This is a genomic window from Aphanizomenon flos-aquae FACHB-1287 (assembly GCF_014698755.1).
GTDB lineage: Bacteria > Cyanobacteriota > Cyanobacteriia > Cyanobacteriales > Nostocaceae > Dolichospermum > Dolichospermum flosaquae.
In genome coordinates this window covers 173,015-223,784 of sequence record NZ_JACJTO010000001.1, presented here as the reverse complement: position 1 = coordinate 223,784, position 50,770 = coordinate 173,015, and the positions used below count along the sequence as shown (strand labels likewise).

At 35.8% G+C, this 50,770-nt stretch carries 46 protein-coding genes, 1 tRNA gene and 1 pseudogene (1 of these 48 only partly in view); 21 read left to right on the top strand and 27 right to left on the bottom strand.

The window, feature by feature from the left end:
• The first annotated feature begins 159 nt into the window (after positions 1 to 159).
• The 4 genes from H6G44_RS01020 (at position 160) to H6G44_RS01005 (ending at position 3,788) form a co-directional block, all read left to right on the top strand.
• Complete coding sequence (locus H6G44_RS01020) at positions 160 to 552, top strand: hypothetical protein (RefSeq protein WP_190386021.1); 393 nt, start codon at positions 160 to 162, stop codon at positions 550 to 552.
• A 108-nt stretch (positions 553 to 660) separates the two neighbouring features.
• Complete coding sequence (locus H6G44_RS01015) at positions 661 to 1,713, top strand: pentapeptide repeat-containing protein (protein WP_190386022.1); 1,053 nt, start codon at positions 661 to 663, stop codon at positions 1,711 to 1,713.
• 62 nt (positions 1,714 to 1,775) lie between these two features.
• Positions 1,776 to 2,837, top strand: a complete 1,062-nt coding sequence (locus tag H6G44_RS01010) for a J domain-containing protein (protein ID WP_190386023.1) — start codon at positions 1,776 to 1,778, stop codon at positions 2,835 to 2,837.
• Between the two features lie 96 nt (positions 2,838 to 2,933).
• A complete protein-coding gene (locus tag H6G44_RS01005; RefSeq protein ID WP_190386024.1) occupies positions 2,934 to 3,788 on the top strand; it encodes an EndoU domain-containing protein in 855 nt (284 codons plus the stop codon).
• A gap of 24 nt (positions 3,789 to 3,812) precedes the next feature.
• Here the strand turns inward: H6G44_RS01005 and H6G44_RS01000 are convergent, their stop codons facing one another.
• Together H6G44_RS01000 and H6G44_RS00995 are read right to left on the bottom strand one after the other, a co-directional pair.
• Positions 3,813 to 4,184 carry a DUF2237 family protein gene (locus tag H6G44_RS01000; protein ID WP_190386025.1) on the bottom strand — a complete coding sequence of 124 codons (372 nt, stop codon included), beginning with the start codon at positions 4,182 to 4,184 and terminating at the stop codon, positions 3,813 to 3,815.
• A 243-nt stretch (positions 4,185 to 4,427) separates the two neighbouring features.
• Positions 4,428 to 6,056, bottom strand: a complete 1,629-nt coding sequence (locus H6G44_RS00995) for a cyclic peptide export ABC transporter (protein ID WP_190386026.1) — start codon at positions 6,054 to 6,056, stop codon at positions 4,428 to 4,430.
• Between the two features lies 1 nt (position 6,057).
• Between H6G44_RS00995 and hpnI the strand changes: the two genes are divergently transcribed.
• Positions 6,058 to 7,233 (top strand): bacteriohopanetetrol glucosamine biosynthesis glycosyltransferase HpnI, encoded by a 1,176-nt coding sequence (hpnI, locus tag H6G44_RS00990; protein ID WP_190386027.1) that lies wholly within the window; start codon positions 6,058 to 6,060, stop codon positions 7,231 to 7,233.
• A gap of 156 nt (positions 7,234 to 7,389) precedes the next feature.
• On the opposite strand, the gene H6G44_RS00985 is transcribed toward hpnI, so the two are convergent.
• Positions 7,390 to 7,995 (bottom strand): CAP family protein, encoded by a 606-nt coding sequence (locus tag H6G44_RS00985; RefSeq protein WP_190386028.1) that lies wholly within the window; start codon positions 7,993 to 7,995, stop codon positions 7,390 to 7,392.
• Between the two features lie 106 nt (positions 7,996 to 8,101).
• On the opposite strand from H6G44_RS00985, the gene H6G44_RS00980 reads away from it, so the two are divergent.
• Together H6G44_RS00980 and cobA are read left to right on the top strand one after the other, a co-directional pair.
• Positions 8,102 to 8,845 (top strand): sirohydrochlorin chelatase, encoded by a 744-nt coding sequence (locus tag H6G44_RS00980; RefSeq protein ID WP_190386029.1) that lies wholly within the window; start codon positions 8,102 to 8,104, stop codon positions 8,843 to 8,845.
• Positions 8,838 to 9,593, top strand: coding sequence for a uroporphyrinogen-III C-methyltransferase (gene cobA, locus H6G44_RS00975; RefSeq protein WP_190386030.1), 756 nt, complete (start codon positions 8,838 to 8,840; stop codon positions 9,591 to 9,593). The genes H6G44_RS00980 and cobA overlap by 8 nt, the downstream gene beginning before the upstream one ends.
• 69 nt (positions 9,594 to 9,662) lie before the next feature.
• Here the strand turns inward: cobA and H6G44_RS00970 are convergent.
• From H6G44_RS00970 to H6G44_RS00935, 8 genes and pseudogenes are all read right to left on the bottom strand, one after another.
• A pseudogene (locus tag H6G44_RS00970) lies at positions 9,663 to 10,408 on the bottom strand (SPFH domain-containing protein); the annotation flags it as partial.
• The gene (locus tag H6G44_RS00965) at positions 10,339 to 10,551 is read right to left on the bottom strand and encodes a hypothetical protein (RefSeq protein ID WP_190386031.1); all 213 of its coding nucleotides are present in this window, start codon (positions 10,549 to 10,551) and stop codon (positions 10,339 to 10,341) included. The gene H6G44_RS00965 and the pseudogene H6G44_RS00970, both read right to left, overlap by 70 nt.
• Positions 10,541 to 11,440: a hypothetical protein gene (locus tag H6G44_RS00960; protein WP_190386032.1), complete on the bottom strand. Its 900-nt coding sequence runs from the start codon at positions 11,438 to 11,440 to the stop codon at positions 10,541 to 10,543. The genes H6G44_RS00965 and H6G44_RS00960 overlap by 11 nt, the downstream gene beginning before the upstream one ends.
• Positions 11,424 to 12,857, bottom strand: a complete 1,434-nt coding sequence (locus H6G44_RS00955; RefSeq protein WP_190386033.1) for an ATP-binding protein — start codon at positions 12,855 to 12,857, stop codon at positions 11,424 to 11,426. Before H6G44_RS00955 ends, H6G44_RS00960 begins: the two co-directional genes overlap by 17 nt.
• Entirely contained in the window at positions 12,829 to 12,972 is a 144-nt protein-coding gene (locus tag H6G44_RS00950; protein ID WP_190386034.1) for a toxin-antitoxin system HicB family antitoxin, read from the bottom strand. The genes H6G44_RS00955 and H6G44_RS00950 overlap by 29 nt, the downstream gene beginning before the upstream one ends.
• A gap of 15 nt (positions 12,973 to 12,987) precedes the next feature.
• Complete coding sequence (locus H6G44_RS00945; protein ID WP_104388058.1) at positions 12,988 to 13,218, bottom strand: HNH endonuclease signature motif containing protein; 231 nt, start codon at positions 13,216 to 13,218, stop codon at positions 12,988 to 12,990.
• Positions 13,219 to 13,225: 7 nt separating this feature from the next.
• Positions 13,226 to 13,432 carry a hypothetical protein gene (locus tag H6G44_RS00940; protein WP_190386035.1) on the bottom strand — a complete coding sequence of 69 codons (207 nt, stop codon included), beginning with the start codon at positions 13,430 to 13,432 and terminating at the stop codon, positions 13,226 to 13,228.
• Positions 13,433 to 13,473: 41 nt separating this feature from the next.
• A complete protein-coding gene (locus tag H6G44_RS00935) occupies positions 13,474 to 13,749 on the bottom strand; it encodes a hypothetical protein (RefSeq protein WP_190386036.1) in 276 nt (91 codons plus the stop codon).
• 339 nt (positions 13,750 to 14,088) lie between these two features.
• Here H6G44_RS00935 and argZ point away from each other — a divergent pair, with 339 nt between their 5' ends.
• Complete coding sequence (argZ, locus tag H6G44_RS00930) at positions 14,089 to 16,200, top strand: bifunctional arginine dihydrolase/ornithine cyclodeaminase (RefSeq protein WP_190386037.1); 2,112 nt, start codon at positions 14,089 to 14,091, stop codon at positions 16,198 to 16,200.
• 354 nt (positions 16,201 to 16,554) lie between these two features.
• Positions 16,555 to 16,935 (top strand): hypothetical protein, encoded by a 381-nt coding sequence (locus H6G44_RS00925; RefSeq protein WP_190386038.1) that lies wholly within the window; start codon positions 16,555 to 16,557, stop codon positions 16,933 to 16,935.
• Positions 16,936 to 16,997: 62 nt separating this feature from the next.
• Here H6G44_RS00925 and H6G44_RS00920 read toward each other — a convergent pair whose 3' ends face one another.
• Positions 16,998 to 19,151, bottom strand: a complete 2,154-nt coding sequence (locus H6G44_RS00920; RefSeq protein ID WP_190386039.1) for a recombinase family protein — start codon at positions 19,149 to 19,151, stop codon at positions 16,998 to 17,000.
• A 58-nt stretch (positions 19,152 to 19,209) separates the two neighbouring features.
• Between H6G44_RS00920 and H6G44_RS00915 the strand changes: the two genes are divergently transcribed.
• The 4 genes from H6G44_RS00915 (at position 19,210) to H6G44_RS00900 (ending at position 24,168) form a co-directional block, all read left to right on the top strand.
• Positions 19,210 to 20,523: a proton extrusion protein PcxA gene (locus H6G44_RS00915; RefSeq protein ID WP_199291755.1), complete on the top strand. Its 1,314-nt coding sequence runs from the start codon at positions 19,210 to 19,212 to the stop codon at positions 20,521 to 20,523.
• Between the two features lie 397 nt (positions 20,524 to 20,920).
• A complete protein-coding gene (locus H6G44_RS00910; RefSeq protein ID WP_190386040.1) occupies positions 20,921 to 22,228 on the top strand; it encodes an ABC exporter membrane fusion protein in 1,308 nt (435 codons plus the stop codon).
• 41 nt (positions 22,229 to 22,269) lie between these two features.
• Positions 22,270 to 23,439 carry an ABC transporter permease DevC gene (gene devC / locus H6G44_RS00905; protein WP_190386041.1) on the top strand — a complete coding sequence of 390 codons (1,170 nt, stop codon included), beginning with the start codon at positions 22,270 to 22,272 and terminating at the stop codon, positions 23,437 to 23,439.
• A gap of 36 nt (positions 23,440 to 23,475) precedes the next feature.
• Entirely contained in the window at positions 23,476 to 24,168 is a 693-nt protein-coding gene (locus H6G44_RS00900; RefSeq protein WP_190386042.1) for a DevA family ABC transporter ATP-binding protein, read from the top strand.
• 178 nt (positions 24,169 to 24,346) lie between these two features.
• On the opposite strand, the gene H6G44_RS00895 is transcribed toward H6G44_RS00900, so the two are convergent.
• The 4 genes from H6G44_RS00895 to H6G44_RS00880 all read right to left on the bottom strand — a co-directional run bounded on the left by H6G44_RS00895 (position 24,347) and on the right by H6G44_RS00880 (position 27,275).
• On the bottom strand, positions 24,347 to 24,907 hold the full coding sequence (locus H6G44_RS00895) for a deoxycytidylate deaminase (RefSeq protein ID WP_190386043.1): 561 nt from the start codon (positions 24,905 to 24,907) through the stop codon (positions 24,347 to 24,349).
• 57 nt (positions 24,908 to 24,964) lie between these two features.
• On the bottom strand, positions 24,965 to 25,390 hold the full coding sequence (locus tag H6G44_RS00890; RefSeq protein WP_190386044.1) for a nucleoside 2-deoxyribosyltransferase: 426 nt from the start codon (positions 25,388 to 25,390) through the stop codon (positions 24,965 to 24,967).
• Positions 25,391 to 25,511: 121 nt separating this feature from the next.
• On the bottom strand, positions 25,512 to 25,715 hold the full coding sequence (locus H6G44_RS00885; RefSeq protein WP_190386045.1) for a hypothetical protein: 204 nt from the start codon (positions 25,713 to 25,715) through the stop codon (positions 25,512 to 25,514).
• A gap of 72 nt (positions 25,716 to 25,787) precedes the next feature.
• Positions 25,788 to 27,275, bottom strand: coding sequence for a thymidylate synthase (locus H6G44_RS00880; protein WP_190386046.1), 1,488 nt, complete (start codon positions 27,273 to 27,275; stop codon positions 25,788 to 25,790).
• A gap of 120 nt (positions 27,276 to 27,395) precedes the next feature.
• On the opposite strand from H6G44_RS00880, the gene purM reads away from it, so the two are divergent.
• The 4 genes from purM to H6G44_RS00860 all read left to right on the top strand — a co-directional run bounded on the left by purM (position 27,396) and on the right by H6G44_RS00860 (position 32,321).
• Entirely contained in the window at positions 27,396 to 28,433 is a 1,038-nt protein-coding gene (gene purM, locus H6G44_RS00875) for a phosphoribosylformylglycinamidine cyclo-ligase (RefSeq protein ID WP_190386047.1), read from the top strand.
• Positions 28,434 to 28,663: 230 nt separating this feature from the next.
• Entirely contained in the window at positions 28,664 to 29,350 is a 687-nt protein-coding gene (locus tag H6G44_RS00870; protein ID WP_190386048.1) for a PHP domain-containing protein, read from the top strand.
• 114 nt (positions 29,351 to 29,464) lie between these two features.
• Complete coding sequence (locus H6G44_RS00865; RefSeq protein WP_190386049.1) at positions 29,465 to 30,739, top strand: dihydroorotase; 1,275 nt, start codon at positions 29,465 to 29,467, stop codon at positions 30,737 to 30,739.
• Between the two features lie 145 nt (positions 30,740 to 30,884).
• A complete protein-coding gene (locus tag H6G44_RS00860; RefSeq protein ID WP_190386050.1) occupies positions 30,885 to 32,321 on the top strand; it encodes an FAD-binding domain-containing protein in 1,437 nt (478 codons plus the stop codon).
• A gap of 97 nt (positions 32,322 to 32,418) precedes the next feature.
• Here H6G44_RS00860 and murQ read toward each other — a convergent pair whose 3' ends face one another.
• On the bottom strand, positions 32,419 to 33,336 hold the full coding sequence (gene murQ / locus H6G44_RS00855) for an N-acetylmuramic acid 6-phosphate etherase (protein ID WP_190386051.1): 918 nt from the start codon (positions 33,334 to 33,336) through the stop codon (positions 32,419 to 32,421).
• An 83-nt stretch (positions 33,337 to 33,419) separates the two neighbouring features.
• Complete coding sequence (locus tag H6G44_RS00850) at positions 33,420 to 33,833, bottom strand: DUF3110 domain-containing protein (protein WP_190386052.1); 414 nt, start codon at positions 33,831 to 33,833, stop codon at positions 33,420 to 33,422.
• Between the two features lie 196 nt (positions 33,834 to 34,029).
• Here H6G44_RS00850 and H6G44_RS00845 point away from each other — a divergent pair, with 196 nt between their 5' ends.
• On the top strand, positions 34,030 to 39,474 hold the full coding sequence (locus H6G44_RS00845) for a translocation/assembly module TamB domain-containing protein (RefSeq protein WP_190386053.1): 5,445 nt from the start codon (positions 34,030 to 34,032) through the stop codon (positions 39,472 to 39,474).
• 8 nt (positions 39,475 to 39,482) lie between these two features.
• On the opposite strand, the gene H6G44_RS20085 is transcribed toward H6G44_RS00845, so the two are convergent.
• From H6G44_RS20085 to murA, 3 genes are all read right to left on the bottom strand, one after another.
• Complete coding sequence (locus tag H6G44_RS20085) at positions 39,483 to 39,656, bottom strand: hypothetical protein (protein WP_242031687.1); 174 nt, start codon at positions 39,654 to 39,656, stop codon at positions 39,483 to 39,485.
• A 4-nt stretch (positions 39,657 to 39,660) separates the two neighbouring features.
• Positions 39,661 to 39,903, bottom strand: a complete 243-nt coding sequence (locus H6G44_RS20080) for a type ISP restriction/modification enzyme (RefSeq protein ID WP_311138872.1) — start codon at positions 39,901 to 39,903, stop codon at positions 39,661 to 39,663.
• 101 nt (positions 39,904 to 40,004) lie between these two features.
• Positions 40,005 to 41,384 (bottom strand): UDP-N-acetylglucosamine 1-carboxyvinyltransferase, encoded by a 1,380-nt coding sequence (gene murA / locus H6G44_RS00835; RefSeq protein ID WP_190386102.1) that lies wholly within the window; start codon positions 41,382 to 41,384, stop codon positions 40,005 to 40,007.
• A 283-nt stretch (positions 41,385 to 41,667) separates the two neighbouring features.
• Between murA and H6G44_RS00830 the strand changes: the two genes are divergently transcribed.
• Positions 41,668 to 41,749: transfer RNA gene (locus tag H6G44_RS00830), tRNA-Leu, on the top strand.
• Positions 41,750 to 41,782: 33 nt separating this feature from the next.
• Here the strand turns inward: H6G44_RS00830 and H6G44_RS00825 are convergent.
• The gene (locus tag H6G44_RS00825; protein ID WP_190386054.1) at positions 41,783 to 42,553 is read right to left on the bottom strand and encodes an RNA methyltransferase; all 771 of its coding nucleotides are present in this window, start codon (positions 42,551 to 42,553) and stop codon (positions 41,783 to 41,785) included.
• A 45-nt stretch (positions 42,554 to 42,598) separates the two neighbouring features.
• On the bottom strand, positions 42,599 to 44,191 hold the full coding sequence (locus H6G44_RS00820; RefSeq protein ID WP_190386055.1) for a S8 family serine peptidase: 1,593 nt from the start codon (positions 44,189 to 44,191) through the stop codon (positions 42,599 to 42,601).
• 207 nt (positions 44,192 to 44,398) lie between these two features.
• Between H6G44_RS00820 and rpe the strand changes: the two genes are divergently transcribed.
• Positions 44,399 to 45,109 carry a ribulose-phosphate 3-epimerase gene (rpe, locus tag H6G44_RS00815; RefSeq protein ID WP_190386056.1) on the top strand — a complete coding sequence of 237 codons (711 nt, stop codon included), beginning with the start codon at positions 44,399 to 44,401 and terminating at the stop codon, positions 45,107 to 45,109.
• 178 nt (positions 45,110 to 45,287) lie between these two features.
• Positions 45,288 to 46,190 carry a 16S rRNA (cytosine(1402)-N(4))-methyltransferase RsmH gene (gene rsmH / locus H6G44_RS00810; RefSeq protein WP_190386057.1) on the top strand — a complete coding sequence of 301 codons (903 nt, stop codon included), beginning with the start codon at positions 45,288 to 45,290 and terminating at the stop codon, positions 46,188 to 46,190.
• An 87-nt stretch (positions 46,191 to 46,277) separates the two neighbouring features.
• Here rsmH and H6G44_RS00805 read toward each other — a convergent pair whose 3' ends face one another.
• The 4 genes from H6G44_RS00805 to H6G44_RS00790 form a co-directional block, all read right to left on the bottom strand.
• The gene (locus H6G44_RS00805; RefSeq protein ID WP_190386058.1) at positions 46,278 to 47,186 is read right to left on the bottom strand and encodes an AAA family ATPase; all 909 of its coding nucleotides are present in this window, start codon (positions 47,184 to 47,186) and stop codon (positions 46,278 to 46,280) included.
• A 308-nt stretch (positions 47,187 to 47,494) separates the two neighbouring features.
• Positions 47,495 to 48,103 carry a hypothetical protein gene (locus tag H6G44_RS00800; protein WP_190386059.1) on the bottom strand — a complete coding sequence of 203 codons (609 nt, stop codon included), beginning with the start codon at positions 48,101 to 48,103 and terminating at the stop codon, positions 47,495 to 47,497.
• Positions 48,100 to 49,518, bottom strand: coding sequence for an AAA family ATPase (locus tag H6G44_RS00795; RefSeq protein WP_190386060.1), 1,419 nt, complete (start codon positions 49,516 to 49,518; stop codon positions 48,100 to 48,102). Before H6G44_RS00795 ends, H6G44_RS00800 begins: the two co-directional genes overlap by 4 nt.
• 270 nt (positions 49,519 to 49,788) lie before the next feature.
• Positions 49,789 to 50,770 carry the 3' portion of a bifunctional riboflavin kinase/FAD synthetase gene (locus H6G44_RS00790; RefSeq protein WP_190386061.1) on the bottom strand. 44 nt of this gene lie beyond the right edge of the window, so the window shows 982 of its 1,026 coding nt (coding positions 45–1,026); the start codon falls outside the window, past its right edge; its stop codon occupies positions 49,789 to 49,791.

Genomic DNA, 50,770 nt, shown 5'->3' with positions numbered 1-50,770 from the left:
AAATCAGTTATGTTCATTGGATGGAAGATATTATGAAATGTTGACATTTTTACCCTTGATAATACTAGTATACTTAAATATGTAAAGTTTTGTAACGACATTCAACATTTCTGATACTGATTATGGTACATTTTATTTGTTCTAGTTACATTTACACTTATGACGGACAAAGTTTTACTACCATCTGCATGGGATAATTTAAATGATGAGGATAAAGAGTTAGCAAAAAAGTTAACACAATCCATCTTACGAGGTGAAGCATCTATTCGACTTTTATCGCAATTACTAAGCGGTGAAGAAATAGATGATAAATTTCACACAACAGCAAACAGTATTGGTAATCACAAATTTGATTTTGAAGTTACTACTCCTGACAAACAACAAACAAGTAGTCCAACTTTAATATTAGCTACTTTTACTGCACCCTCAAGTTCAACGGCTTCAACTATAGTATTTGCTGCTTTAAAAAGGCAGTGTGATAATATTTGTCGTAATGCTAATACCCAGAGAGAAATAGAAATTTGTAAAGGATGTCGAAGACTTTTTCCATAATCAATAGATATCTAGTGAAAAATAATGTAGAGACGTTTTATAAAACGTCTTTCTTAGCATTTAAAATTTTGGCATAGTCTTAAAAAATCACGAGGATATATTTGAGCAATGAGTACAGATAAATCTAAACAACAGAATAGTTCTCAAGTGGACAAACATTTACATTTACAAGAAATATCGGAAGTTAAGGAACTGCGAGAGAAATTTTTGATTATTGCAGAAATTTCTGATCCTTTAACTCGTGAATATCAATTTGCATTGTTAGAAAAAGAGGCAGAAAAAGCCGGTTTATCTGCTGAAACTTACCGTCGTTTATATGAAACATATCTGCCAAATAAAGAATATATTCCGCAATATCCACAAAAACCGTGGGTTTTCAAAGAATGGTTAAGATATTTCCTAGAGTTTCCTAAAAAACAATTGGCTAAAAAAGTTTTGATAATAATTGTAGAAAAAGGACTTTTAATTAGTTTGATTTCAGGAGTATTAAAGTATTATTGGGAAGCACCACAAAGGCAAAAACAAAAAGAATTTCAAGCTTGGACAATCATTAATAATGCTGCTGGAAAAGAAGTTAGTGGTGGAAGAATTTCAGCTTTACAAGACTTGAATGAAAACGGTGTTGAATTATGGAACTTAGTTTTGGATAGAGCTAATTTAAGCGGAATTAAATTAGAGAATGGCAAGCTGGCTCAGACAAGTTTTAAACGTGCAATATTGGAATGTACACAAGAAAAATGTAGTAATTTAAGGAAAGCAAATCTTTATCAAAGTAATTTTTATGATGCTTCTTTATCTAAAATAGATTTTCGAGAAACCAATCTTATTGATGCTAATTTACAAAAAGCATACCTTGAACAAGCTAAATTTCAAAAAGCCCATCTTTATAAGGCTAATCTAAAGGAATCAAAAATTAAAGGAGCAAATTTTCAAGGAGCGGATCTAGAAGATACAAAGTTCAAAGATGCTATAATGTGCGGTGATGTTTTTGATCAAGCTACAAGTTATGAAAAATATATTTGTGCTAATTTTATTGAAGCTAAAAATCTAACTGCTGAACAAGTCAAATCTGCAAAAAACTGGGAAAAAGCCTGTTATGATCCAGAACTAAGGATAAAACTAAATTTACCACCTGAGAACCCTGATTATTGTCAAAATTAACTTAAAATAATAAAATAATAAATGTATTTCTTTTATTAAACCTAAACTTAATTGCATCTGCTATGGTACGCAAAACAAAAACAGTATCCTCAAATACAGTAACTCCCCTAGCACTATCGGACTTACATCTTCAGTTAGAGGGTTTAGAGAAAGAGCACCAATCTCTATTAAAGCAGATTAAAAAAAAGCGGACAGAATTAAATAACTTCGTTGAAAAAATGCGTTCTTTAGCGACAGAGGTATTTCAGCGAGTTAGTCCCAATATGAAAAAAATGGCAGAATTAGATACAGAAATTCATGGTTTATTTACCGAAATTTTAACTACAAGAAAAATGGGAAAGCAAACCCAGAAAAATATTCAATCACTGTACAGAAGTTTGCAAATAGGAGGAATTATTAGTTATAAACATATTGAAGAAGAAGAAGAAGAAAATGATGATAATGAAGAATTAAATGAACTATTTGAAAATGATGATTCCCAGGAAAATCATCAACGTCGTCGTCAATTTTGGGAAGCAGAACAAGATTCACAATCTCCCACAGTACCGAGAACAGACGATTCGAGAAAAATCCGACAGACATTTTTGCGGTTAGCGGAAATCTTTCATCCTGATAAGGTTAAAGACAATGAAACCCAAATGACTCACACAGAAATCATGAAAGAAATTAATAAAGCTTATAAAGAAGGAGATTTAGCGAGACTTTTAGAAATTGAACGTAAATATGAAGTCGGAGAAACAATTGATAATAATAGCGAAGATGATTTAACTCGTAAATGTAAAAATATAGAACAACAAAATCAAATTCTTAAAAATCAATATGACAAATTAAAACAGGAACTCCGGTTAGCAAAAAATACCCCAGAAGGATCAATGGTTGCAGATTATAAAAAAGCCGCTAAACAAGGTGTTGATTGTATTACATTAATGCTGGAAACCATGCAAGCTCAAACTAAAATAGTTGCGGAAATTCGTGATTTTGTTCAAGATTTTAAAGATAAGAAAATAACTATTAAAGAATTTCTCGCAGGTCCACAAAGTCTCCGTTCTAATCAGGAAGATATGATGGAAGAACTACTGGAAAAAATGATGGAAGAATTTGGGGAGATGATGGATTTTAATTAGCAAATCATTTTAAGATTTATTAAGAATAATTGACACTACTATATAGTTTCATATTAGTAATGTGCAAGTATTCACAATAATACTAGTGAGATTTCAATGATATTAAACCTCTTGTCTAAAACCATCAATGTTCAAAGTTGTAAAAATTTGCATGAATTTCGGTGCTTAATTTTAGCAGCAGAACTATTTTTCATCACCACTCTATTTAGTCCCACTTTAGTGAGTGCAGAGGAATTTTTACCTTTCTTTGACAATACAAAGAATCCTGTCAAGGTTAAATTTGGTGGTGTACAAGATTTAACTCCTCCCGCTCCTATGTTGAATAAGTTTGATAAAGCAGTTAATCAACTGTGTGGAGAAGTGGGAACAGTAGTTAAACCCGCTAGGTTTAAAACCATGTTTAACAGTTTTCCCGATGTTTTCAGCAATATTAAAAATAATCTTGGGGGTTATATTTTTCCGAAAAGAACTTCTAATCAAGAATTTCTGGAAGATCTAACTAATCTTTGGTTTAATGCTAAAGGATTTGATCATGTTTTTTGTGGTGAACCAGAAAAAAATAAAATTGGTGGTTTACATTTTGCTGGACGTTACTTGGATTTACAAAATAAACGTATTGCTGGAATTTTACCCAAGTCTGTGAGTACATCTGAAGTTAAACCAGGTGCTGTTTATTCCTTTGGTGTTAAAATGAAAGTGGGTGGAAGGACTGTCAATGATCCACTAAAAGGATATGGTTACACTCTCAATGCAGAAGAGATTTTAACAATTGCAGCGAAAGCATACAAAAATAACCCCAATTCAGAACCTACATCTAAAGCTTGTTTGCTGACTGTAACTGATGATAAGAAAACATTTGTTAATGTTTTTGTTGCTAAAAAAGGTGGTATTCGTACCTTTTATCCTGATGCTACTCCTGATTATCGAAAAAATCCAGAATGTCAGGTTTAGTAACTTTCAATTAATAGGGGATTTCTAATTACGAATTACTCGATGTTTTTGCAAATCTGCTAAATTACAAACTTCCAACGCCCTAGCATGAGTAGCTTCTAAAACTACGGGAGGTGCAACACCATCTTCTAGGGCTTCTTGCCACCTTGCAGCACATAAACACCAACAATCACCGGGTTTTAAGCCGGGAAAGCTAAAATAAGGTGCAGGTGTACTCAAATCATTACCCTGGGATTTAGTATATTGTAAAAATTCCTCTGTGACTTGAGCGCAAACGACGTGCATTCCCGTATCTTGTCCACCTGTGGTACAAAATCCGTCACGGTAAAAGCCAGTCATGGGAGAAGTGCAGCAAAGTTCTAATTTTGTTCCCAGTACGTTTTTAGGTTCTGTCATGATTAATTCCTCACAATTTTAATTTATTAGGGAAAACGAACCACAGAGGCGCGGAGGACGCAGAGAAAGAGGGTTTGAGAGATATTTTGCGTAATACCATTTCTTTGTAAAGTTGCATATAATTTACCCCCCGGCTTCGCCGTCCCCCCTTAGCAAGGGGGGACTACAGGGGGGTTCTTAGCAAGGGGGGACTACATCTGATTATGTGCATCTTCATAGAAAATTGGTATAAGTTCTGATTTTCTAAGTTTGTGGAAGTTTATCAAATTCAATTTTACCATGGTTTAATTTAATAATTCTATCGGCTAAATCAAAATAATGATCGTCATGACTAATTACTAAGATTGTTTTTCCTTGTGCTTTCAATTCTGGTAATAATTGAGTATAGAATACATCTTTGAATAATGGATCTTGATCAGCAGCCCATTCATCAAATAGATAAATTTGCCGATTTTCTAAATATGCTGTTAGTAATGCTAGGCGTTTTCTTTGTCCTTGGGACAGCGCTGTGGTGGAAAGTTGTCCATTTTCGATTTTGACTTTATGATCAAGTTGCAATTTCTCTAAATATTTTTGGGCTTGAATATCTAAGTTATTATTAGCTAATCCTAGTAGTTCTTCAAATAAATAGAAGTCAGAAAATATGACTGAGAAATGTTGCCGATACCATTCGCGGTTGGCTTCTGTAATCAAATTTTTATCTAAAATAATTTCTCCATTTTCAGGAATATATAACCCTGTAATTAATTTAGCTAAAGATGATTTACCACTACCATTACCACCAACAATAAAAACTAGTTCTTGAGGATAAAGGGTAAGATTAATTGGACCAAGAATAAAGCTATTATCTTCTTTGTCTGTGTAATAAGTATGCGTAATATTTTGAAGTTGTAAACTGTGCCAATTTATGAGAGAATTAGGAGGTGCAGTGGCAAGTTCTGCCCGACTGGCTAAGGATAAACCTAAAGATTCAATTTTTTGTAATGCTACGCTGGCTTTACTAATTAATGGTAAATTATTGGAAATATTATCCATAGGTAACATTAAATAAGTAAATGTGAGAATATAACCAGATAAAGTTTCCGCATCAATGGCGAATAAATGTGGTAAAATGAAAAGGACAAAACCAATGGCAAAGAAAAATATTAATTTTCCCCAACTGGTAGTTGTGGCAAATAAGGTTAAACCTTGGACATTATGATTTCTAAATCTACTGGCTGTAGTTTCTAAACGATTACTCAGGAAAAATTGCCGCCGTTGATAATGTAATTTTAGTTCTTTTATTCCCGCCGTAATTGTGCTAAAATTATTAAATAAACTATCCTGATCTTCACGGGCTAAAGCTAATAATTTCTCCCCTCTATCTAATAACCATTTACAACTAGCAATAGCCGCAATCATTAAAACCACAACCATGATAAATACTAACCAAGATAGCCATGTTATATATAATAAACATCCCAAAGCCATGGAAATATCAATACATAAAAAGGGAATAACATAAACAGCATTGGCTACCGCTTGAACATCTTCTGTTAAAGTTGCTAATAACCGGGGATTTCCTAATTGTTCTAAATGACTTAATTCTGAAGCTAATATTTGCCGACTTAACCGCATTCTTAATTGCAAAACCGCATTTTGAGATAAGCGAATTAACATGATTTGGGAAATCACGCCGGTAATTAAGGCCACGGTAACTAAAGCGACGAAACCCCAGGCTATAGTTGTCAGAGGTGCAGCATTGCTTTTACTCGCAGCACTACTAATTAAAGCAATTAATCCCGCACTACTACCACCACTCAAAAAACCTGTAATAATGGCTATTGCTACCATTGTCCAAGAAGAACTTAAAAGAAAGTAGATTAGATTCATTATGTCAATTGTTAATAGTCAGTTGTCAGTTGTTTTAGTCCCTGACTCCCTTCCCTTGATTTTAATTCTTTGTTTATCAGCCGTTTTATTCTACACCTATGGGGTTTATACAGCGATCATTTTTTTGCGGGACTCTCCCCCCATAAACCCGGAATTTCATCCCCCTGTCACTATTCTAAAACCCCTTTGTGGTATAGATCAGGGAACTTATACCAACTTAGCTTCATTTTGTCAACAAAATTATCCCCAATATCAAATAATTTTTAGTGTCCGCAGTTCTACAGACCCTAGTATAGAAGTAATTGAGAAACTAATTCAACAATTCCCAGAAATAGATATTAATTTATTAGTAAAAGATCAGATTATCGGCGCAAATTTGAAAATTAGTAATTTAGCTAATGCTGTCACTATTGCTAAATATGATATTTTAGTAATTGCTGATAGTGATATTCGTGTCGGTTCCGAATATTTAAAAACAGTCATTCAACCATTACAAGATCAAAAAGTCGGTGTTGTTACCTGTTTATATCGTTCGACAGCCCAAGGAATAGCGACTATTTTAGAGGCTATTTGTACAGCCACAGATTTTCAAGTCGGTATTTTAGTTAGCAAACAATTAGAAGGGATAAAATTTGCTTTAGGTTCAACCATTGTCATTCGTAAAACCACATTAACAAAAATTGGCGGTTTTGCGGCTGTAGCTGATTATTTAGCAGACGACTATCAACTTGGCTATTTACCAACTCAAATAGGTGAAAAAGTAGTATTATCTAACTATATTGTAGAACACGGATTAGGACATAGTAGTTTATTAGATTCTATTAATCGTCAAATTCGTTGGGCTCGTTGTATTCGTGTTTCTCGTCCGTGGGGTTATGGGGGATTAATATTTACTTTTGGCACAATTTCTAGTTTACTATTATTAATAACTAATAGTGGTTCTATTTTTTCTTGGTTAGTTTTCTCTATCACTTTCTTAATGCGATTGATTATGGCTTGGTTAATAGGGGTAAAACTTCTTAATGATTCTGTAACTAAAAAGTATTTTTGGTTAATTCCTATTGCAGATATAGTAAGATTTATAATTTGGTGTTGTGGCTTTTTTGGTAATACTATTAAATGGCGAGGAACAAAGTTTAAATTAGTTAAAGATGGTAAATTAGAAATAGGTGTCTGATTTTATTTCATAATCATAGTAATAAGATCAAAACCCTATTTCTTCAATTAAGTCCATAAAAAAAGTCCGTCAGTGCGGACTTAGAAAAATCAAAGCTTTGAAACCCGAACAGGTGGGTTTTACCTATGTAGATACGGTTCATAACCACCCACTTAACTACGGTTTCAAGACGTTAGCGGGAAATTGCCCTTGCACATTACCAGCAGGTAAATAATGACAGACAACATAGAAAGCATTATATTTAGTACCATTCAGAGTTTTAGTACCTTTTGCCGTACCACAACCCAATTGTGTACTACTTTTCCACACAACCTGGGTAAAATGACCAGTGGCCGAAGAAAATCCTGGACTATTATAGTTATAGAGTTTGACTTCATTGTACCATGACTGAACTGCTGTGTTGGCCAGGGTGGCATAGTTTATTGAGGGTGCTGTAGTATAGGAGACATATAAGTTTTCTCCAGCATTATTACGCTGATTAGATGCGCTGTGTTGAAACAATCCATTGGTCGCTAGGTATTGCGCCCAGGCTTGAGCAGTGTTGTTAGCAGAACTACTAGTTGTCATACTAGGACTACGATGGGTAGCTCGATAACTATTATGCTTAGATAAAGAATTGCTTCTAAAAGCGTTCAACTCAGTAGTTGTTTGTGCCAAAGCAGAATTGCAATTAATTGGAATTAAACCTGCAATTATTGCTATTAGTACGACAGTTAAAGCCTTACCAGTTGTTAAGGTAAGAGATGAAAATATTGTATTCATGCCTTTATTATTCCTGTAACCAGAGTAGAAATAAGATAAATTGAGATAGCAAGATCACATCTAATCTTAGCACACCTTACCCTGGATTTTATTCAATCCCCCTAATATGCAAGTTAACAACTTTACAGCTTATCTTTTAGTATCCCATGGGAGTTTTGATCCGCGTCCAGATATTTCTATGCAGCAACTAGCAATTTTACTAGGTAAAATATTACCCGAAAGTGAAAATTTTATCAGTGTTGCTACCTTAGAAGCCAATATCCAACCTTTACATCAGCAAATTCAAGATTTTGCCAATCACGTTCAAGCTTTTGGCTGTAAAATAGTGCAAATTATCCCCCTGTTCTTATTACCGGGATTTCATGTTATGACAGATATTCCCGCAGAAATCGCCCTTGCAAAACAGGCAATAAGTCAAGAAATGAAAATAGAATTGCGCCCTTATATTGGTAGTTATCCTGGATTAGAAAGGTTTTTCGCGGGGATGATCATGACAGTCAAAGCAGATATATCAATTATTTTAGCTCATGGTAGCCGCCGCGCTGGTTCTCATGCCCCTGTAGAAAATATAGCTGCCAGTGTAAGTGCAATTACAGCTTATTGGTCCGTTCCTCCCAGTTTAGAACAGAGAACACAGGAATTGATTACCGCCGGTTATAGACAAATTGCGATTTTTCCATACTTTTTATTCACAGGTGGCATCACTGATGCGATCGCTCAGACAGTAAAAACGCTACAATTAAAATTTCCGTCAGTAACTTTTCAACTCGCGCCACCTTTAGGAACAAGTCCAGAATTTGCTGATTTAATCGGAGATTTCATTAAAAAAGAGGAAAAGATTTTTGGGTAAAGTCTATTTAGTCGGTGCAGGTCCTGGAGATCCTGGACTTATGACCCTCAAAGGAAAAGGTTTATTGGCCTGTGCAGATGTGGTTGTTTATGATGCTTTGGTGAGTCCAGAAGTGCTACAAATGATCAATCCCCAAGCAGAACAAATCAACGCAGGTAAACGCATGGGTAGACATTCACTGTTACAGGAAGTCACTACCCAATTACTGATTGAAAAAGCGGAAAATAATGCTATTGTTGTCCGTCTCAAAGGTGGTGATCCTTTTATTTTCGGTCGTGGTGGGGAAGAAATGGCGGAATTAGTAGCCGCAGGGATACCCGTAGAAGTTGTCCCAGGAATTACATCAGGAATAGCTGCAGCCGCCTATGCTGGTATTCCTCTCACTCATCGCCTTTATAGCTCTTCTGTTACTTTTGTTACTGGACATGAATCTGCTGGTAAGTATAAACCCCAGGTAAATTGGCAAGCAATAGCCCATGGTGCAGAAACCATAGTCATTTATATGGGTATTCACAATTTGCCCTACATTGTAGAGCAGTTTACTCTTGCTGGTTTAAGTTTAAATACACCCATTGCTTTAATTCGCTGGGGAACTCGGCCAGAACAGGAAGAATTAATTGGTGAACTAGGGACGATTGTAGCACAAGTAACAGAAAAGGGATTTCTTGCCCCAGCAATAGCCGTAATTGGTGCAGTCGTTAAAATGCACGATGTATTATCGGATAAGGAAAGAAAGGAAATTAAGTAAAAGGAGCGATTCCTAGGTAGTGGTTCGCTATCGCTAAAAATCGCTAAAATATGCTATTTCAACTTAAACCTATATCTGACTATTATGATTAGTAGATTCAGGTTTAGCAACTACAGGATTAGGAAGCTGTGGAGGTGTGACTATTTTCGATTCTAGATGGGTTTTGCTGTTAGTTTGATTCAAAAGAATCATAGATAATAAACCATCTGCTAAACCATTATTACTGCCATTATTACCACCAACAATGATATCAGGAATAATGCGGACATTGCGATCGCCCACAATTTGCATTAACTGCATAGCCGTGTAACCTTGCAAACCCAAAGCTTGCACACGGACGAGGTAGGTTTCCGCTTTAGCGTTACCCGGGGCGCGAATAGCTTCAGCCTCAGCGACAGCTTTTAGTTTAACAGCTTCCGCTTCACCGGTTGCTTGCTGAATTTGGGCGTTAGCTTGCAATTCGGCAATTGTCACACCTTGTTCCGATTGTACCAAATCTTGCTGAATATCGGCTAATGCTGTTTCCCTGACCAACATTTGTCGTTGAGTTTCGGCCATTTGCTGCACTTCGTAAGTTTTACGTTGTTCCTCCGCGATTTTCCGTTCTGTTAAAGTGTGCATTAATTCAGCCCGGGGGTAATTAAACCAATTAAAGAATCCACGGCTTGCACATCATAAGCATCCAAAGCAGATTTAATGTAGTCAGAAGCTTCCATTTGGCGATCGCTACGGGCAATCAAGAAATCTAAGATGGTATATTCTTGAGCGGAATTACGGAAATAATTGCCCACAATAGGACGCAAAACTTGGTCAATGAAATAATTTCAGGAGTTAGTTCTGCTTCTGGTTGTACTACTTCCCGTTCAGCTAAAATTGATTTGATTTGACTTTCGGAAGCTTTTCCTAAACCTTGTAACAGTGTTTTAAAGCTTTGATTACTAGCTGTGTTAGTTGTCATAATTTGATATTTGGGTATTTGAAAACTTGATTGCTAATCTATCTATTAAGTTGAGTAACTTTAATTCTTCTATGATCTCTTTCATGTATTCATTTTCCTCCATATTAATTTCGGTAAGTGTTGTATTCGATAATAAAGTTATATAATCGGTATCATTTGGTAATAAATAATTGATATAAATTCCTTCTCTATCCTGACTATTGGAAAAGTTTTTAGAATAATATTCATCTGGAATACGCTTTGGTAATGCTCTTGTTGTTAAAATTTCCTCAATAAGCAAGGCTGTTGATTCAGTAATTTCTTGATGATTATATTTTTTACTTATTTCAGTTATTTCATTTTTCCTTGAAACATAAGGAAATAATTCTGCTTTATTATTATATTGAATTGGTAAAATAATAAAATCAGTTGAAGCTATTTCTGCTATTTTCTTTAATGGAGGTTGTGAATTATATGGAGTTAATAAAATTCCTTGATATTTAATTTTTAGTTTACTAGGTAAATGATTAGATATCTCAGTTTGTAAGATTTCTTTTAGCCTTAAAATTTGTTCAATTCCATTTTCTAAGGAGTTGTGATTCTTACCTTTCATTTCAATAATTGTGCAAATACAAGAATTAGAATCAATATAAACAGACATATAATCTGGACGCTTTAATGCTTGATTTCCAATAAGAGGATCATTTCTTCTATCTATTTCAAACAAAATACATATAGCTTGATTTTCAGAATCTAAAGTTATCCGAAAATGTACTCTACTTTCTTTAGGAACGCTTCTTCCTGGTACTGTACAGAAGACTAGGAGATTTTCTAGAAAGTTAAAATTTTGCCAATCAAGTTTATCTTTTTTATCCTTGAGAATTTGAGCAGGATTATTCTTCTGCTTCATCTGCTTTTTCTTGTCCTGCTTCATAAATTTGAAAAAACTTTTGTTGAATATCTACAGAAACATCACTTAAAGTATCCCATCTAATGCCATAATCTGGATCATTTAATGAAACTAATTTATTATCTTTCATTTCATACGCACTAACTTTATCCATAGGTAAAAATGCTCTTTCATCTTGAAGGTATAAAGATGAAGATTGACGTTTTAATATTTCATGATTTTCATGATTACCATTAACTAAATTATTCAAATGTGCCATAACATAAGGACTATGGGTTGTGAGTAAAATTCTTACGCCAAGATTGACCAGAATAGATAATGCTTCCAGTAGCTTTGCTTGTGATTCTGGGTGTAAGTTCATCTCTGGTTCATCTATTACCAGAAAATCACCTTTACTTGCACGATATCTTAAATATAAAAGTAATGGTGCAAGTTGTTTTATAGAAGACGAAGCGTTATATAGGTCAATTTCTAAACCTCTTTTAACTGATACCTTAATTTCTTTTCCACCTAGTTTAGTAGATTTTAGATTAGTTTTATTTTTGTTTTGTAGCTGGTTTTCAATTTCATCAGCTAATTTCTGAAATTCATTCTTATCGCTTGGGTTAATTTTCGTTGTTTTCTGAAGTTCTATATTAGATAGAAAATCTAAAAAATCTTCTACTGGTTGTGGATAAAGAATATCATCTTGATCTTTTGATAGATCAAATAAACTGGTACTAAATAATTCTCTTTGCGCTCTTTGAGCATCTTTAAGAAGTTTATAGCGCCTATTTTCTAATATTTTATAGGTATTTACAAAAGCATTACGTTCAGCCGGAAATGGAAAGGCATTAGGAAAAAGTATTGCTTTAACAATAAGTATAAATGACAATTTTATTCTATTGTTTAAATCAGTAAATTTATTATTTGAGCTTATATCTATTTCCTCAATTTCACTATCTATCTTAAAAAATAAAATATCATCTTGGCGACTAATTTTCATAGAAGTTTCACCCATCACATCAAAAACTTTCTGTTGAATTAGTTGATGTATTGCATTTTCCACTTCTTGACGAGAAATGATTAGTTGAAATGATGTTTCCAAAAAAAGCTTGCGACTAGAATCTTGAAAAAATGATTCTAACGTACTTCCTTTAAAATTTTTTGCTGTTTCTTCCACATCCTTTATAAATAAATCAAGTAGATTATTATCTATTGTCAAAGACCAAGTACCTTCTCCTTGCTGATTAATTTTTAAATTATGAGAAGTATATGATGGAGTACGTAAAATTCTACCAGCACGCTGCCACAAACCGTAGGTAGAATAGGCAATATAAGTTTTACCTGAGTTATTTGGTCCAATAATTACTGTCAGAGGACGCAAATCTAACTCTGTTTCTTGAATACTACCTAAGTTTGAGAATTTGATTTTCATTTTGACGAGTTAAAGCATAAACTATATATTGATTCAAAGAAACAGCTTCAATTTCAGCTAACTTAATTAAATGTTGGTGTAGTGTTTCTGGTAATCTCAGTGTTAATCTACTCATTATTATTCCACTAAATTAAAACCTATCAATATCTATATTTAATTCACCACTATGGTACTTACGATGACACTCTGGACAGAACGTGATCATATTTTGTAGATCAGCTTCTCCTCCTTCGCTGTAAGGAATCAGATGATGTCCATGTGCTTTTTGTGTAATTTTTCCACACACCATACATTGATATCCTTCAACTTCTTTAACTTCCTTTTGTACTTTCCTATGTTCGTAAGGTCGTTGTTTTCCCATTTTGATATTATTCATCACTATCACTCGAATCAAGAAATTTCAATTCCTGTGCGGGAAGAGATTTCATATCTCTTTCAACTATAGTTCCTCTTGCCTCTGGAGCAATTTGTTTTTTTAGTTTTTTTATTCCACTAGAAATCTCTTCTTGTTCCGTTTCTGTCAACATATCAATTCTAACAGTAATTGCCCGATTTCTCTCCGAATTTTTAGTCATGATTAACACCTTGAATGGATATGAAATACCTGATAATTTTTCTAAAAAGTAGTTACTTTTACTTTTCCTTGTGGAGTTTCTTGAACCGTACTAACTTCCATGACATTTGTCTCATCTATGTGAGTAATTACTAAGTTAGGAGTTTGGTTAATTCTGGGCATTTTGTTCTCATCTAGACTTATGGAAATTACGAAAACTTCTCCTTTTTGATTCTTGATAACAACATGATAGCCTGAATCTATAGGCCATAAATTTATTACCTCTTCTCCTTCTTTAAGAATTTTGATTTCTGGTGGAGAGATATGATTAGCTAACATAGTTATGTTCTCCATTTTGTAAAAAGAAAGTCATAGTACGATTTTAATATACAGTACATCCAAAAAACAATCTTGTAAAGAAATTTTAATTATTGTAGAGCAAGTTCAGCCAATAATCAGAATCACCCATCAATTAACAAGTTAATATTACATTACAACACAACCTTTGTGACGTTACCTCTCACATCGTCCCCAGCAGTTATAGAATAATAACGATATCCTTGTAAAGCCTACCAAGAACAAAAGGTAGAGGTTAAGTAGCAGATTTGACAGAATTGGATCACCAAAACTCTGTATCCAGAAGACATTAGTAGCATTTTAGAAGTTAGTAAGATTTTTATGGTTTCCCAAATTCGGTTTTTGATGTGCGCTCCCGACCATTATGATGTGGATTATGTGATTAATCCTTGGATGGAAGGTAATATTCACAAGTCCTCACGCGATCGCGCAGTAGAACAATGGAATAAATTATACAATGTCATTAAAGATCATGCCATTGTTGATTTAGTTGAACCCGAAAAAGGCTGGCCTGACATGGTATTCAGTGCTAATGCAGGTTTAGTCCTCGGTAAAAATGTCGTTCTCAGCCGCTTTTTACATAAAGAACGTCAAGGGGAAGAACCGTATTTTCAACAGTGGTTTGAACAAAATAGTTTTAATGTTTACACACTTCCCAAAGACCTCCCCTTTGAAGGCGCTGGCGACGCGCTTTTAGACCGGGAAGGGCGGTGGTTATGGGCTGGATATGGTTTTCGGTCAGAATTGGATTCTCACCCCTTCCTGGCTAAATGGTTGGACATTGAGGTGATTTCTCTGCGCTTAATGGATGAGCGTTTTTACCACCTTGATACCTGTTTTTGTCCTTTAGCAAATGGTTATTTGCTGTATTATCCCGGTGCGTTTGATTCCTATTCTAACCGCGTTATTGAAATGCGCGTCGCACCAGAAAAGCGCATCCCTATTTCGGAAGCTGATGCTGTTAACTTTGCTTGTAATGCGGTGAATGTTGATAGTATCGTGATTATGAACAAGACCAGTGATGGTTTAAAATCACGGTTAGCAGAAGTTGGTTTTCAAGTCATTGAAACTCCTTTGACGGAATTTCTCAAAGCTGGTGGTGCTGCTAAATGCTTGACTTTGCGGGTTACAGAACCTGTGAGAGAAGAACTACACGCTAATGTATCTGTAGAAAGTCGTGTAGTTCGCATGGAAGGGCATTTACTAGATGCGGGTTTAATTAACCGCGCTTTAGATTTAATCGTGGAAATGGGGGGAAGTTTCCAAGTTCTGAAATTCAACTTGGGAGAACAACGTCAAAGCACCTCCGCGGCTGAGGTTCGGGTATCTGCACCATCCCATGATGTCATGGAAGGGATTATATCTCAACTAATTGATTTAGGTGCGGTTGATTTACCCCATGATGAACGAGATTCTAAATTAGAACCAGTATTACAAGCTGGTGTAGCTCCTGATGATTTCTATGTTAGCACGATTTATCCTACAGAAATTCGGGTAAATGGACAATGGCTAAAAGTCGAAAATCAACGCATGGATGGAGCGATCGCTATTTCCACAACTACTAATGGTATAGTAGCAAAATGTAAACTATTGCGAGATTTAGAAATTGGTGAACAGGTAGTAGTTGATGTATTAGGTATCCGCACTGTCCGCAAAGCTGAATCACGAGAACAACGCAACTCCCAAGAATTTAGCTTCATGTCCTCTGGTGTTTCCAGCGAAAAACGAGTAGAATTAGTTGTGGAACAAGTGGCTTGGGAATTACGTAAAATTAAGGATAGTGGTGGTAAAGTAGTTGTCACCGCAGGTCCAGTTGTTATTCATACTGGTGGTGGTGAACATCTATCACGACTGATTAGAGAAGGTTACGTTCAAGGTCTTTTGGGTGGAAATGCGATCGCTGTTCATGATATGGAACAAAATATCCTGGGTACTTCCCTGGGTGTGGATATGAAGCGCGGTGTAGCGGTACGCGGTGGACATAGACACCATTTAAAGATAATTAACACTGTCCGCCGATTTGGTAGTATTTCTAAAGCTGTAGAAGCGGGAGTAGTTATCAGTGGGGTAATGTATGAATGTGTGAAAAATAATATTCCCTTCTCCCTCGCTGGTTCAATTCGTGATGATGGACCTTTACCCGACACCCAAATGAACTTGATATTAGCACAACAGGAATATTCGCAAATTATCCAAGGTGCAGATATGATTTTGATGCTATCTTCCATGTTACATTCCATCGGGGTGGGAAATATGACCCCCGCAGGTGTGAAGATGGTTTGTGTGGATATTAACCCGGCTGTAGTGACGAAATTGAGCGATCGTGGTTCAATAGAATCTGTAGGGGTAGTAACAGATGTGGGTTTATTCCTCAGTTTGTTAACTCAGCAATTGGATAAGTTAACAAGTCCTTATGTTGCTAATGTAGGCTAAGGAAGGTTTCACACAAAGGCGCAAAGACGCAAAGTATTTTTCTGGGCGTTTTTGTGTCTTTGGTTTAGAAGTTTTTTCATGCAGAATCGCGGAGAGTTATAATACAAGCACCACTAACAACACAATTAAAGTATTATATAGAAATTATAGAAATTAGCGAAGTTTTGAATTTTGGTGAATCTAGTTTTTGTATACTACTTATTGAAGTACAGAATGTGGGTTATAATATTTCAGTCATCTAACTTAGGGTCAATTCAAGATATCTAACTTAGGATTAATTAAATTACTTTAACTAAAACATAAGCTGTTTGTAGCAGACTAGTTTTAACTATTGTATTTTGGAGATATAAAATTATGTTGTCAGCAAATTTCACAACTTCTAAGACAGAAAAAGATGCTCCTGTAATTGATTTTAATGCAAATTGGTTGTCTGAATTAAGTTCTGAACAAGCGGCTGATATTGTCGGAGGATTTACACTTACAAATAATACAGAAGCACCAAGAACTTTCTATAATTTTGGGGAGAAGTTACCTCTACAACAACAAACTTTAAAACCGGGAGAAAGTGGTACTTATCCAGGAGAGTTTCTTTTGTATAATTCTTCAGTATCAAACTCTGGAATTAGTCCAGCAATATTTAAACCAGACTCTTCTGGTTCATTCAGTTTAAATCAATCAGGAAATAAGATCATTCCTACTGATCTTAGCGCCACTGGTGGAAATGCAGATTGCTAAAAAGTCTTAAATTTTTTATAATCAGCCTCTGGAATGTAACTAGAGGTTTTATTTATAGCTATTTATACCACCTGAAAAGAATGAACTAAGTTTAACAATGGTCCCATTTGTTCCTGTCCATTGACAGCCAAATCACTGTGACACAAATACAATTTATCAGATACACGCGCCAGTAAATCGGTGATAATTCTTTGTAGCCTTTGTTCTTCCGCTAATTGTTCATTTTCTGCTGTCCAAGGTTGTCCTAATCTATCCCTCAAAAATAAGTTAGCACCAAATAAGCTCGCAGCACCACCTTTTGCCCACAGCGGTGAAGCAATATCTAACCAAAAATGCCAACGGTGATTTTTCCGACTTGCACGGTACTGAAATATGGTTGCTAAGGTGACAGCTTTTTTACTATTACCACTAGGACGCATAGGATAGGGATTTGCAGTAATTGTCCCCCGTTGGAGCAGTTGAATAAATTCATTAACGGTAATACTAAGAGCTTCTGGTGTATGCAGTGAGAATAATAGAGAATCAGTTTGTTTTAAACGAGTATCTATTTCCCAATAATGTTGAGCAGATTCTAGTAGTTCTCTTAATACTGCTAATTCCTGATATGAAGAATTTTTATCCTTATATATAAAGTCTTGAATAGCTTTGTACAATAGAAAAACAGGGTGTTGATATTCCTCTCTCTGTTTCCCAATCCATTGTAATATTTCTTCATAGGACTCAGTAGCAATATGGCCAATTCTGTCCCAGCGTTCAAAAGTTTTTATTGGTAATAAATTGGGTGTGTTGGGGTGAGGAACGAAACAAGTATCAGCTATTAACCCAGCCCGCACCGGGTCTATTTTAGAATGATAGAATTCCGTTTCCTCTCCATTTTGGCTGTGATATTGACTCAAAACCACCAACATTTCCGCTACTGCATTCCTATCTACTAACCGCCCCAAACCAGTATAAACTAGAGCCATGAGGGTAAGTAAGGCTCTGACTACTGAGGAACTAATTAAAGGGCGTTGTTCGTTGAGAGGTTCTACTTCAATATTTTGTTTAGTTAATATTTTTACCAGTGTATAACGAGCGATCGCATCTAATCCTGGTGCAATAATTACTACCTCATCTGCCGCTACTTTACCGGAGTTCACCCCAGCAATAATTATTTCGGCGGTTTGACGCAATAACTGGGCACGGGAATTAGTTTGAATAGGTTGTACACCACTTGGTAAACTCAAGGTCATGATTGGCTGTGTTACCAATTCTACCATTTGCTCAGTTAAAGAATAACCCAAACTATCCGCGGGTGGATTGGTTAAATTTTCCACTTGACAACGCCCAGACAATCTGGATAAATACTGAGGATCAGCACCCAAACCCCAGCGTACCGCCCCATGATGATTATAGCTAAACGCGCCCACAGCGCCGGCATCTAATAAAAATTCAAATAAATTAGCAGCGATCGCTGGATAATCATCTACATCATCTGCTATAATCATCTGGAAGCGTTTCTTGAGATGCTCCTGATAGCTACAATGAGTTAATAGTTTGTGGTGATAAAGTTCGGTAATTAGAGCATAAGTCAATAAACCCCGTTCTAAACACCAATTTCGCCAATTTAATAGCAAAGAACCCAAAAATTCCGGCGCTAAATTGATAGAATTATCTTTTAAACCACTGTCCAATATTTGGGAAATTTTTTCACAGGGTACACCACTATAAGCCGCTAATTGCCATAAGTCTAGGATAAGTCTTACCAAACGATTCTCGTTCATACCGACAAGCCGCAAAACCTCTGAATCTAACTGAGAACTCCAAAGTTTTGTTGCCAATTCCTGTTCGGTTTCTGGACGTAGTCTGACTGGAAATTGCGCTTTGACAGACATTGAATTAATTAGTAATGGCCAAAATAAAATTACCTCGTCTTGCAAAAAACCTAAAGGGGTTTTGACGCGAATAGGATATTTTCCTAGTGTTAAAGCAGTAAGTCTATCAGCTAATTCTCTGCGGTTATCATCATTAGCGGACAAAAATAAAATACTTAGTTCTTTTTGATGTAATTTTAGACTTGAATCTGTAGATTGAGGTTGAGAAGTGTTAATATTTTTGTTATAAAATAAACCAGAAACTTGATTGTTAATTTGCAACCAAGAGCTAAAATGGTTTACTAAACGAGTAGTTTTACCACTCCGACTAGTGCCAAAAATCCAAATAGAATCAGAAATCATGGTTTTTGCGTTAACTTAAAGTTAAGAATTTAGTGGATAATGCCAAATAATCATTTCGATGAAAAATACAGTGTTTAGCCAAAAAATATACCCCTTTTTACTGGCTGCTTACAGATGGTATTTACTGACACCAGAGCGCTCTTTAGATACAGCTTATCAAGCGGCCATAAAAATTAAGGACATTGAAGATAAACACTTCAATGGTAACAAAATAGACTCCAAATTTACCATGCACAGTTCCAGCGTCATGGATTATTTTCAAGGAGATTTACAAAAGTTATTAAAAACTGTGCAAATGCGGCTGACAGAATTTAAAGCTAGTCGGTGGTTTGCGAATGAATCTAAACAAAAGGCCGCTCTAAAATTGGGTATAGAATATACTAATTCAGCAGTAATTTTAGAGAAACTAGAATTCATTGATCAAGTTACTTCTAAATACACCGATAATGATATAGAACCAACTTATGAAGATAGAAATTTGCAAACAGTTACACTACCTACAGATTTAGTTAATTCTCAACCGTTTATCCCTAAAACATCAAATCAGACTAACAAAAACATCAAAAAAGGAAAAACGAATACCACAGGTATTTTACCGCGCTCAATTTTCAATACTATTACTCGACTACAAGTAGAATTAGATCCAGAGTCTGAACAAGATGTAGTTCAAAATTTTCGTAAAGCTCAACAAAGAAGTATTATCTCAATTCGATTTATACTTTTACTAATTATTGTTCCTCTTCTGACCCATCAACTATCAAAGGTTTTAATTGTCGGACCATTGGTAGAACATTTCCGCGATGAGAAAAAAGTAGAAATTTTCTTAAATGGAGAAATGGAAGAAGAAGGATTATTAACATTACAAAGATTTGAAGAAAGAATTAAATTTGAAGCATTAATTAGTAATGCACCTCCGCTTGAGGCTGAAGAATTAGAAACAAAATTGAAGGAGAAAGCTGAGGAAGTAAAGGAGGAATTTAGGAAAGAAGGTAATAATGCCATTAAAAATGTATTTGCTGATATTTTTGCAGTAATTACTTTCACTATTTTATTACTTGTGAGTAAATCTTCTATTGCCGTTTTAAAAGATTTCTTTGATAATGTAGTGTATGGTTTGAGTGATAGTGCTAAAGCATTTATTATCATTTTATTTACAGATGTTTTTGTTGGTTTCCACTCTCCCCATGGGTGGGAAGTTCTTTTAGAAGGGATATCAAGACATTGGGGATTAGCAGCCAATCGTGATTTTATTTTTTTGTTTATTGCCACATTTCCCGTAATTTTAGATACGATTTTTAAATATTGGATTTTCCGCTATTTAAATCGGATTTCACCTTCTGCCGTTGCTACTTATCATAACATGAATGAATAGCCAAAATTTTGCTAACTTTATAATTAGTTACCTGTATTTATAGCCAGTTTGATTATGGGGATATAACCACTCCCCAACCAAGAACTTGCTCCTCCAGAATGTCGGTTAGGAAAAGGATTAGAGTTATTTTGGTTTAGAAATCGTCTTGAACCTTATATGATTAAAATTCAAGGTTTAGATGGAAGATGGAAGACTTGATACTACCACAAATTTTGTTGAATAGGAGTGTATAATCAAGGAAATATGGTTGCACCACACGATCAAAATCTCAAACTTTGTGCCTTTGCGTGAAACCTAATTCATACTGCTATTATGCAACGCCCAAGATATACTAAAATAGAAAATTTATACACTGATACACTATTGGATAATAACGCAATTAAAAACGTGAGTAAATATGAATTTGCAACTATTCAATCCTTTTAAAAAGAGTGGTACAACTACCTTAATTATTGCTATAGTTAGTTCAGGATTTGTGATTGCGATCGCCTACTCTATAGTAAAAAAACAGTTACCTAATCAAACATCTTTACCAGTTTCTTCACAAAATCAACTTCCTCCTCAAGCAATAGCAGCTTTAGGATATTTAGAACCCCAGGGAGAAGTCATTCAATTATCAGCCCCCGCTTTTATGGAAGGTGCAAAAGTTAAAAAACTTTTAGTTAAACGTGGACAACAAGTAAAAACTGGACAAATCATTGCAATTCTTGATAATAGCGATCGCCTCACTGCAATTTTAGAAGAAGCTAAAACAAATGTTAAAGTTGCCAATGCACGTTTACAACAAATAAAAGCTGGTGCAAAACAAGGTGAAATTACTGCTCAAAAATCAAAATTTCAAGCAAATCAAGCCGAATTACAAGGACAAATTGCCACCCAAAAAGCCACCATTGCTAGTTTAAAATACGATTTACAAGGGCAAAAAAATACTCAAAAAGCTGTCATTCAGAGAATTAAATCTGAATTAAAAAATGCTCAAACAGAATGTAGTCGCTATGAAAATTTATATACAGATGGTGCTATTTCCACTTCGCAAAAAGATAACATTTGTCTGCAAAAAGAAATCAAAGAAAATCAACTAAAAGAAGCAAAATCAACTTTAAATCAAATTATTACCACTAAACAAGAGCAAATTAATCAAGCTACCGCAAATCTTAATCGTACTATTAACACAGTTAGTCGTCAAATTAATCAAGAAAAAGCAACTTTAGCAGCAGTATCAGAAGTAAGACCTACGGATGTAATACTAGCAAATACACAATTAGAAGCTGCACAAAAAGCCGTCAAAACTGCTCAAGCTAATTTAGATTTATCCTATGTTCGTTCCCCTCAAAAGGGGCAAATTATTAAAATTCACACTTGGCCAGGTGAACTTATTAGTAATAAAGGCATTGTTGCGATTGGTAATACTCAACAAATGTATGTCACAACTGAAATATATGAAACCGATATTAATAAAGTAAAATTAGGGCAAATTGCCACCATAAAAGCTGACGGTATTGTTGAAGAATTAACGGGAATTGTGGATGAAATTGGCTTGGAAATTAGTAGCAAAAATGTATTAGGTACAGATCCAGTAGCAGACGCAGATGCTAGAGTCGTGGAAGTAAAAATTAAATTAAATCCCCAAGACAGTATCAAAGTTTCTCGGTTGACTAATTTACAAGTTAATGTCATTATTAATCCTGGAAAAACTGATAATTAATATCTTGTTTAATATCTCAATTATTACTCATAAAATCAACCATGTTTAACAAACTTCCTACAGCTTGGCTACAACTAAGATATCAAAAAATTAGACTAATTGTTGCCCTTTCTGGCGTAATTTTCGCAGTAGTTATTGTTTTTATGCAGTTAGGTATTCGTGATGCTTTATTTGATAGTGCTGTGCGTTTACATCAAGGATTAAATGGAGATTATTTTTTAATTAGTCCTCGTAGTAACGCTTTAATTGCTATGGAAAGTTTTCCTGAACGTCGTTTAACTCAAACTTTAGCTTTTCCAGAAGTAGATTTTGTTACTCCAATTTATTTGGGTTTTGGCCAATGGAAAAATCCTCAAACCAGAAATAATTGGCGGAATATTTTTATCATTGGTTTTGATATTAGACATCAAATTTTTGATTTACCAGGTGTTCATGAAAATATAGATAAATTAAAAATACCAGATCAAGTATTATTTGATCAAGGTTCAAGACGTGAATTTGGTCCAGTTGTTGCTGAATTTAAAAAACAAAAAACAGTAACTACTGAAATAACAGCTAGTGGAAATAATCGGAAAATCACAGTAGCTGGTTTATTTCAATTAGGTACATCTTTTGGTTCAGATGGTAATTTAATCACCAGTCATTTGAATTTTCAAAGGATTTTTTCTAACCGTAAAAAAGGCATAATAGATATTGGTTTTATTAAATTAAAACCTGATGCAAATTTAGAATATTTTGGTAAAAAACTTAAACAGTATTTACCCAAAGATGTGAAAATTTTAAGTAAACAAGAATTTATTAACTTTGAAAAAAATTACTGGCAAACTAGCACAGCAATTGGCTTTATTTTTAACTTAGGAGTTGCATTAGGAATTATTGTGGGAATTGTCGTTGTTTATCAAATTCTTTATTCTAATGTTTCTGAACATTTACCTCAATATGCTACATTAAAAGCCATTGGTTATCGTAATAAATACCTCCTATCAATGGTATTACAACAAGCTGTTTTAATTGCTATTTTAGGCTATATTCCCGGCTTTCTCATTGCCATAATTCAATACCATTTTACAAAAGCAGCTACTCTTTTACCCGTAGTTATGACTTGGGAAAGAGGAATCTTTGTCTTCATCGCAACAATGCTAATGTGTTTTATTTCTGGTGCAACTGCCGTTGCTAAATTAAAATCTGCCGATCCTGCTGATATTTTTTAATAGTTTTTTAACAGTTTTGAGGAGTTTTAACTAGTTATGAACCCAAGTATAAAAATTGAGGATTTAAACCATTTTTATGGTGAAAAAGAATTAACAAAACAGGTATTATTTGATATTAATTTAGAAATTAAAGCAGGAGAAATTGTAATTTTGACAGGTCCTTCTGGTTCAGGAAAAACAACTTTACTTTCCTTAATTGGTGCTTTACGCTCAGTACAAAATGGTAGTTTACAAGAATTAAATCAAGAATTATATGGAGCAAGTGAAGAGCAATTAGTCCAAATACGTCGTCATATTGGTTATATTTTTCAGGCGCATAATTTATTACCATTTTTAACAGCAAGAGAAAATGTACAAATGTCCATAGAACTTCATGAAAATATTAGCAAAAAACAAGCTATCGCCAAATCAGAAGCTATACTAAAAGAAGTTGGTTTAGGTGAAAGAATAAACTATTATCCTGATAATTTATCTGGAGGACAAAAACAAAGAGTAGCTATCGCTCGCGCTTTAGTCGGTCATCCTAGCATAGTTTTAGCAGATGAACCTACAGCAGCATTAGATAAAAAAACAGGTAGAGATGTAGTTAATTTAATGCAAATTTTAGCCAAAGAGCAACATTGTACTATTTTACTTGTTACCCATGATGATCGAATTTTAGATATAGCTGATCGTGTTATTCACATGGAAGATGGAAGACTTGATACTACCACAAATTTTGTTGAATAGGAGTGTACAATCAAGAAAATATGGTTACACCACACGATCAAAATCTTAAACTTTGCGCCTTTGCGCAAAACATAATTCATACTGCTATTATGCAACGACAAAAATATTCTAAAATAGAAAATTTATGCACTGCTACACTATTGATATTATCCTGACAGATTCCTAAGTCTCTTTGAGATTAAGTATTTACAAAATCACTCACAGAAATAGAAGATAATAGGAAGGAAGCAGCCTTTTTAGCTATATTTTCAGAAAGTTGAACTTGCTTAATTGTAACTAAACCTTCGTTAACAAAAGAATCTCTAACTAAAGCTTTTTCTCCACTATTAAAAGAAGTTTCATAAAATACTTCTTTAATTCCAGCGGAGATAATTAACTTCAAACAAGATAAACAGGGTTCTAATGTTACGTATATACTTGATCCATCTGTAGATATACCATACTTTGAGGCTTGAGCGATCGCATTTGCTTCCGCGTGTACAGCCCTTGATGGTAGTATTTTACTAGCATCACAGCTATTTAAACCTGGATAACAGTATCCTTGGGTTATACAATGAGCCGAGCCTGACGGTGAACCATTATAACCTGTGGCTACAACTTGCTTATTTTTAACAATTACAGCACCGACTGGAAAAGCAAGACAAGTTGAGCGAGTTGCGGCTAATTTAGCCAACATGAGGAAATATTCATCCCATGTTGGTCTTTGGTGGTATTTATCAGATGAGGAAATATCTTGCATGATCTTTTAATTTCAAAGTTTACTATACTACTTGGCTGAGAATAAAAATCCTAGATACTATTGTTTCCAATTTAATAAAACAGTTTTTAATTGATTTAAAGCATCTTCATGGTCATTAAACTGAATTATAGCAATCACAGAGGGAATACCGAGAGGAAATCTTGATATCCGCTTACCTGTTTCGTACAAAACAATGATAGGAATTTTGTTGTTTTCCGCATAAGCTAATTCCATTCCCACACCGAAAGAAAGCGAACCAAGATAAGCAATAACTAAGTCAGATATACTAACTTGATGTTTATCTTTATCAAAAACTTCACGAGGAGTAATATCAGGATTATTCACTGGGTCAGTATGTAAATGCGGTACATAAGCTTGAAAACCAATTTCTTCGCAAACTGAGCCTATTTTTTCATATAGTGCTTTAGTTTCTATTGGATTTTCTACGTTAGTTAAAGCACCAGACACATATATTTTGTACATTTTATTAGTTACCTTGCTTTACAAGTTATATTCTTTTCGGTGTTGAATCAACAAATTTTAGTTTTATTACAAAAATATAAGCTTGAAATATAAATATCTTTGTTAATAAAAACAAAATATACTATTTATTTGAGCCTGGAGAGACTGTTTTATTTGGATTTGCTTGTGTCTGAGAATTAATATCTGTTCTGAGATTTAGATTAGATGAATCAGAAGGTTTGAATATAGCAATCAGTGAAAGAATAATTGCCAATACGTTGCTTATTGCTTGTACCCCTGTCCAGCGAGTTTGTTGATCTGAACCTAAAAAACCTAAAACTGACATAAAATACCCCCTGAGCATTGGAAAACACTAGAATTTTCTACAACCATTTCTAAAATGGTTGTCTGTTAGTGGTTATCGATCCTGAATGTATGACTTATCAATTTTAAGACAATTTGCCGCTTTTTGTAATTCCATACCCAAATACCCTGCATGATCTGGACGTATCGCAGGTAAAGCAGCACAAATTTCTTTAATCATTTTCAAAGGATTTTTCCCAGAATAGCAACCGACAATTTCACCACTTCCAGGGGTTGTATGGGTAACAACTATCTTATCATCTGCTATTTCTATTAAAAAATTACCCGCAGGATCATAATAATCTAATTTTTTACAAATTGCAGAATATTGTTCTTTAATTAGCTGTTCCGCATTACTCCAAGTATCATCATAAATATGAGCAGACTGACTCAGAGTTATTAATGGTCCTAGTTTCAAATCATATTGAGAACGTTGACAAATCTCATTTCTAATATGTTTTTGTAAAGCCCTCAATCCCATAGCATTAGCTGGCCAAGCTGCAAACATATCGTTACTTCTCAAAACAGCAGTTAATGATAATTCATTATCAACTACTCTTAACCAAATATGATTTAAACACGGACTACCACCTTTTTCATGATCTTTAACATCCCATAAAGTCATGACCGCACTAGCAGCATCAATTTCTCCAATTAATTTTTCAATTACCTGTTCAATTTGATCTCTTCCAAACCAAGAACGCAACCTTTGTCCATAGGTGTATTTTACCCCTTCTTGATTAATTGCATCATCTAATATTTGCGAAATATATTCTTCTAAAAAACTTCTATCTATTGGTAAATAATTAGGTTCGGGAAAATAAAAATCATCAGGTTCTTCGGTGACAACTGCCATTAAATCTATCAATTCTTGCCATTTTCCATCATAACCAGTTGGTCTAATTGTCCCCGTTGTTTTAATTCTGTGGATGATTTTTACCCAAGTTTCAGCAATGGTTTTACCTTCTATTCTATGTCCATATCGTGTTCCTGGAAAAACCGTTGGTTCAACTATATTCATAGGGAATTGTAATGGTATTCCCCAAGGTGCAACGGTTTCTTTTTGGGTGTAGTATTGAATTTTTTCAACAGCGTCAGAAATTGATATTGCGTCTTGAATTTCTACAGAATGGCGTAATTTTTCTAAAGCATTGATATCAATATCAATATCAATATAACCCGGAATTAAAGAACGAATTACCCAAGATTTTCGCCCGGTATCACTAATACTTGCTTCTACACCATAACGGAAGAAATCACCTAAACATTGACAAGCACCCGCGTTTTTATCTTCTTTAGTAGCGTTGAGAATAACTAAATACCGAACGTGAGGATTAAGTAACAAATTACGAATTAATAAGTTTATACCTCTAGTTGGTGAGTATAATTGTCCAATGACAGCGTATTCATTATCTTTTAAGTGTTTGCGTAGGGTTTCTTTTACTGTCCATCCCGTAATTACCGCAGTTTGCCCACTTCCGTAAATTAACTGATTGGGTTTATGTTCCGCTGTATAATAAAATTGAGTAATTTGCTTGCTCACTTGACTTACCAGATTTTTATTACTAATGATTGATTATTTAGGATACAATAATTGATCTAGATTAATAAATTGTGTGATAATCATAACCTAAGTAATGAATTGATAATGGTATAATTAAGCATGGATTATCGGGATGCAGGCGTTGATGTTGAAGCAGGTAGAGCCTTTGTAGACCAAATTCGCAATTTGGTTCACAGCACCTTTAGAAAAGAGGTTTTGGGGGGACTGGGTGGCTTTGGTGGTTGCTTTCAACTCCCCACAGGTTACAAAGAACCTGTTTTAGTTTCGGGAACAGATGGTGTCGGCACAAAATTGAAAATAGCTCAAATTCTCAACCGTCATGATACTGTGGGTATAGATTTGGTGGCAATGTGCGTTAATGATGTGTTGACATCAGGTGCAGAACCCTTATTCTTTCTTGATTATGTAGCTACGGGTAAATTAGACAAAGAACAATTAACTCAGGTAGTCGCAGGAATAGCTACAGGTTGTAAATTAGCCGGTTCAGCCTTATTAGGGGGAGAAACGGCGGAAATGCCGGGTTTTTACCAAGTTGGTGAATATGACTTGGCGGGTTTTTGTGTGGGAATTGTCGAAAAAAGCCGAATGTTAGACGGTTCTCAGGTGCAAATAGGAGATGTAGCTATAGGTTTAGCTAGTACAGGTGTCCATAGTAATGGGTTGAGTCTAGTCCGAAAAATTGTCACTAATAGCGGGTTTGCATGGACAGATACCCCAGACATACTACATGAAAAATCTATTGGTGAAACTTTTCTAACGCCTACACGTATTTATGTTAAATCTGTTTTAGCCGCTTTGCAATCAGGTTTAGAAATTCATGGTATGGCTCACATTACTGGAGGTGGTTTACCAGAAAATTTACCGAGATGTTTAAGCAAGGATCAAGCGATTAAAATTATACCTGATAGTTGGACTATTCCTCCTGTCTTTCATTGGTTAGCTACAACTGGCGCTGTTAGTCCTGAGGCTATGTATAATACCTTTAATATGGGTATCGGATTTGTGTTATTAGTTCCACCTCAGCAAGCAGAACAGGTAATTACTCATTTTCAATCTCAGGATATCCCTGCTAATGCCATTGGTGAAGTTATTAATGGCACAGGTGAATTAGTCGGGTTGTTGTCACAACAACAGTAAGCAAATACAACCTATACACAAAATTTATATTTCCTTGATGGAAGTAATCAAAAATACTAATCGCCATCAGCGTTAATATTTGCTAACCTAGTCTTGACATATTGCAAAAATCAATTGGTGTAGTTGAGTAAGTATCCGTATTGACTAATTAGTGGTATTGATTATATCTCATTTACAAATATGGCCTGTTGGTGTTGTGAGAAAAATGTAATTTTCGTGCAGGGGGGGTTATGGTTGTAAATTTTGCCCGGACTACTGTTTCTAAAGAACTACTAAAGCAAGTATTCCAACGCATTGATGCCCAAAGTTGTCCCAAGTTATTTAATTTTCATATGCACACAGTCCACTCGGATGGCAAACTAGAACCGAGTGAGTTGATGAATCAAGTGATTGCCATTGGCTTAAAAGGTCTAGCTATCACTGATCATCATAGTATCTGTGGCTACCAGGCTGCCCAGGCTTGGTTAGAAAATTGGCAGCGGAGTAATCTTGAGGCCTATACTCCATACCTGTGGAGTGGTGCAGAAATTAATGCCAATTTGCTGGATACTGAAGTCCACATTCTGGCCTATGCTTTTGAGTCAGACCATCCTAGCATGAAGCCATATTTACAAAAAATTCCCAGTGTCGGTCATGCTTATCAAGCAGTTAACGTGATTAAATCTATTCATGAAGCGGGAGGATTGGCGGTACTGGCTCACCCAGCCCGGTACAGGCGATCGCATTTTGACCTCATTCCTGCGGCTGCTGGCTATGGGATTGATGGTGTTGAGACTTTCTACGCTTACAATAACCCTAAGCCCTGGAAGGCTAGTGAGGTGGAAACGGAGGAAGTCCAACAGTTAGCGGAAAAATTCGAGTTATTTAACACCTGTGGTACTGATACACATGGTGTAAATTTGCTGCACCGATTGTAAATCTGTAATTACCTATTTTAAACTCCTGGTTAGTAAACCAGGGGCAGGGAGCAGGAGGAATGGCAAAAACAATCAAAAGTAACAGCTAAATAGCACTGATAAGTAATATTCCTCATGACCAAAGAACTATTAAAACAAGTAAGAGTAATTGATCCTGTTCAGAAAACGGACATCGTAGCAGATGTATTAATTATTGATGGTTATATCCAAACTATCGCCCAGAAAATTACGGATTTTAGTGCCGATACGTCCATTCGTGATTGTCAAGGCCTAGTTATTGGGGCTGGATTAGTTGATTTATATAGTCATTGTAGTGAGCCCGGATTTGAAGCACGAGAAAATCTTAATTCCTTTTTACAAGCTGCCGCTGCTGGTGGTTTTACTAGGGTTAGTGTTTTACCAGATACATCTCCGCCCATTGATCAACCCGCTTTAGTGATGCGGTTACAGCAACAGAGAGACAGAGAACAACCATGTCCCCATTTGTACATCTGGGGGGCAATTACCTTAGATTTAGCAGGTAAACAATTAACAGAAGTAGCAGATTTAGCCGCAGCGGGAGTTGTGGGTTTTACTGATGCTAAACCTTGGGAAAATTTGGGGATAGTCAGACGGGTTTTAGAGTATCTTCAACCCTTTAATAAACCTGTGGCTTTTTGGCCATGCGATCGCCATTTAGCGGCTAATGGTAGAATGAGAGAAGGTGCAGAAGCTTTGCGAATAGGTTTAGCCCCTATTCCAGTTAGTGCGGAAACAACGGCTATGGCCGCTTTATTAGAACTGGTTGCAGATATTGGTACACCCGTTCATATTATGCGCGTTTCTACTGCACGAAGTGTAAAATTAATTGCTCAAGCTAAAGCTCAAGGTGTCCCCATTACCGCTAGTACCACATGGATGCACGTTTTACTCGATACAACAGCCATCAGCAGTTATCACACATCTTTACATTTAGATCCGCCTTTAGGAAATCATCAAGATATGTTATGCTTGCGGAATGCCCTGCGAACTGGGATAATAGACGCGATCGCTATTGACCACGCACCCTACACCTATGAAGAAAAAGTTCAAGCCTTTGCTGAATCACCACCGGGCGCAATTGGTTTAGAATTGGCATTGCCCCTACTTTGGCAAAATCTCGTAGAGACTGGAGAATTTACACCCCTAGAATTATGGCGCGTTTTGAGTCATCAACCAGCGGCTTGTTTACAACAAGAAATTAAAGCCATTCAACCCGGTGAAAAAGCTGAATTAACCTTATTTGATCCTCAGCAAACTTGGAATGTGAATCAAGCAAATCTCCAAACACTTTCTTATAATACTCCTTGGTTTGGTCAAGAAGTTACAGGTCGAGTTGTGCAAATTTGGTCTGATCACAATTTACAATAAAATCAGATTTTCATAATAATTGACCGCAGATAAACGCAAATAAACGCAGATAAATACGGTTGATTATTATCCTGTACAGCCTTACATAATATTCGGTATAATTGCTAAAATCTAATTTAGTACATGAGAACTATACTAACATCAAATGTCTGATTTAATTTTGTTTTGGCATCGTCGAGATCTCCGCATTTCTGATCATACTGGACTAGCTGCGGCCAGAGAAAAAAGTCCCAAAATTGTGGGTGTGTTTTGTCTAGACCCGCAGATTCTCCAAAGTGATGATATTGCCCCAGCCAGGGTAAAATATATGATTGGCTGTTTGCAATCTCTTCAAGAAAGATATCGACAGGTAGGTAGTCAATTATTGGTTTTACAAAATGATCCCGTTGTGGCAATTCCCAAATTAGCCGCAGCATTACAAGCTAAAGCAGTATTTTGGAATTGGGATGTTGAACCTTATTCACAAAGACGAGATTTAGCAGTAATTGATGCTTTAAAAACCCAAGGAATTGAGTTTCTTAATTATAATTGGGATCAGTTACTACATTCACCAACGGAAATTTTTAGCGGTGCAAAAACTCCCTATACTGTTTATACTCCCTTCTGGAAAAATTGGATTACTAAATCTAAGGCTAAACCAGTCAAAATTTTAGAAAATATTACGGGATTAACAGAGAAAGAAGAAAAAATTGCTCAACAAATGGGAACAATTAATTTACCTACTGCGGAAGATTTAGGTTTTATTTGGGATGAAGAATTAATTATTTCTCCCGGAGAATTAGCAGCACAAACACGATTAGATAATTTTGTGAAATCTGCTATTTATGAATATCAAGAACAGCGGAATTTTCCCGCAGTTGATGGTACATCTCAATTAAGTGCAGCTTTAAAATTTGGTGTTATTGGTATTAGAACTATTTGGCAAACTACAATAGAAGCCTTAGCACATAGTCATAGTGAAGAAGTAAATGCCAGTATCCAAACATGGCAAAAAGAATTAGCATGGCGGGAATTTTATCAACACGCTATGTACCATTTTCCCACATTAGCTGATGGTGCATATAGGGATATTTTTAAAAAGTTTCCTTGGCAAAATAATGAAGAATATTTTCAAGCTTGGTGTGAGGGAAAAACAGGTTATCCTATAGTTGATGCTGCTATGCGTCAATTAAATCAAACTGGTTGGATGCACAATAGATGTAGAATGATAGTTGCGAGTTTTTTAACTAAAGACCTAATTATTAATCCCCAATGGGGAGAAAAGTATTTTATGCAGACACTCATTGATGGTGATTTATCTGCTAATAATGGTGGTTGGCAATGGAGCGCTTCTAGTGGTATGGACCCCCAACCATTACGCATTTTTAACCCAGTTAGTCAAACTCAAAAATTTGATGCAGAAGCAGAATATATTCGTCAATGGGTGTGGGAATTGCGTTCTGTAGATTCAGAATATTTAATAACTGGGAAAATTCCCCCGTTAGAATGTCATCGAGTCAATTATCCCAAACCAATTGTTGATCATCAAAAACAGCAAGCTTTATTTAAGCAGTTGTATCAGCAACAAAAACAGCGCGAATAGTCAGAATATAGATTTTATCCAACTCAAAAAACAATTCGGAAATTGTTGCAGTTCTATTTCTACAAATAACCCAGTAAATAGATCATGAGATGGAATTTTATTTGAGATTATAACTAGTTACAGCCACTCTCAGATTACCTTGATGGGCAGCTAGTAATTTTTTACCTGCTTCTTGATCTAAACCAGTCCAGTGCATTAATAATGCTAATTTAACCCATTTACCGCTATGTTCTAGTAAAATCCCGGCATCGGTTCGATTTAGACCAGTCAGGTCTTGTAGAATTCGCAAAGCGCGATCGCGTAATTTTTGATTAGTGACAGCAACATCTACCATCCGATTTCCATAGACTTTCCCTAATTTCACCATTACCCCAGTGGAAAGAGTATTTAAGACTAACTTTGTAACTGTACCCGCTTTTAAGCGAGTAGAACCAGCCAAAATTTCCGGACCTGTTAACAGTCTAATATCAATATCAGCTTCGATACTCACTTGTTCAGCGGGAACACAGGCAATAAAAATAGTCACTGCTCCTCGTTGACGGGCTGCATTAATTGCACCGTGAACAAAAGGTGTTGTTCCCCCAGCAGTGATACCCACTACTACATCCAGTTGGGTAATTTGTCTTTGAGCGATCGCACTTTCTCCATCTTCAGACCGATCTTCCAAATCCTCGGAACTGCGAACTAATGCTCCTGCACCACCAGCAATAATCCCTTGTACCAATTCAGGTGGAGTACAGAACGTAGGTGGACACTCAGCAGCATCTAATACTCCTATTCTACCACTTGTTCCTGCACCCACATAAAATAACCGTCCACCTTGACGCAGTCTTTCCGCTGTACAGTCAATAGCCGCTGCTAACTGCACCTTAGCTTCTGCTACCGCTGCTACAGCTTTTTGGTCTTCACTATTAAACAACTCCACCAATTCTAAAGAGTTGAGTTGGTCTAAATGGAGACTATGGGGATTAACTTGTTCAGTGAGTAGATGCCCGCGTTCCTGAAAATTTGTCATCTTATGTATCCTGTATCAGTTGTCAGTTGTCAGTTGTTAATAATGACTATATCGTTTCCTAGTTTAATGTAACTCATGAAAAATCATAATAAGCCTTCCAACTTACGACGAATACTGTCTAAATCAGAATTAACACTTTCTGGGGCAAATGAACCAGTAGGGAATAAGTTTTCATCATCATCCTCTATTTCAGCTTGCCAATCAGTTTCTTCCACATTCGTTTCCGGTGGAAGCACTAAGTCACTATTTTCAGGAACAATTTCCCAAGCATAGCCCGTACCTTCGCAAAATTCCTTAATATCATCAGCATTCATCATTTCCACCGTTGGTACAGCGAAATCTTGAGCTTCTAACATTAAAGCAAACCGCGTAGCATCGTCTTCCGACTCAAACAAGAGGATTTTATTCTCTGTTAACCCTTCCGCATTGCTAATCCGAATACTGTGAATCCCCTCATTATCAGTCCCAGCATTGAAAATCAGTACAAAAACACGCATTATCCATCCTTTGATTGATCAATTCCCTCAATTATCTGAAAACTCTAGGTTATAGATTCTTGACATTTTGGAGAAATACAACATCTTATGGCTTTATTGCCAATGATCCGAGATAAGTCTACTATAGAACATATCCAAAATGTCTCACAGCAATTAGGATTTTGCCAAATCTGTGGTAATCAAAGATTGAAAACCTATGTCTAACCCTTCTATTCAAAACTCTCCCCCTACAAATTCTCAGCTTAAGCGTTTATGGTTGATGATCCTGAGTCGCGGTTTAGTAGGCATAAGCACTTTATTACTTCTGGGGAGTATTGTCGGTATTTGGCGATTAAAGGTTTTTGTTGATCACGATTTAGTACCATTAGCAAACAAAGGTCTCACTACTACCCTTAACCGTCCGGTAAAACTGGGGGTCGTTAAGTCCTTTTCTCTAACTGGTGTTGAGTTTACCGCTTCAGAGATTCCCGCTACAGACACAGATCCTGATAGGGTAAGTATTAAATCAGTAAATGTGGGTTTTGATCCTTGGCAGTTAATTATTAACCGTAATCTCCAATTAGATGTAACTTTAGTCAGTCCAGATATATATATTGAACAGGATAATCAAGGGCGTTGGTTAACAACTACTATAGCTGTACCTACCGAAAAAGGACCAATTGAAACTAATTTAGATAAGTTGCGATTGCGTGATGCTCACATAGTATTATTACCGAAAGAAAATGGGGAAGAAAAAATTTCTTTACGAGTTCCTGTCGGATTTACTGGCATTAATGGCACAGTTCAACTTTTAGATAAAAATCGCCTAATTAAATTAGATTTGGCTGGTAAAGCAGTCAGTGAAGGTGATATTTCTATTATTGGAGATCTAATTCTTGAGAAATCTTTAGTCGGGAATTTACGAGTCAAAGCCCGAAATATTCTGGCATCAGATATTACTCGGATTATAGCTTCACCACTGACTTTACAAAGTGGGAAAGTTAATGGGGATTTAGAAATTAAGGTATTACCCAGTCAAAAAACCCTATTGTACGGTAATGCTACCATTGAAGGGGCAACGGTGCAAATCTCGAAAGTCCCCCAGTTACTAATAAATACTCAGGGAAACATCAGTTTTGATGGACCGGTAATTAAATTAGATCATCTAGTCACAAACTACGGACAAATTCCCCTCACAGCATCGGGTACTATTGATCAGCAAACAGGGTTTAATCTAAAAGGGCGTGTACACGCGGTAAGTTTAGCTAATGCCCAAACAACCCTAAAAGTCAAGTTACCCATTCCTGTGAGTGGTATAGCTCGAGCAGATTTGCAAATATCCGGAGGTATTTCTCAACCTGTATTATCTGGTAATATAAGTACCTTGAAAACCACCCAAATTGATAAAGTTAATTTTAGCGAAGTTAGTGGTAAATTTGAGCTAATCAGTAGTAAATCCTTACTGAATATTACAGATATTAAAGGTAAAACTACTTATGGTGGTGAGGTTAAAGGTGCAGGGATAATTAAACTTGGTCAAGTATCTGCACTCAATTTTCAACTACGAGGGGAAAATATTCCTGGGGATGCCATCGCTCAAGCTTATAATGTGAAAACAGGATTTCCTATTGGACTGGTGGCCGCTACCGCAGAATTGAAGAGTGTAGCTAATAATACCCAAACCGTAGTTAAATGGCAAGTTCCTCAAGCTAAATACCCCGCAACAGGGACAACTATTATTAATCCTGACCAGACAATTACTTTCCGTGATATAGCTGCAAATCTTGGTGGAGGTGTAGTTATAGGTAATGGTATTTATAATCATGATCAGAGGCGTTGGCAAGCTTTAACTCAAGCTAAAAACATTAAATTAACATCTTTTGTTGACCAAAAACAACAGGAAAATATTTCTCTAGCTGGGGCAGAATTTAACGGTAATTTGCGTTTATCGGGAAGTTCTTCACCATTTCAACTAGAGACAATTATTCCTGAAAATGCCAATGTTAACATTGCTGGTGGTAAAATTAATATTTCCCAAATTAAGTTCAAAGACCAAAATTTTATAGCTTCATTAACAGGAAATAATTTACGTTTAGGAACTATTTTAAAACAAGCTAACCCAATTTTAAATAATCTCCTCACAGGTAATTTCATGATTGCCGGTAATAGGGAAAATTTTAATATCAAAACTTTATTTGCGACCGGTGAAGCCTTTCTGGCTGTTGGTGGTGGGAGAATTAAAGCTGCTAATATTGAAGTTGCCCAAGGGCTCTATCAGGCAAAAATTCAAGCGGATAATGTACCTTTAACAAAACTCCTGGAGACGCAGAAATTGCCTCCAGAAATGCGGGGTATAATCACTGGTCAATTCCAGGTAGCGGGTTCTGTTGAGTCATTTCAACCAGAAACAATTCAAGCAGAGGGCAACGGCAGTTTAAAATTACCTAGTGGTGCGCTTACTGCCTCTTATATTCAACTTAATGGTGGTCGTTATCAAGCATTATTGGCTACTTCAGGTTTAAAATTAAACCCTTTTAATCCGCAGCTACAAGGACAGTTAGGAGGGAAGTTGCAAGTAGCGGGAATTTTAGCGTCTCCGCAATTAGCAGATGTGGCTGCGGTGGGACAAGTCCGGTTTAGTCGAGGTTTTCCAGGTGTTAATTCACCTATTCAAGCTGATATTGGTTGGAATGGAGAAAAGCTAACTATTGATAGTTCTAATAACGCTGACTTTCAAGCTAAAGGTTATTTGTTAGCTAATACTAAAAAGGTAAGTATCCCAGAAATCACTGAATTAAATTTGAATATCCAGGCAAAAAATTATAGTCTGCAACAGTTACCAGTTAAATTACCTGATACTGTGAATATTGCTGGCGGCTTAGATTTTAACGGACAGGTGACAGGAAAACCAACCGCACCAAATATTACAGGTACGCTGGGGCTACGGAATTTCCAAGTTCAGAAATTTGCTTTTGAGCCGTTATTAACGGGTAACATTAATTCTAAATTGGGTCAAGGGTTAAGTTTAGATATTGCAGGAACAAAGGAACGCATAGAATTTAATTTAGATGGTAATAATCGTCCTAAATCCTTTTTAGTTAAGTGGCGACAAGCATTATTATCAGGTGCAGCAACGGACTCCGACTGGAATATAAATGTAAGTAATTTCCCTTTAACAGCTTTAAATGTAAAAATACCAGCTAATATTCCTTTAGGACCGGGAGGAGTGGGAGGATTATTAACAGCAAATTTGCAACTTAATTCGCAGACATTGGCTACCAAGGCAAATATAGCCATTGAACAACCAGAAGTTGGGCGGATTAAAGGCGATCGCTTTACTTCTGAAATCCGCTATGATAATAATACATTAGTCTTTATTAATAGCGACTTTCGCAGAGGTGTAAGTAGATACAGCGGGGACGCGAATATCATTAAACCGTGGGTAAAACAACCCCAACTACGGGCAGTAATAAACATTGACAAAGGCAATATTCAAAACCTGCTCACAGTCGCTCAAATCTTTGATATTCAAGACTTCCAACGGGGTTTAAAAGCACCCAAATACGGAAAATCTGCGGATTTAACCACCAACTCCCAAGGATTACCTTTAGAGCCTTTATTGACCCAAATCCAAAGGTTATCAGAAATTGATGCCCTGTTAACTAGTCAACAGCAAAAACGGTTAGCAGCTAAACCTATACCAGATTTGAGAGACTTAAAAGGGATTTTGAATGGTAGAATATTTATTAACACTGCTACAACGAACGAACCCAGGATAAAATTTAACCTCCAAGGAGAAGACTTTACTTGGGGGAAACCAACAGAACCAACCCACTTTTATGCTGCGGAAAAAGTCATAGTTAAAGGTAGTTTTGAAGCAGGAACTTTCCGTTTTTTACCTTTACAAATTCAATCACAGGAGACAATACTTAGCTATAAAGGTAATATTGGTAGTCAAGAACAATCAGGTCAACTCAGTATTGAAAATTTTCCCCTTCAACGCTTAAGTAATTTAGTAAAACTCCCCGTGGGAATTACAGGTAAATTAAATATTACCGCAGCAATAGCGGGGAGTATCAATAGTCCTCAAGCGAAGGGGGTATTAAACATTACAGAAGGAACAATCGATAGAAAATCAATAGAATCACTTAATGCTAGTTTCGGTTATAACAACGGACGTTTAAACTTTGATAGTCAGTTACTAGGGGTTGGTACTGAACCTGCAAATATTAATGGTAGTATTCCCTACCCATTACCCTTTGCAATTCAAAAATCAGACAGTAATCAAATTACCTTAGATATTAAAGTTAAAAACGAAGGTTTGACACTTTTAAATTTCTTTACTAATGAGATAGCTTTTGAAAATGGAAAGGGAGAATTAGATTTAAAAGTTCGAGGAACTCAAAAACAACCTTTAGTTAAAGGAACTGCTAGTCTTGATAATGCTACATTTAGAGCTCAAGCATTACCGGAAAAATTAACTAATGTGACGGGTAATGCCAAATTTGATTTAACCAGTGTGATTGTAGAAAGTCTTGGAGGTCAATTTAGTGCTGGTAATATCACAGCTATAGGAGAACTCCCAATTTTCAATAGTCAAGACATGAAAACAGATACTCCCCTAACTGTTAATTTACAACAATTAGTTTTAAACCTGAAAGCATTATATCAAGGAAGTGCTAATGGTGATTTAAAAATTACTGGTTCTCTTCTTAAACCAATAATTAGTGGTGATATAGAATTATTTAATGGTAAAGTATCCTTACCAGACCCTGAAGAGAATAATTCATCATCTGCTAAAGTTAATAATCAAAATAAAACAGATACAGAAAATGCAAGTACCACGTTAAATAATTTAAAATTAACACTGGGAAAAAATATACAAATTTCTAAACCACCAGTGTTTGATTTTCAAGCTTCTGGAGATATAATTGTTAACGGTTCTTTAACTAACCCCGTACCAGACGGAACTATCAAATTAACCAGAGGTGCGGTAAATTTGTTCACTACCCAGTTAAATTTGTCCCGTGGTTATCAACATACCGCTACTTTTAGTCCTCGTCAACCTCGTGACCCTAATTTAGATATTCGTTTATTTGCTAAAGTTCTAGATATTACTCAAAATAGTGATCTTAGTAGACAAGGTTCTACAGGTTTATCAGGTTTAGACACGGTTCGAGTAGAAGCTAGTATCGATGGTTTAGCTAGTCAAATCAATGATAATTTACGACTAAAAAGTAATCCTTCTCGTTCAGAAACACAAATTGTTACCTTATTAGGAGGTGGTCTTATTGATAATAAAGAACGTGGTGATATTCAATTGGGTTTAATGAATATCGCTGGTTCGGCTGTTTTTAGTAATTTCCAAGGTGCATTTAATGAAATTGGTGATGCTTTTGGTTTAAGTGAATTGCGGATATTTCCTACTATTCTTTCCCAAAGACCGAAAGCAGGGAAAAGTAATTCATCTTTGGAATTGGCTTTAGAAGCAGGAATTGATCTTTCTTCAAAGTTTTCCGTTTCTACTATTAAGATTATAACAGCAGATGATCCTTTACAATGGGGTCTTAATTACCGCATAAATAATGAATTTCGTGCCCGTTCTTCTACTAATTTAACAGATGATACTCGGGCTGTGGTTGAGTTTGAACAGAGATTTTAAGGGAATGGCTATATCTCATTCAATGCTGGTAAACTTTTAACTATTCTCACGGTTTCTAAGCTGACTCTCACTATCCTTTTAACTAAATCCACTATATAACGGGGATTTTCTGACCAATGGTTAGGGTCATTAATCGGGAATGTTTTCTTTTTTGGTGTATTGTTCTGTGGTTGCTGTTGCAAATAGTTATCCTAGTTCGCTTTGTTTTTCGTAGGTATACAAAGGGAAACATTGACCATTTGCTTGTAATTGAACATCAGAAAGTGTATTGACTATTAAAGCATTAAAATCTTTTGTAACACCAATTCCAGTTACACAAATTACTAAGTTGTCTAAGTTTTGATTAGGAAATATTTTAGGAATTTGGTAAGTACGCTTATTCCAGAGTTTCTGAAAATATAACCATTGTTTACAGTAATGGCGATATATTGATTTTACTACAGATTAATGGGAATTTCAAGAAAGTTAATGGCGATATCAATAAATCCAAATAATCGCCATTAAGTTAACAAAAACAAAATCCTCGAACTTTAGATAGAAACTGAGGCTGGAGGATTAGTTGTATTGCTAAGTAAATTTGCATCTTTTGATGCTTCATTCACACGGATAATTTTTGCTCCTAATTGCTGCAACTTCATATCAAGACGATCATAACCTCGATCTAAATGATGCAATCCTTGAACAGTGGTTGTTCCTGTCGCTGCCAATCCTGCTATAACTAAAGCCGCGGAAGCTCTTAAATCTGTACCTATGACTGGCGCGCCCGATAAAATTGGCACTCCTCGCACAAAAGCAGTATTACCTTTAACACGGATATCAGCACCCAAGCGATTCAACTCGGAGGCGTGACGCAAGCGATTTTCAAAGACCGATTCATTAATAATACTGTCACCTTCTGCTACAGCCAGTAAAGCCATAAAAGGCGCTTGCATATCCGTAGGAAACCCAGGATGGGGCAAGGTATCAATATTTATAGCCTTGAGAGTTTTCGCTGGTAAAATCCGTAAACAGTCTTTGGCTTCCTCAATAATTGATACGCCAATTTCCTGCAATTTAGCTATGACAGGGATTAAATGAGCGGGTGCGACTGGGGATAGAAGCAGTTCAGAACGGGTAATTGCTCCAGCAATTAAAAATGTCCCGGTCTCAATCCGATCAGGAATAATGGTATAATCAGTTGAGTGTAATTTAGAAACACCAACTATAGTAATTGTACTTGTTCCCGCGCCTTGAATTTTTGCTCCCATTGAGTTACAGAAGTTAGCTAAATCTACTACTTCTGGCTCTCTAGCGGCATTATCAATGATAGTTTCCCCGTCTGCTAGGGTAGCAGCCATCATCAAGGTTTCTGTCGCGCCGACACTGGGAGTATCTAAGTATATCTTCGCGCCTCTTAATCTACCATTATTTCCGGGAACATGAGCATTACAAATACCATGTTCAATTTGCACCTCCGCACCCATGGCTTGCAGTCCTCTGACGTGCAAATCTACGGGTCTAGCCCCAATGGCACAACCCCCTGGTAGGGGCATTTGTGCTACTCCCAATCGAGCTAAAATTGGACCAATAGCAAAGAAGCTGGCTCGCAGTTGGGTAACTAGTTCATAAGGAGCTTTAGATGAAGTAATTTCTCGTGCATCTACATCTAAAATATCCCCATCTCTATTTAAACGCAATCCTAAAGCCGATAAAACTTGCCCCATCCGATTTACGTCCGCTAATAAGGGAACGTTACGAATCCGACAATCGCCGGAACATAGGAAAGTTCCAGCCATGATTACTAGTGCGGAGTTCTTAGCCCCGCTAATTGTTACATGACCCGCCAAAGGATGCCCTCCAGAGATTTGCAAGACTGAGGAGTCTGTTTCTAGTGAAGATTTGGCATCTGGTAAGCTGCTAGGGGGATTAATAAGCCTACCTCCAAAAGTAAGTAATTATAAAGGTTTGATGTTGGTTTTGATTCTATGTTGACAATCCTCTAGCCAAAAGCCGGAAGATTTTCTTCTCAGTTGTCAAATACCATAAAGTCGTTAGATTCTATCATGCAGTATGCCAGCTTGATTGGAAAAATGGGGATTGGCTAAATGTGAGCAAAATTTAAAAATTGCCCCGTTTCCAATTCTGGCAAATTTTTTCTTGACAAGTAAAAATGATTAAGTAATAATGAGAAAATGTAGATAGAATTTAATTCCAGCGGAACTGGCGGAATTGGCAGACGCGCTAGATTCAGGTTCTAGTGCCGCAAGGCTTCCGGGTTCAAGTCCCGGGTTCCGCATTTCAATTTTGGCTTGTCACCGTTGAGTAAGCTCTAGGTAGATTCGGGTTTTTCGGGTTTTTCCCTATTAATTGCCCATTCTACCTGTCGTAAAATCCCGCGTAACATTCCTACTTCCTCCATTTGTAGGTAAGCGCGGTTATACAAATAGCGGAATTTTTCCATACGACTAGCTGCGGTATGGGGATAAAGATAACCTATCGAAAGCAATAAAGACTCTAATTGTTGATAGTAAGCTTCCATAGCATCTAACGGGGCGATTTCTGAAGCGGGTATATTTTTATTTATAAATAACTCTGTAGATTGTGACAATTCATAACAACAAATAGAAACCGCTGTAGCTAAATTCAAAGATGGATATTCTGGATTGGTAGGAATAAAAACTAATCTATGGGCATAATTTAACTCTTCATTGGTTAAGCCCCTATCTTCTCTACCAAAAATTAAGGCTACAGGCTTGCGGATTTCCTCTAATAACCAGGGTAAAGCGGTACGGGGAGTTTCTAAAGGCATTCCTCCACTGTAATCCCGGCCAATGGTGGCAATGGCGCGGACACAGCCTTGTAATGCTTGTGGTAATGTATCTACTATGATAGCAGATTCTAAAATATCTTGGCCATGAACTGCCATTTTTATAGCATCAAGAGATGAGCGATCGCATTGAGGATTGACTAATATTAATTTAGATAGGCCAAAATTTTTCATAACTCTGGCTACTGAACCGACATTCAATGGTCCGGCTGGTTCTACTAATACGATAATTAGGTTGTTATCACTGGTTTTTATATCAATATTTCCTGTCATACTTATTTACTTTTACCGACAATTTTCACTCTATCATCTGCTATATCATCTTTCCGGTACAGTCCACCAAGCCAAAGCATAAGATTGAGTGGGTTTATTAATCTGTTTCTTAAATTGTACCCGAATTTTATAATTACCATGAGTGGGGACTGGGCAAAAAATATGTTCAATACTATCAAGTTCACTCATAGAAGCGCAAACCACTACTTGATCATTTTTGCCATTTTCCTGAACTAAATAAACATCAAGATCATTTAATCCTTTATTTACAAATGTTTCATCTAGATCATATTGCTGATTATTGTTTTTATCATTCAATTCTACCAAACGATCCCAACTTAAAGTAATAGCCACAAAACTATTTTTTTTCAAACTCTTTTCTAAAGCATATTCTTGAGAAGAATTAGTATTAATTATCCCATAATCCCAACCAATTGGCGGAACTGTTAACGTAGGTTTCCACTCACCACCATTCAATTGTTGATAAGCTCGAAAAGCATTTAGATGACCTGCTCCCATTTGAGCATCTAGAGGAATTTTGGCATTTTTATAAGCGGCCGTTGCTAACCAATCTAGATTTTGTTTATCAATTAAAGTTCTCGTCATTCCCAACCGTAAACCTTCACCACTATCTTTAATTTTGTCGGCTGAATTGAGCAATATTGCTTTCATAACTTGATGACGACGAGCATTAATAGTCCAATGTGGTTGTTTAGTTCGCAATTGTTTATCTACAAATTCCTGTAATAATGCTACAGTAGCAGTAACTTGTGGTGCAGCAAAACTCGTACCTGTAGATTTATTTAATTTACCATCAGGATTAAGTAAAGGAAGATTAGTACCGGGAGCAACTAAACTAATTGCACTTCTCCCAGCAAGATTAAATTCTTTACCAGCTAAACGATTTTCTATAGCTTGATTTGCACTTGTTAAATTAGAAACGTGAACCTTATTAAAAATTCCCTTTTGTTCTGAGGAAAAAGCCACATTAATTGCGTTAAAATTATCTGTAGGAATGGGAATCCCACCTTTACCTTGATTACCTGCAATGCTATACACAACATCATGAACACTGCTAGACCAGTCAATACATAATGTTAGTAAAGCATTACCATCTAATATAGCTTCTGGTCGGGGATCACGATCAAGAGGTTCACCAAAACTAAAATTAATCGCTCGCACATCACCACCATTTTGCAATGCAATGTGTTGTGCTGATAAACACTCCTCTGGTTGTCCTATTTTTTTTACCGATCCTACAGCAGAAGAATATAGTCGCGCGTTGGGTGCGACACCGGGAAAAGCCTTATCTTGACTTACCATGACACCTGAAACATTATAGGCATGAGGATCAACACCAATATTTGATTTAGCGGGAGCATTGCGTAAAAACACTGCTAATGGAGATACAGACCGATTCTTAGACACGGCCTTATCCCAGCCAAACATTCCCGGACGACCAATTTCCACTTGACCAATGGCAATTTTCCGCCCAGTTAAATTATAGGGAGCTTGATGTAGTTTCAGCGCATCAATACCGTTAGTATCTAGAAAGTTCGCCAGCTTATTACCAGCAAAGACCGGTAAAGTCAAGCAAGAGAAACCTAAACTCCAAAAAATTAGCCAATTTTTGTTCATAAGTGTCTGGACAGGATTAATCACATACTAGTTATTGATCAATTCTTTATCAGTTAAGGATTTCCGTCCAGATTTTTGTGTAATTGATTTTCTCAATTTTCAGGAAGAGGAAATTTTCTGAACATGGGAATTTTAAATTAGTTTTTCATAATTTCTCCATATTTTGTTACAATACCTACAGACGAAGACGCTTAAAACCCACTAGCCATGACCCAAAATTCATCTCAAAAGCCTATAGTTATCGCTCCTTCTATCCTATCAGCAGATTTTAGCCGTCTGGGTGACGATATTCGCGCCGTAGACAAAGCGGGAGCAGATTGGATTCACGTTGATGTAATGGACGGACGTTTTGTTCCTAATATTACAATAGGTCCTCTGATTGTGGAGGCGATTCGTCCAGTTACAACTAAACCGCTGGATGTCCACTTGATGATTGTGGAACCAGAAAAGTATGTAGAAGGTTTTGCTAAAGCTGGTGCGGATATTATTTCTGTCCACGCAGAACACAATGCTTCACCCCACCTTCACCGGACCTTGGGACAAATCAGAGAACTCGGTAAAAAAGCTGGAGTTGTACTGAACCCCGGTACACCTTTGGAGTTAATCGAATATGTCCTAGAATTGTGCGATTTAGTGCTAATTATGAGCGTTAACCCCGGTTTCGGTGGTCAAAGCTTTATCCCTAGTGTAGTTCCTAAAATTCGCAAGTTGCGTCAAATGTGCAATGAACGGGGTTTAGATCCTTGGATTGAAGTTGACGGGGGACTTAAAGCTAATAATACTTGGCAAGTTTTGGAAGCTGGAGCTAATGCTATTGTAGCAGGTTCGGCTGTATTCAATGCTCCTGATTATGCTGACGCGATTCACAATATCCGTAATAGCAAGCGTCCAACTCCTGAATTAGCAACAATATCCTAGCTGTCTGTAGGGTGCGTTATGTATGTTTAGATAACGCACCATTTTTGCTATTATTCAAAAGTATAAATCTTTATTAATTAAAGTACCAGTATTATTGGCAATATCAACCCATGATTAAAGGGAGACAATTTACAGAATATGGTAGATCTTTAACTACAGAAGAGCCAAAAGCATAAAAATGAAATCAGATTTACAAACACCATTAGATTTAGAAGAAATTGATTTTTCCCATATTCCTGTTCTCAGTCAAGAAGTAATTACAGGTTTAAATATCCAAGCTGGTGGAAATTATTTAGACCTGACCATTGGTGGTGGTGGTCACAGTCGTTTAATATTAGAAACTGCTGAAGATGTGAAAATTACCGCAGTTGACCAAGATTTAGATGCTTTAAATGCAGCTAAGGAAAATTTATCAGAATTTGGAAATAGAGTCAATTTTATTCATAGTAACTTTGCAAATTACCAATTTCCCGAAAATACTTATGATGGAATTTTAGCTGATTTGGGTGTAAGTTCCTACCATTTAGATAACCCAGAACGAGGTTTTAGTTTTAGAAATGCTGCTAGTTTAGATATGCGAATGAACCAGCAACAATCCCTGACTGCTGGAGATATAATTAATGAATGGGAGGAAAAAGAATTAGCGGATATTTTCTTTAAATATGGTGAAGAACGACTTTCCAGAAAAATAGCCAGGAGAATAGTTGAAAACCGCCCATTTAATACTACTACAGAATTGGCAAATGCGATCGCCTATTCTGTACCTCCTAAATATCGATATGGAAGAATTCACCCCGCAACCCGTGTTTTTCAAGCTTTACGCATAGCAGTTAACGACGAATTAAAAGTCCTAGAAACTCTCATAGAAAAAGCACCAAAAGCTCTAATTACTGGGGGAAAAATAGCCATAATTAGTTTTCACAGCTTAGAAGATAGAATAGTAAAACACGGATTAAGAAATTTATCTTTATTGCGAATATTGACAAAAAAACCAATTATTGCTACAGAAGAAGAAATAAAAGAAAATCCCCGTTCTCGTTCTGCTAAATTGAGAATAGCAGAAAGGAAAAACATAGATTAAGAATGCAGAACCTAGTCCTCTACAGGTTTTGCAATTTACTAACTGTTTTTCAATTTCAAGATGATTATTATCTCTTCTTCTTTGTTTTTAAGGGATAGGTACAGACCTCAATAACCGCTCAACAATAGTTTTAGCATTTCGTCCTCCTCTAGGAATTAGACGATGACAAAGAACGTGGGGTGCGAGAAATTTGATATCATCAGGAAGAGTATATTCTCTACCTAAGATAAAAGCTAAAGCTTGAGCAGCTTTGTATAAGGACACCGTACCACGGGGACTAACACCCAGGGTAATTTCTTCATCTTGTCTAGTAGTCCGCACCAATTCTAAAATGTATTTTTGTAAAGATGCTTCTACTTTAACCTGGGAACAAGCTTGACGTAATGCTTGTACTTCTTCTAAAGTAATACAAGGCTGTAAATTAGTAAGATTTAAACCTGCTTGTAAATTTTGCAGCATTTCCATTTCTTCAGATTCCGAAGGATATCCCAAGGTTAAAGACAGCATAAACCTGTCCATTTGCGCTTCTGGGAGAGGAAAAGTCCCCTGGTACTCAATTGGATTTTGGGTAGCAATGACAAAGAATGGCTGGGGAACAGGACGGGAAACACCATCAATTGTGACTTGATGTTCTTCCATGACTTCCAGTAAAGCTGACTGAGTACGGGGTGTAGCGCGGTTGATTTCGTCAGCTAGTAGGACATTCGCAAATATGGGACCGGGGAGAAATGTAAATTCACCGCTTTTAGGATTCCAAATATTTGTACCAGTAATGTCTGTAGGGAGTAAGTCAGGAGTACATTGTAGCCGTTGAAATTTACCATCTACGGAACGAGCTAGAGACTTGGCCAAGAGGGTTTTACCGACTCCAGGGACATCTTCTAATAAAGCATGACCACCACCAAGTAAGGCTACTATAACTAAGCGGATAGCTTCATGTTTACCAACGATGGTACGAGCTAAATTTTGTGTTAAAGCGTCAATTTTTTCTCTCATGTAGCACCTGGGGGGGAAATGTAAAAGGTTTATTTCTGAATTTTGACTAAAAACTTGTTTAATAGTTTAGCCTTTTCTACAGTATTCCCAGGTAACAATCTTAATCCAGCATGAGAATTAAAAATTTCTTGAGTTACTAAACCACTAACGCAAAGAGAGAAAAGTTAAAAAACAGCTTTTCGGAACAGGACTTACGCAAAATATCTCTCAAATCCTCATTTCTCCGTGACCTCTGTGCCTCTGTGGTTCGTTATTCCATGAATCTTGCGTAAGTCCTATGGAAATAGTTTTACTTTTAAATATATTATTTATTTACAAATTTTATTTTTTATTTCGAAAACTCGAAAACCATGATCTTCTTCTAAAAATTTTCTCGCAAGTGCTATCCAGCTTGAATTAAATCTTGGATAAAATTCAGGAGTACAAACATAAGCTTCTAAATTTAAACCCGCGTAGTTTCGATTTAATTTAAAATTAAACCAACTGATAGTGTTTGTTAATTGGCCAATAGCGTCTCTCCTATTGTTACGTATGGCTCTTTCTTCTTCACTAGTTGCATTCAATTTGAACTCTACAAAACAAAAATCATTTTCATCGAAAAATACAAAATCGCAATGAGAATTACCAAATCCTAAAAGTCCTTTTTTTCCGTCAATAGGAATAAAACCAACCATTTTCGCATTACTTATATTAAATAATTTAGTGCTATCAAAATCGGTTATAACAGTCTCATTACCATTGAAATTAATAGTAAATGTATTATCATCAAACTGAATATTGATAATAATAAAAGATTGTCCTCCGTAGTCTTTCAAATCTATCACTGAGAACTCTGATCTCATTTCAATTTGTAAAACATCAGAAAAATTATCAAAAGCAGTTGCTAGAAGTTCTTTAATATCCTCAAATTTACTCATTTTCTTTTGAAAGTTTTAGCGTGAATACTGTACAAAGCTTGAAAATCACCACCCAAAATTTCGGAAACCGTATCTAAATAATTTTGTTGAATAGTACCTTTTTCTTGATTAAAAATAGGTTCGCAATAATTAGTATCCTGACTAACAGATTGATTTCCCAAAGAATAAGCAGAAAAATCTTTAGCACTTAACCAGGAATCTTGGGGAATTATTTGTGCTACTTCTGATTGTGTTGACGGATTTTTTTCAACTACTCTATTTGCGAAGAGTAAATTATTAAAAACTGTGAGGACATAAGGACTATGGGTCGTTATAATTAGTTGGTTATCATTATTTTGATTTATCATTAAAGCTAATAACTCAATCAATTGCTTTTGAGCAATAGGGAATAAATGAGCTTCTGGTTCTTCCAATATTCTTAATACTTTTGTATTATCAAGAATATTCAGAAAAATATCTTGTAAAATTCTTATAGATTCTTGCTGTCCTGACGAAGTATTAGACAAGTAAATATATTCTTCTGTTTCTTTATTAAATAGAATTTTCTCTCCTAAATCATCAATACGGTATTCTCCCTTTAATATTTTATCTATCTTATTTTTGACTTGATATAATTTTTCTTTTATGTTGTTTTCTGAATAACTTTCGATTAGTCCTTCAAAATTTCTAAACTTTTTAAAAATGTCTTTTACCCTTACAAATTTTTCTATAAATTTTTCCAATAATATTTCATCTAAAGTTTTTGAGCTACGTTCATAATTGTCAATTGAAATATTTTGTTTTAAATTAATTTCAATACTTTGTGAGAAATATTTTTCAAATAAACTAGGATAGGCTACGGTTGCACTTCTACCAGCAACAATAAACAATAAATCTCTTTGTTTATTTTGAAATAAGTCATTGAGCAGGTCATAAAGTTGTTGAGCATATTTTATTTTTTCTTCTTCCTTAATTAATGGTTGAATATTTCTATTTTTGTTGATATTTAAATATTCTTGTCTAAGTCTAAATTTAATATCACTTGCAAGAATTGTAAATTTTTCATTTATAAAAGTATCTATAGGAGATATCTTCATTTTTTTATTTTCATCATTGCTTAGTTTCAAAAATTTATTTTCATTAAAACTGTAATAAAATGTTATTTCAAAATCAGGTAAATTATTTGTAGGTCCAAAAAAATTATAAAATTTTTGCTGAATGGGCGATAAAATATCAGAATTGATATCCAGATATTGATTTTGTTTGTCTCGGTAAATTTGACTGAATAAATCCTCTTGTATGGTCTTGAAAAAATAAATTAATTTAGCAATAGTGCTTTTACCACTAGCTTGTTCACCAATCAAAACTAATATTTTCTTGACTTCAATTTCTGCGTATTTAATTGAACCGAAATTATTGATGATTATTTTTTGCATAAGTAAATGTGATTTTTTTATGACTACATAATGTACCATAATAGAAATACTTTTGGGGAGATATAACCTCCCATGATATTTAATATTAAATAAGCGGTTTTTTATTTGTAGACGCGCTTTTTACCTTTCTTATTACAGTAAATTTAATGTAATTGTACCACACTCTTGTTTTTATATTCCTTTCTTCCTTTGCGTGAGACTTTAAAATGTGGTTTATTTACCTAAAAATCGCTGTAATGTTTAAGTTGACATTAAAAATTTCCCCCAATATTAAGAATTAAAAATTGCTCGAGCTGCTGTACAATCAAGTTGAATTTGATTTTTCAGTGCTTCCAAAGAGGGAAATTTCTGTTCAGGACGCAAAAATCTTACTAACTGTATCTCCAAAATTTTCCCGTATAAATCACCAGACCAATTTAAACAATGTACTTCCACACGAGTATCTATACCATTAACCGTGGGACGGTTCCCGATATTCATGACCCCCAATTGCTGAATAGGGTCTGTATCTGGAGTTTGATTATGAATGATCACCTCCACAGCGTAAACACCATGGCGAGGTAAAAATTTATCCTTTGGTAGTTGGATATTCGCTGTAGGAAAGCCGATAGTTCTACCTAATTTTTGACCTGTTACTACTTCACCCGTAAGAGTATAAGGTCTTCCCAGCAAACGATTTGCTTTAGGAATATCACCTACTTCTAAACTTTCCCTAATTAAGGATGTACTGATACGAGTATCATCTGTTGTGGATAAGCTGTCTGTATCGGTTTTTATAGGAACTATGGTCACGGGTATATTGTATTTAGCTGCGAGTATTTGCAAATCCTGGGCTGTACCCATACGCTTTTTGCCAAAACAGAAATCTTGGCCAACGCTAATTTGTTGACATTGGAGTTGTTGAACCAGAATTTTATCCACAAATTCCTCCGGGGAAAGAGCAGACAATTCTCTATCAAAAGGTAATAATACCAATTGTTCTACCCCAAGCGATCGCAATTGTTGTACTTTTTCATCCAATGGTGTTAATAAATCACGGGGTTGTCCTGTAAAAAACTCATGGGGGTGGGGATCAAAAGTCACAACGGTTGAGTAAGGGCGCGGATTTTTTCGGTCTGGGGGGGTTGAAATTTCCCCACTTTTACCCCATACTGATTGTAATACTGGCTGAATTACTCTTTGATGACCAAGATGAACACCATCAAATTTACCAAGAGCAACAGCGGTTGGTGTCAACAGCCTTTCCGTTGAA

Bases quoted from the DNA above. Each gene is read 5' to 3' on its own strand.
- H6G44_RS00915 (WP_199291755.1), top strand. From the start codon at position 19,210: ATGAAAAATACAGTGTTTAGCCAAAAAATATACCCCTTTTTACTGGCT.
- rpe (WP_190386056.1), top strand. From the start codon at position 44,399: ATGACCCAAAATTCATCTCAAAAGCCTATAGTTATCGCTCCTTCTATC.
- H6G44_RS00980 (WP_190386029.1), top strand. From the start codon at position 8,102: ATGCAAGTTAACAACTTTACAGCTTATCTTTTAGTATCCCATGGGAGT.
- H6G44_RS00965 (WP_190386031.1), bottom strand. From the start codon at position 10,551: ATGACAACTAACACAGCTAGTAATCAAAGCTTTAAAACACTGTTACAA.
- H6G44_RS00995 (WP_190386026.1), bottom strand. From the start codon at position 6,056: ATGAATCTAATCTACTTTCTTTTAAGTTCTTCTTGGACAATGGTAGCA.
- H6G44_RS00865 (WP_190386049.1), top strand. From the start codon at position 29,465: ATGACCAAAGAACTATTAAAACAAGTAAGAGTAATTGATCCTGTTCAG.
- H6G44_RS00935 (WP_190386036.1), bottom strand. From the start codon at position 13,749: ATGTTAGCTAATCATATCTCTCCACCAGAAATCAAAATTCTTAAAGAA.
- H6G44_RS00920 (WP_190386039.1), bottom strand. From the start codon at position 19,151: ATGATTTCTGATTCTATTTGGATTTTTGGCACTAGTCGGAGTGGTAAA.
- H6G44_RS00895 (WP_190386043.1), bottom strand. From the start codon at position 24,907: ATGCAAGATATTTCCTCATCTGATAAATACCACCAAAGACCAACATGG.
- argZ (WP_190386037.1), top strand. From the start codon at position 14,089: ATGGTTTCCCAAATTCGGTTTTTGATGTGCGCTCCCGACCATTATGAT.
- H6G44_RS00955 (WP_190386033.1), bottom strand. From the start codon at position 12,857: ATGAAAATCAAATTCTCAAACTTAGGTAGTATTCAAGAAACAGAGTTA.
- purM (WP_190386047.1), top strand. From the start codon at position 27,396: ATGGATTATCGGGATGCAGGCGTTGATGTTGAAGCAGGTAGAGCCTTT.
- H6G44_RS00890 (WP_190386044.1), bottom strand. From the start codon at position 25,390: ATGTACAAAATATATGTGTCTGGTGCTTTAACTAACGTAGAAAATCCA.
- H6G44_RS00800 (WP_190386059.1), bottom strand. From the start codon at position 48,103: ATGAGTAAATTTGAGGATATTAAAGAACTTCTAGCAACTGCTTTTGAT.
- H6G44_RS00845 (WP_190386053.1), top strand. From the start codon at position 34,030: ATGTCTAACCCTTCTATTCAAAACTCTCCCCCTACAAATTCTCAGCTT.
- H6G44_RS00870 (WP_190386048.1), top strand. From the start codon at position 28,664: ATGGTTGTAAATTTTGCCCGGACTACTGTTTCTAAAGAACTACTAAAG.
- H6G44_RS00860 (WP_190386050.1), top strand. From the start codon at position 30,885: ATGTCTGATTTAATTTTGTTTTGGCATCGTCGAGATCTCCGCATTTCT.
- devC (WP_190386041.1), top strand. From the start codon at position 22,270: ATGTTTAACAAACTTCCTACAGCTTGGCTACAACTAAGATATCAAAAA.
- H6G44_RS01000 (WP_190386025.1), bottom strand. From the start codon at position 4,184: ATGACAGAACCTAAAAACGTACTGGGAACAAAATTAGAACTTTGCTGC.
- H6G44_RS00850 (WP_190386052.1), bottom strand. From the start codon at position 33,833: ATGCGTGTTTTTGTACTGATTTTCAATGCTGGGACTGATAATGAGGGG.
- H6G44_RS01010 (WP_190386023.1), top strand. From the start codon at position 1,776: ATGGTACGCAAAACAAAAACAGTATCCTCAAATACAGTAACTCCCCTA.
- H6G44_RS00910 (WP_190386040.1), top strand. From the start codon at position 20,921: ATGAATTTGCAACTATTCAATCCTTTTAAAAAGAGTGGTACAACTACC.
- hpnI (WP_190386027.1), top strand. From the start codon at position 6,058: ATGTCAATTGTTAATAGTCAGTTGTCAGTTGTTTTAGTCCCTGACTCC.
- H6G44_RS00945 (WP_104388058.1), bottom strand. From the start codon at position 13,218: ATGGGAAAACAACGACCTTACGAACATAGGAAAGTACAAAAGGAAGTT.
- rsmH (WP_190386057.1), top strand. From the start codon at position 45,288: ATGAAATCAGATTTACAAACACCATTAGATTTAGAAGAAATTGATTTT.
- H6G44_RS00820 (WP_190386055.1), bottom strand. From the start codon at position 44,191: ATGAACAAAAATTGGCTAATTTTTTGGAGTTTAGGTTTCTCTTGCTTG.
- H6G44_RS00885 (WP_190386045.1), bottom strand. From the start codon at position 25,715: ATGTCAGTTTTAGGTTTTTTAGGTTCAGATCAACAAACTCGCTGGACA.
- H6G44_RS00925 (WP_190386038.1), top strand. From the start codon at position 16,555: ATGTTGTCAGCAAATTTCACAACTTCTAAGACAGAAAAAGATGCTCCT.
- H6G44_RS00985 (WP_190386028.1), bottom strand. From the start codon at position 7,995: ATGAATACAATATTTTCATCTCTTACCTTAACAACTGGTAAGGCTTTA.
- H6G44_RS00900 (WP_190386042.1), top strand. From the start codon at position 23,476: ATGAACCCAAGTATAAAAATTGAGGATTTAAACCATTTTTATGGTGAA.
- H6G44_RS00960 (WP_190386032.1), bottom strand. From the start codon at position 11,440: ATGAAGCAGAAGAATAATCCTGCTCAAATTCTCAAGGATAAAAAAGAT.
- H6G44_RS00805 (WP_190386058.1), bottom strand. From the start codon at position 47,186: ATGAGAGAAAAAATTGACGCTTTAACACAAAATTTAGCTCGTACCATC.
- H6G44_RS01005 (WP_190386024.1), top strand. From the start codon at position 2,934: ATGATATTAAACCTCTTGTCTAAAACCATCAATGTTCAAAGTTGTAAA.
- H6G44_RS00795 (WP_190386060.1), bottom strand. From the start codon at position 49,518: ATGCAAAAAATAATCATCAATAATTTCGGTTCAATTAAATACGCAGAA.
- H6G44_RS01015 (WP_190386022.1), top strand. From the start codon at position 661: ATGAGTACAGATAAATCTAAACAACAGAATAGTTCTCAAGTGGACAAA.
- H6G44_RS00940 (WP_190386035.1), bottom strand. From the start codon at position 13,432: ATGACTAAAAATTCGGAGAGAAATCGGGCAATTACTGTTAGAATTGAT.
- H6G44_RS01020 (WP_190386021.1), top strand. From the start codon at position 160: ATGACGGACAAAGTTTTACTACCATCTGCATGGGATAATTTAAATGAT.
- H6G44_RS00825 (WP_190386054.1), bottom strand. From the start codon at position 42,553: ATGACAGGAAATATTGATATAAAAACCAGTGATAACAACCTAATTATC.
- murQ (WP_190386051.1), bottom strand. From the start codon at position 33,336: ATGACAAATTTTCAGGAACGCGGGCATCTACTCACTGAACAAGTTAAT.
- H6G44_RS00950 (WP_190386034.1), bottom strand. From the start codon at position 12,972: ATGAGTAGATTAACACTGAGATTACCAGAAACACTACACCAACATTTA.